This window comes from Paenibacillus sp. EPM92 (assembly GCF_016586185.1).
Classification (GTDB): Bacteria; Bacillota; Bacilli; order Paenibacillales; family NBRC-103111; genus Paenibacillus_G; species Paenibacillus_G validus.
The window spans coordinates 1-57,671 of the sequence record NZ_BCPS01000056.1 but is presented as its reverse complement, the minus strand read 5'-3'; the positions used below and the strand labels follow the sequence as shown (position 1 = coordinate 57,671).

Here is a 57,671-nt window from a genome sequence, read left to right as displayed (position 1 = left end):
CATAACCGCGGCGTTCCGTCCAATCCGATGTGAGCTTGATCATCTCGGTGATTTCGTCGCGCTCCGCCACCTCATACGCGTCTTTGTTCTTCGTCATGCGGGACGCCCGTTTGAACGACAGCGTATGGACGGTCAACGATTCCGGCATCAGCTTCCCGGTTTGTTCAAGCGTCCGTTCAAGCTCCGCCATCCCTTCGTTCGGCAATCCGATGATCAGGTCCATGTTGATGTTGTTCATGCCAAGCCGGCGGGCCAGATTGAACTTCTCGATCGTCTCCGTCACCGTATGGTGGCGACCGATCGTATCGAGCGTCGCCTGCGTGAAGCTTTGCGGGTTGATGCTGATCCGGTCGACGCCAAACCGTTTCGTCACTTCGATCTTATCCTCGGTGATCGTATCCGGCCGTCCGGCTTCCACCGTCAGCTCCCGCACGTGATCCATACCCGGGAACGCTTCGCGCATCGTCACGAATAACGATTCCATCTGCTCCGCCGTAATGCTCGTCGGCGTGCCGCCGCCCCAATAAATCGTCGTGATGCTCACGCCCGCCGCGCGCATCCAGCGGCCCATCTCGCGGATTTCGACGTGGAGCCCTTCAAGGAAAGCATCCACCGACCCTGTGTTCCCCCGGATATCGTAGGCGGGAAACGTGCAGTACGCGCACTTGGTCGGACAGAACGGAATTCCGATGTACACGCTCACCTCGCGATCGAGCCGGAACAAATCCGGGATGACGTTCAATTGCCGCTGCGCAATTTCGGCCAGCAGCTCAACCTTCGGTTCCGTCACGAGGTATTCGTCGCGCAGCACCTGCTTGCACGCCTCGATACTGTTGTTCTTCATCATCAGGTTGTGCATCAGCTTCGTGGGACGGACGCCGGTCAGCGTGCCCCAAGGCTGCTCCATGCCGGTGTACTCGCCAAGCACCTGCAGCAAAGCGTAGTTGGCCGCCCGCTTCGCGGTTCGTTTGTACCCTTCATCCCGCTGCGCTGCGGCGCGCGTGTGCGTCCATTCGCAGACAGTGCCGTCAGCCCGATCGGTCAGCTTCGCCTGCGCCGTCACATGCCCCCCGGCTTCGTCCACCCGCACTTCGATACGCAGATGCAGATCGGCGTCTTCCGACGGTTCGTACACCGTCTCCACCTCTTCAAAAAACAACTTGCCTATATGAAACGGCTCGCTCGCCTGCTCGCCGAATCCGACGCGTTCCAGCTCTATTTTCAACTTCATCTCGCCCTTCATTTAAAACTAGCCATAGTGTAGCACATTTGCCCCGGACTGGAAAAGAAATAGGCCGTTTTCGCAGCCTGCCTGCGAGAACGGCCTATTCGTCGTTAACGAAACGTCTTGCGCGGCGTTCGTTTCAATTGCTCGTGCGCGGAAGAGAATGTGGAGCTCATTTCGCCCGCCGTCCCCTCTGACGATAGAAGCGCCACTGCCTCTCCCATATGACCGAGAGCCGTGAACAGCTCCGGCATTGTCGCGATTTGTTCTTTCGGCGATCGGTACATACCGTGTGTCTCCTTCGGGTCCGTCTGGATGTGAGATTGCGTCCACACCTGTCAGGGTTCCCCAAAAGCGACTGCCTTATCCCTTTATGCCCCGGGCTTGCTCTCCACAATGAGCGTAACCGGCCCGTCGTTGACGAGCGATACGTCCATCATGGCGCCGAACTTGCCGGTTTCCACCTTCAGCCCTTGATCCCGCAGCAGCTCGTTAAATCGTTCGTACAGCGGTTCAGCCGTCTCCGGCCGGGCCGCCGCCATGAAATTCGGACGTTTTCCTTTACGGACATCGCCATACAGCGTAAATTGCGATACCGATAAGATTTGACCTCCGGTGTCCAGCACCGACAAGTTCATTTTTCCGGACTCGTCTTCAAAGATGCGCAGCCCCGCCACCTTCTCGGCGACATACCGGGCATCCTGCTCCGTGTCGCCTTCTGCGATGCCGACGAGCAGCACGAGCCCGGCGTCGATCCGTCCGACCGTAACACCGTCTACCGTTACCTGCGCCGCTTTGCTGCGCTGCAATACGACTTTCACTATGGTCTGCCCCGTTTCCTGTCCAAGTTAAGCCTGCATAATCCGCTGCACCGAATACACGTCCTTGACGCGTTTGATTTTCTCGACAACCGCATGCAGGTGATCGATATTGCGAATGAGAATCGTCATATGAATCATCGCCATCTTATTCTTATCCGAACGGCCCGACACGGCGGAAAGCACCGTCTTGCTTTCAGACACCGCCTGCAGCACCTCGTTCAACAATCCCCGGCGGTCGTGACCCGTAATTTCGATCTCGACGTTGTAGTTCGCCTCGACATCGTCCGCCCACTCCACGTCGATAACACGGTTGCCTTCGTCGCTGCATTCCGCCGAAGGAATGTTCGTACAGTCGGACCGGTGCACCGAGACGCCCCGTCCGCGTGTAATGTAGCCGATGATATAGTCCCCCGGCACCGGGTTGCAACAGCGCGCAAAACGGACAAGCACGTTGTCCACGCCCTTGACTCTAACGCCGTTGGTCGGGCGCCCTTTGCGCTCCTTGTCCATGCCCGGCGCCCTCATCTCTTTCACTTCAGACGTGAGCTGAAGCGCCTGCTGCTGGGCTTCTTCCGCTTCCCTGCGCACTTTCTCCGTCAAGCGGGTCACAATCTGCGCCGCCGTAATGCCGCCGAAGCCGACCGCGGACAACATATCTTCGACCTCGTGGAAGTTGAACTTCTTCGCCACCTCGAGCATCTCGTCGTCTTTCATAACCACAGACGGCTCGAAGCCGAGTCGCTTCACTTCGCGCTCGATCATTTCGTGGCCCTTGATTACGTTTTCTTCGCGGCGTTCCTTCTTGAACCATTGCCGGATTTTCGTCCGGGCGTGCGACGACTGCGCAATTTTCACCCAATCCTGGCTCGGACCGTACGAATGCTTCGAGGTGAGAATCTCCACGATGTCGCCGGTCTTAATTTTATAGTCGAGCGGCACGATGCGTCCGTTCACTTTCGCGCCGATCGTCCGGTTGCCGACCTCCGTATGAATCCGGTATGCAAAATCGAGCGGCACAGACCCGGCCGGCAGCTCGATGACTTCACCCTTAGGCGTGAAGACGAACACGAGATCCGAGAAAAAGTCCATCTTCAACGACTCGACGAACTCGGAGGCGTCCTGCGCTTCATTTTGCAGCTCAATAATTTCGCGGATGAACTGCATCTTGTCTTCATAGCCCCCGGAAGGGACGTTGGTGCCCTCCTTATAGGCCCAATGCGCCGCTACCCCGTACTCGGACGTGCGATGCATCTCGAACGTGCGGATCTGCACCTCCAGCGGCTCCCCCTTCGGCCCAATGACGGTCGTATGGAGAGACTGGTACATATTCGGTTTCGGCATCGCGATGTAATCCTTGAAGCGGCCCGGCATCGGTTTCCACAACGTATGAATAATTCCGAGCGTGGCGTAGCAATCCTTGATATTGTCGACAATGATGCGCAAAGCAAGCAGGTCGTAAATTTCATTGAACTGCTTGTTGCGCGCGGTCATTTTCTTATAGATGCTGTAAATATGCTTGGGACGACCGGAAATATCGCCGTCGATACCCATTTCGTTCAGCTTTTCGCTGACGTTCTGAATGACATCATTGATGTATTGCTCGCGCTCGGTGCGTTTTTTCTGCATCAGGTTGACGATCCGGTAGTACTGCTGCGGATTCAAATAACGGAGGGCGATATCCTCCATCTCCCACTTGATCGCAGAAATCCCGAGACGATGCGCGATCGGGCAAAAAATTTCCAGCGTCTCGTCCGCGATCCGCCGCTGCGCTTCTTCCGACTGATGCTTCAAGGTGCGCATATTGTGCAGACGGTCGGCGAGTTTGATCAAAATGACGCGTATATCCTGAGCCATCGCGACGAACATTTTACGATAGTTCTCGTTCTGGTGTTCTTCTTTACTCTTGAATTTGATCTTCTCCAGCTTCGTTAAGCCGTCGACGATCATCGCACAGGTTGCCCCGAATTTCTCACGTACGGTTTCGAGCGAGACGGTCGTATCCTCCACCACGTCATGAAGCAGCGCGGCAATAATGGAGATCGTATCCATTTGCATGTTGACCAAAATTTCCGCTACCGCGAGCGGATGCAAAATATACGGTTCGCCCGACTTGCGCACTTGACCGTAATGGGCTTGGTCGGCAAATTCGTAGGCTTCCCGGATTCGAGTGAGATCCTGTTCTTTGATATAACTGGATGCCTTCTCAAGAAGCTGCTCTATCCCCATCGGTCTATCCATTCCCTTAATTCGATTTTAATCCATTATGCCCTTGAACCGGGCCCTGCGTCAAGAATTTACGGGACAAACCGACATTTTGCGCGGATTCCGCTCAGCCTTGCCGTAAGCGGTCACAGTCCGCTCACTCGGCTCAGCCTTCTCGCGCCCCGTGCTTGCCTATACGAATGCGCGTCAAGGCGCTGTCGATCTGCAGCAGCCGTTCGTCCAACGCGCGTTCGGCCGCATCCCCGCCGCCTGCTCCCGTCTGAACGGCAAAAAGCGCTTCCAGCTTTCTTCTTTCCTTCAGGAGGGCGTCATTTAACTGTATCGATGGAGCGTTTACATGGCGGCTCATGGTATTCATCATCGTCATGACTCCTTTGGCGGACTGGGGTAAGTTTTTTGTCTGGCTGACGCTCCAGGGCGCTTGTACTTTCTTACCCCATACCTATGGAAACTGACGCAGCAAGCTGCCTGTCACTTGCGCTGAACCCCTGCATGGGTGTGCAGAGCAGGACGGGTGCGAGGGGCCGGCCTGCGCAATACGACCTTCTGCGAGATCAAAAAAGAGGCCCCGGAGGGCCCCGTGATTAATATTGGATGAGTGAAAATATTTCCGCACCGTCCAGTTTTTCTCTACCGTTCAGTTCGAGCAGCTCGATCAGAAACGCTGCCCCTACCACTTCTCCGCCCAACTGCTTCACCAAATTGATCGAGGTCGCGATTGTGCCGCCCGTAGCGAGCAGATCATCGGCGATCAACACTTTTTGCCCAGGCGCAATAGCGTCTTTATGCATCGCCAGCTTATCTTTGCCGTATTCGAGCGCATAATCGGCTTCAATCGTTTCACCGGGCAGTTTACCGCTTTTGCGGATCGGCACGAAGCCGACGCCAAGCGCAATCGCGAGCGGCGCTCCGATAACGAAGCCGCGGGCTTCAGGCCCTGCGATCAGATCGATTTGTTTGCCCTGCAAACGCTCGGTCAGCTGCCCAATGACCTCTCGATAAGCCTGGCCGTTCTTCAATAACGTCGTAATGTCCTTAAAGCTGATGCCAGGCTGCGGGAAATCATTAATAACCCGGATATAATCTTTGAAATTCATACAATTTCCTCCAATAAGGTTTCTCTCGGTTGGTATTCCATTAATTTATCCAACAATTCTTTAGCGGATGAGTACAGCATCGCTTGCTCCACGTCCGGACGCTTCATCCGCGCGCGGTACAACAAGGAGGCGGATAAATCTTTCTTCGTCGCCGATGGGACTAAGCGGTAACCGTCGGCCGTCGGTTCGGCCAGTCCAAGCTCAGCGAAGACCTCCATCATAAACCGGACGAGCGCGGGCGAAAGCCCGGCTCGTTTGGCGATCGCCTGGCAATAACCGGTGCGCGGCGTTTCGTTCTTCTCCAGCCACACTGCGGCGCCGTACACCGTCTTGAACATATCCCGGCCTGGCATGACACCGGCCTGCCGGTCGCTGTCCGTATCGCCGTACACGGCGTAATATCGCTCGACCGCGCCGGCTTGCGAGCCGAGCGCTTCGATTTGTTCCATCGTATCGGGAATCGAGAACAGGACGATATCGCGCGCTTCGGATATAGAGAACTTGCGCGCAAGCTCGTTCTGCGGGTGAAATCTGGCTGAGATGTCGACCGTCCACAACGCCGTATCCGCGCTGAACGGCTTCAAAGCTTCGGGCAGCGAACTGCCGAACGAAACGACCGCAGCCGGCCAATTGCCGGACGCCGCCTGCGCGGGTTTACGCTTCAGTTTCTCCAGCAGCTCGGCTACTTTACGTTCAGGCTTGGCCGCACCCCGCCAATCGAACAGCTGAACGGTCGGCACTCTCAAATCCTGAATCATAATTTGCGGACGCCGGACGCCGTTCCATTCGTTGACCGACAGCTCGCCGAGCACATCCAGGGTGGCGGACGCCGGGGAAATCCATTCCGACAGCGACCCTTTCCCAAAGCCGACCGCTTCCACCGCAGCCGCCGATTCACGGGCGCCGCTTTGCAGCGACAGCTTCAAATGCTGATGCTCCTTCCCGATCGTACGCATCTCATTCAAGGCAAGCCCCGTGAACAACAAACGGGGAGACGGATTGCCTGCGCCGAACGGACCGAGCTGCTCCAGCTGGCGAATGTTCTCCAGGTTAATATCTTCAAAATCGCAAACAAGGTCGGCATGCAGCAGCGGCATGTAATCCTCCGCAGTCAGCCACTCTGCCGCCAGTTTGCACAACCGCTCGCCCAGTTCCGGTAAATTTCCGGCTTCCAGCGTCATTCCCGCAGCCATCTGATGCCCGCCGAAATGATCCATCAGATCGTCGCAGTGCGTCAAAGCCCGGTACATATCGAAGCCCGCGATCGACCGCGCCGATCCTTTGGCCATACCGGTTTCCTTATCGATGCCGAGAATGATCGTCGGCCTGTAGTAACGGTCGACCATCTTCGAAGCCACGATGCCGATGACGCCGACGTTCCAGCCTTCTTGGGCAAGCACGATCGCTTTGGGCAATTCTCCGGCCGCTGCTATAAGCTCCTCTACCATGGCGACGGCCTGCTTCGTCATGTCGTCAACGATGCGCTGACGCTCCTTGTTGAGCTGATCCAGCTCGTTCGCCAGCTGCTCGGCCTCCTGCTCGTTCGTGGTAGTCAGCAGTTGAACGGCCGCATCGGCGCTGAGCAGCCTGCCGCTCGCATTGATGCGGGGCGCAAGCGAGAACCCGATATGCGTCGAGTTTACTTCCTTGACCGCGACGCCGGCGACGCCCAGCAGTGCGCGAATGCCGGCACAGGAAGTCGCTCGCATACGCTCCAGCCCTTGCTTCACCATGATCCGGTTCTCGCCGGTTAGCGGCATTAAATCGGCGATGGTGCCGATCGCCACGTATTCGAGCAGTTCCTCCGGCAGACGGCCGAGCAGCGCTTGCGCGAGCTTGAAAGCGACCCCGACCCCGGCCAGATGCTTATACGGGTACGGACAATCCGGCTTCTTCGGATTGACCAGCGCATAAGCGGCCGGCAGCTGCTCGGGCGGCTCATGATGATCGGTGACGATGATATCGATGCCGAGCGATGCGGCATAAGCCACCTGCTCGACGGCGCTAATACCGGTGTCTACGGTCACGATCAAGCCGATTCCCTGCGCCTTTGCCGCATCCAGGGCAGCCTTATTCAAGCCGTATCCTTCATGAACACGGTGCGGGATATACGTATCGAACGAACAATCGAGCTGGTTCAGCAAGTGCACCATCAGCGACGTGCTGCTCACGCCGTCCGCATCGTAATCGCCGTAAACCCGAATCTTCTCGCCATCGCGAATAGCGCGGCGTATCCGCTCCACAGCCCGGTCCATGCCGTCCAGAAGAAACGGATCATGAGTGCGATCCGTCCCGCCATGTAAATACTCAGCCGCATGTTCGATGTCGGTTATCCCCCGAACCGCCAGCAAACGCGAGAGCAGCGGAGACAGCTGTAAGCTTTGCGCAATCGTCTGAGCTTGCTCCTCTTCCAGTTTACCGACGTTCCATCTTGCTTTAGCCTGAAGCATACGGGCTGTTCCTCCCTATCCCTCCGTTAATGAAGCAGCGTCGGCATGTCATCGTGCCCGGCATCCGTGCTCTTGTACGGATAGCCCGGATCGTACGGATTAACCTGCACGCAAACGTCCGATACGTGGATGAACCGTTTCATTAACGTTTGTTTCACTGTCTTTGCTATCTCATGTCCTTCAAGAATCGTAATTCTCGGATTGACGCTGATCTTCATATCGACGATTACGTAATGCCCGTGTTCTTTCGCCTGCAAATCGTCGATGGAAATGACCCCCTTCACCCGCTGCACCGTATCGAACAGTTCGCGCGAATCTTCCTGGCGCAGCACGCGGTCGGTCGAATGTTGCACCGCTTCCATCATATAGCGGTAGGCCAGGCGCATCACCAGCACCGCAATGAGCAGTCCGGCAATCGGGTCCAAATAATACAGCAAAGGCATCCCTATGTAATGGCCGAGCATCGCTCCCCCAATGCCGATGAAAGCGACGATGGACGAGTAAATGTCGGAACGGTGTTCCCAGGCTCTCGCGATCACCGCCTGGCTCCCGATTTTTTTGCCAACCCTGTATTGATATTGAAACATCGCTTCTTTAATGACAATGGATAAAGCGATAATGACGAACGCCAGCCGGTCCGGCGCTTGCGGAGCTTCTTGACTTAAAGATTTCACGGTGGCGATAACGATCTCTACACCGATCACCGTCGCAAGCACGGATAAAAGGATCGAAACGATCGGACCGCCCGCGCGATGTCCGCGGATTCCGGCGATGGCGCCGGCCGTATCCGATGCCGAATGCAAGGCGTCCGCCAGGAGCGCCTTGCTGTGCGTCGTCATTCCGGCGACGCCTTTCAACACCGTTAATCCCAGATTAACCCCGATTCCGACCCACAGGCCGATTGCAGCTCGTTTCTTATGTTCCTCCGTCATGGGGCACTCCTCCATGAAAGTGATTATCGTTCGATGAAAGACAAGAAATATGTACCGGATAAAAGGGCGAAGCCGCCGCATATTGCCTTGTTGCGGCGGCCATGGCATTGCTTACGCGGCGGCTTTCTTCTTGGATCCGACAGCTTTGTTTTTTAATTCATACCACAGCGGTCCGGCGATACAGACCGAAGAGTAAGCGCCGCTCGTCAAGCCGATAATTTTCGCGAGGGCGAACAGCTTGATCGCCGGGCTGCCGAGAACGAGCAAACACACCGCGGCAATCAAGACGGTAATAACGGTATTGATGTTCCGTTTCATCGTTTGCCAAATACTGTCGTTCAACAGACCGGCCACGTCTTCGGTCGATTTCAGCTTGGCAAAGCGGAGGTTTTCCCGGACGCGGTCGAAAATTACGATTTTATCGTTAATCGAATACCCGATCGTAGTCAAAATCGCCGCCATAAACGGCAGATTCACTTCAAAACGGAAGATCGCGAAGAAGCTGATAACCACAAACGCATCGTGCAGAATCGCAATGATCGAAGCGATCGCGAACCGCCATTCGAACCGTATGGTCACATACAAACAAATCGCAAGGCTGGCCGCGCCAATCGCGAAGAGCGCTTTGTTCTTCTGCTCGATCGCCATATCCGGCGTGACGGTGTTTACTTCTTGCGAGACGTCGCTGCCGTAAACGGCCACAAAGCTCTCCTTAATCTTCTTCACCGTATCGTCGGTCAGAATGTCGTTAAACCGGACGGACAACCGGTTGTTATTGTCTCCGCCAAGGGTCAGGATGGCCGGCTCGGTACCGTTCGACTTGAGCAGTTCTTCCGCTTTCGCCCGATCGATCGATTGGCTGGCCGATATATCCATCGAGGTGCCGGCCCGGAAATCGACACCGTAATTCAACCCCTTAAACATCAGCATGCATGCGCCCAGCGCGCAAATAATCAGGGAAGCGATATAAAAATATTTCCGGTTTTTGACAAAGTCAAAATAATTTTTAAATGCAGAGTTGTTTTTAAAGGGCACGAATTTCCGACTCCTTTACGCCATAGTAAGTAGGCTTTTTAAATACGTTGGCGCGAATCAGCAAGACGAGCAGGAACCGCGCAAGGAAGACGTTCGTTACGACACTCAAGGCGATGCTCAGCATATTCGTCAGCGCAAAGCCCCGAATGGCTCCGTTCCCGATGTAAAAAAGGACGGCGCCGGCAATAATATTCGTAATGTTCGCATCCATGATCGTCCGGAAGGAATGCTTCGAGCCCGATTTCAGCGAGGACAAGATGCTTTTGCCGCTGCGGATTTCTTCTTTGATCCGCTCGGCCGTAATGATATTGGCGTCGACCGCCATCCCGATCCCCAGGATGAAGGCTGCGATGCCGGGAAGCGTCAAGGTCGCATGAATCAGATTGAATACGAGCAGCAGCAGCCAGGCGTATGTAATAATCGTAATCGAGGCGACCAAGCCCGGAATCCGGTAAAAGAAGAGCATAAACAACAAGATGAGAACTGAGCCGACAAGCCCCGCCTTCACCGTCTCCTGCAGCGACAGCTGGCCAAGCGAAGCGCCTACGCTTTGTGTATATTTCTCGGTGAGCTTCAGCGGAAGCGCACCCAAATTAATCGTATCGGCCAGTTTCTTCGCTTCGTCGAATGTAAAGTTACCGGTAATCGTCGCTTTGCCGTCCGTCAGCACCTGCTGCACGATCGGAGAGGAAAGCGGCGTTTCGTCCAAATAAATCGACATCGGTTGACCGAGCAGCTTCTCGGTAACCTTGCGGAATTTCTCTTTGTCTTTAACCTCGATTTGAATCATAGCCCGGTTCGTTTGGTCGAACTGGACTTTGGCCGCGTTCTCGACGAAGTCGCTTCCGATCAATTCCTTCGTTCCGTCCGGACCCCGGAAAGTGAGCTGCGCCGGCTCTTTAATCACCTTGCGCACTTCTTCTTCATTGCTGACCCCTGGAAATTTAACGCGAATCCTGTCGGATCCTTCAGTTGTAACCTCCGGCTCCGTAACGCCCAAAGCGTTCGCGCGCTGCTCCAGGCTGAGCGCCGTTTGGTTAAGAGACTCTCTCGTTACCGGCTTCCCGGCCTCGATCGGCTCCGCTACATACAAAATCTCAAATCCGCCTTTCAAGTCGAGACCGAGCTTGATGTTCTTCACCAGCTGCGGGCTCGTCACTCCAACCGATGCAAATACGATCAGAACTATCGCGACAAATGCGACGATGCGTTTGATGTCCATAACGATCTCCTTCCACCCTCAATAGTCCTATTATACCCACCTGCGAAAATCGAGTCAATTTGCCATCGATCGCCAAAAAGCCCGTTAAACGGGCCCCGGAAAACTCGGGTACGCCTCTTATCTCAAGGCGGATGCGGAAAGCCTGGAAATCAGCAAAAGACTCCCGCTACCGGAAACGGGAGTCTTTGTATATGCTCATCGTCATCCAATTCATAAACGAAGTGACTTTTAACGACAAAATATCATTGACGATCCGGTGCAGCGGCGGCACGCCTTGCTTCTGATACTTATCGCTGACGCACTCCCAAACTTCTTGCCCGGTCACATGCTCATAGCCCAGCATCCGAAACTCCTGCGCCTTGCTTTTGCAAAGATCCTCGATCATCAGGTTAAGCTCGTTCTCGTCCATCTCTGCCGCCGGGTCGTCTTCGGCATAGCCGTCTTCACGCGTCCCGGCCGGCGGTCCGGCAAGCTCTTCCTCCGCGCCCGCAGCCACGCCGATTCCGGGGTCTCCCGGAGCTGGCTCCGGCTCCGCAGCCGCCTCCGCCGTCCCGGCCGTCAGCTCCTGCGCATCTTTAACCGATGTCGCGGCCGCCGTCTCCTGGGAATAGAACAGCTCCATATACGGAACTTCCTGGTCCTTGCCGATATCGCGATTCTCCTCAGGCTTCTCCATCGAACGATCCGGTTCGATATCCGGCGATTCAGGCGATTCCGGGTTCGTCCCGGCGCTGCGATCCTCATATTGCTTGCCGTCTGTCATCCATAACCCCTCCCGGTGCGCAGCCTGCTCATGTTGTATGTAATTCGCTGTGCAACGCTTATTTCCTTCTTCGTCTCCTACAGGGCTTGTATAAAAATGTGTGCATGCGCCAGGACAGGTCCGGCATATCCATTAATAAATAAACCGACGTGGGAAAAGAGGTTATGGCATTGACCAAACAATCATTTATCAAAGGGACGATGATTCTTCTCGCTGCCGGTATTATCAACCGCATTCTGGGCTTCATCCCGCGTATGACGCTGCCGCGGGTCATCGGGCCCGAAGGCATCGGGTTATACCAGATGGGATGGCCTTTTCTCATTGTCATTCTAACGATCGTCACGGGCGGCATTCCGGTTGCGGTGGCCAAGCTTGTAGCCGCTGCCGAAGCCGAGGGCAATGAAGCCCGGGTGAAAAGTATTTTTCGCATCGCGCTTGCCGTCGCCACCGTGTTAGGTCTCTTTTTCACAGGGGTCATTTATATAGGGGCGCGCTGGATTACCGATCATTTGTTCACCGACCCGAGAGTGTACTATACGTTTCTATGCATGACGCCTATCGTGCCGCTTGTTGCCGTATCCTCCGTGCTCCGCGGTTACTTTCAAGGGCGGCAGAACATGATTCCGACCGCCGTTTCGCAGGTGATGGAAACGCTCGTCCGCATCCTGGCCGTACTGGCGTTCGCCTATGCCATGCTGCCCTACGGCCTCGCCTATGCGGCGGCGGGAGCGATGGCCGGCGTACTGGCCGGGGAAATTTGCGCCACGCTCGTGCTTGTGTTTCTGTACAAAAGAGAGCGTCTGACTCCCGAAAGAGGACCGATTCGCGCCCAAATCGGGACAACCCGCCGTCTGTCCCGCATGACCAACCTGAAACAGCTGCTTAAGCTGGCGCTCCCGGTAACGGGGAGCAAGCTCATCGGCTCGGGTTCTTACTTCCTTGAATCGATTCTGATCGTGCAAAGCTTGGCGCTTGCCGGCCTTGCTACGACGGTCGCAACGGCGCAGTACGGCGCTCTGCAGGGGATGATCATTCCCGTGCTCATGCTGCCGGGCGCGTTGACATACTCGCTTGCCGTCTCTCTCGTTCCTTCGCTTTCGGAAGCCGCGGCGCGCGGCGATATGAAGACGATCCATATGCGCCTGCGCCAGTCGCTCAAGCTGGCTCTCGTCACGGGCGCACCGTTCGCCGTTCTGATGTATGTGCTCGCGGAACCGATCTGCGCATACATGTATGCCCAGCCCGGCATCGCCTCGATGCTGAGAATGATGGCTCCGGCCGCCTTGTTCATCTACTTTCAAGCTCCGCTTCAAGCCGCTCTGCAGGCGCTGGACAAACCCGGAGCGGCGCTCGTCAATACGCTGATCGGCTCCGCAGTCAAGCTCTCGTTGATTTATGTGTTGGCGAGCCGTCCCGAATTCGGTATTCTGGGTGCGATTGTCGCCATTACCGTCAATATTATGCTCGTGACGATTCTTCACGGTCACAGCGTTGTCAAGCTGCTGAAATTCCGGATGGTGTCAGGCGACTTTCTCAAGGTCGGGGTATGCATGGCGGGCACAGGTTGGGCCAGCACCGTGGTTATGCACTCGTCCTGGATCGACGACGGCCTGCTGCGATTTCTGGCCTCCTGCTGCACGGGCATGACGCTGTACGTGCTGCTCGCGTTGGTTACCCGCCTGATCGAACGCGACGACTTGTTCCGCATGATCTGGCTCGGCAAGCGTTTCGTCAAATAAGCGTACTAAGCGTCCCTCGTTATCTCTTCTTATCGATAAACCATTTGCCGCGATGGTCGACCGAGCAGAAGAACACATCTTTAAAGTCGTTAATCCCTCTCGACTGCAGTTCCCGCTTCAGCCAAAACCGGGTTTTGCCCAGCTTGGTTAAACTCTCGTCCTGTACCCGTCCGTCCATAATGAGCGGCAGCGGCAGGCCTTCGTAGCGAAAGACCGGCTTCCGATCGCCGTCGCCCGGCGAAGATGGGGGATCGGAACTTTTCTCGGTGACCGTCAGTTTTCCGGAAGGTTCCAAAATGGCGAATTCCACGTCCGCCAGGTTCATCACTTTATTTTCGCGAAGCTGCAGCAGCAAATCGTCCAGATTGTAGCGCTGACGCTTCATCTCCGAACGGTCCAGCTTGCCTTTGTCAACAATGGTGGCCGGGCTGCCTTCCACCCAGCGGCGAAGTTTCTCGCTCTTCAGCGAGAAGAAGGCGATAATCAATTGAATCACCACCAGCGTCGCCATCGGCAGAATGCCTTCGAGCATCGGTTTGCTGACGTCCTCGACCACGAATACCGCGATTTCCGCGATCATGATCGAGATGACGAGGTCGAAAACGGACAGCTTGCCGATCTCCCTTTTACCCATAATGCGCATCGTCAAGAACACAATGATGTAAACCAGTATGGTCCGTAGAAAAAGGATCAACAACTCCAAGCGACATTCCTCCCCGCAGTCGGTTCCATGGGTATTTTGACCTTGGAGAGGAACCCTCATTCGGGAGAAATGTTGGTAACGGGACCTGTACTATTTTGATAGCCAAGCCCATAAAATGGGACTAACCAATCCATCGGGAGGTTGCCATCCTTATGAAACGTTCGCCGCTCTTATCCGGATTGACGTATTCCACTGTCGTCACCTTAGTCGGCACGCTGCTTGCTTCGCTCCTTATGCTCGCCACTGATTTGTCCGAAAGCTCCTGGCTCCGGACCACGCTGTTCATTCACGGGCTGTCGTTGCTGATCGGAGGCTTCGTCACCGGCAAACGGTGCGAATCCAGAGGTTGGTACCACGGCGGGCTGCTCGGCCTGGTCTATACGCTTATTGTGTGGATGATCGGCTTTCTCGCCTACGACAGCGGGCTGACGCAAGAACTGCTGATCCTCTCCGGCATCGTGCTCGTAATGGGCGCACTCGGCGGCATGATCGGGGTCAATGTGAAGAAGTAAGTGAAATAAGCCGGCAGCTGCGCAAAAAAGGCGTGCATGCGGCAGAGAATGGCTCTCTGGCGCAAAGTACGCCTTTCTTGTCTCTGGAATTGTTTAACAGTGCGCGCTACTACTTGTCTTCAACGGAAGGCGCCGGGGTTACCGCGTTAATCGCCGAACGTTCGAAGGTCAGTTTCGTCACATCATTGACGCGCAGGACGATCGTATCGTCCGTCAGCTCCACGATAGTGCCGTGCAAACCGCCAATCGTAACGATTTTGTCCCCTTTTTTCACGCTGCTCAACATCATGTTGCGGGTTTTCTGACGTTTTTGTTGAGGACGGATCAGCAGGAAATACAAAACAACAAACATTAGGACGAGCGGTCCATAGGTCATCAAATAACTTTCGATGCCTGCCGGAGCTTGGTTGGCCGTAGCCAAAATCATGATCGTTTCCTCCCTTTTTACCTGGCATATGTATATATGATGGTTGGTTAAAACCCTTTGCTGTTCTCGTCGATGCCGTATTTTGCAAAAAATTCGTCGCGGAAATCAAGCAGCCGGTCTTCTTGAATCGCTTGCCGAACCCCGCGCATCAGTTCGAGTAAGAAATGCAGATTGTGATAAGTCGTCAGCCGTATGCCGAACGTCTCGTCCGCCTTAATCAAGTGGCGAATGTAAGCGCGCGAATAGTTACGGCACGTATAGCAGGAACATTCCGGATCAAGCGGCTGGAAATCTTCGGCGTATTTGGCATTGCGCACAACCATACGGCCGGAGCTTGTCATCACGGTGCCGTTGCGGGCAATACGCGTAGGCAGCACGCAATCGAACATGTCGATGCCGCGAATCGCGCCTTCCAAGAGTGCATCCGGTGAACCGACGCCCATCAGGTAACGGGGCTTGTTCGCCGGCAGCAGCGGAACGGTGTAGTCGAGAACCTCAAGCATCAATGGCTTCGGTTCGCCTACGCTGAGTCCCCCAATAGCATACCCCGGGAAATCCATGGAAGTCAACTCTGCCGCGCTTTGCTTGCGCAAATCTTCGTACATCCCGCCCTGAACGATGGCGAACAACCCCTGATCATGCTTGCGCCCATGCGCCTCCAGGCATCGCGCCGCCCAGCGCGTCGTCCGCTCGAGCGATTGCTTGGCGTAGCTGTGCTCGGCCGGATAAGGCGGGCATTCGTCGAACGCCATGATGATGTCGGAGCCGAGCGCGTTCTGGATCTCGATCGATTTCTCAGGCGAAATGAACAGCTTGTCCCCGTTCAAGTGAGAACGGAATTGAACGCCTTCTTCCGTGATTTTGCGCATCTCGCTTAACGAGAATACCTGGAAACCGCCGCTGTCCGTCAAGATCGGGCGATCCCAGTTCATAAATTTGTGCAAGCCGCCGGCCGCTTTCACGACTTCGTGCCCGGGACGCAGGAACAAATGGTAGGTGTTGCTCAGAATAATGTGCGCATCCATCTGCTTCAGTTCTTCCGGGCTCATCGTTTTGACGGTTGCCTGGGTGCCGACCGGCATGAACGCCGGGGTCTCGATGACGCCGTGCGGCGTATGCACACGTCCGAGCCGGGCGCCGGATTGCTTGCACGTTTTGATAGGTTCATAGGTGATGGCCATTAATCAGTCACTTCTTTCTAATAAATAAACATGGCGTCGCCGAAGCTGAAGAAGCGGTATTCCCGCTCGACGGCTTCCTTGTAGGCCGCGAGCACGCGCTCGCGTCCAGCCAGCGCGCTGATCAGCATCATCAGCGTCGATTTGGGTAAATGGAAATTCGTCAGCAGCGCATCGACAATCTTAAACTCGTAGCCCGGGTATATGAAAATACCCGTCCAACCGCTGCCTGCTTCCAGCGTGCCGTCCAACCGCGCCGCCGTTTCCAGCGTTCGCGCACTCGTCGTGCCCACGGACACCACGCGGCCTCCGCGGGCTTTGGCAGCGCGGATGATGTCCGCCGTCTCCTGCGACACCTCGTAATACTCTTCGTGCATTTCATGCTCTTCAATCGTATCCGCAGCTACGGGGCGGAACGTGCCAAGCCCGACGTGAAGCGTCACATAGGCTAATTGTATACCTTTTTGTTCCAGCCTATGCAGGTAATCTTCCGTGAAATGAAGCCCTGCTGTCGGCGCCGCCGCCGAGCCCTGATGCTTGGCATACACCGTCTGATACCGCTCCCGGTCCGGCAACTGCTCTTTAATATATGGCGGCAGCGGCATCGAACCAAGACGGTCGAGAATTTCATTGAATATGCCCTTGTATGAAAATCGAAGAACCCGCGTGCCCATCTCGCCTTCGGATTCCACAACAGCGGTCAGCATCGGTTCGCCCTCATCGCTTCCCGAATCCGACGTCCCGAAATGAATAAGCGCGCCGGTCTTCAGCCGTTTGCCCGGACGAACGAGCGCCTCCCAGGCGTCTCCTTCGAGCTGCTTCAGGAGCAGCACCTCCGCTTTCGCACCGGTGTCCGGCTTCACGCCAAAGAGCCGGGCTGGAATGACCCTCGTGTCGTTAAGCACGAGCACATCCCCGGCTTGTAGAAAAGATTCCAATTGCTCGAACCCGTAATGCCCGATCTCCCCGGTACGCTTGTTCAGCGTCAGCAGCCGCGAGGCCGTACGATTCTCGAGCGGCGTCTGCGCGATCAACGATTCGGGGAGATGGTAATCAAACAAATCTACCTGCATGAACAACTTCATTCCCTTTACGGTAAAGTGGTGACGGTCACCCCGGAATAGTACGCTTGTAAAATTTTCACATAATCATAGCCCAGCTCGGCATAACCTTTGGCACCCCATTGCGACATGCCGAGTCCATGGCCGAATCCGGTGCCTTTAAACACGAATTGCGTGGTTTTGGAAACCGGCTTTACGTTTCCGTCGGCGCTTAGTACGAAGAACTGTTCCTGCTCGTAAGCTTGAGGCGTACCCGAGCCTCCTGCGAAGTAAAGCGGCGCATCGGAGGCGCTTTGCTCGCGGACAGCGCTTCCTGCTCCCCGTATAGTATACCGTTCCGATTGTTCAATTTCAAACCGCGTGCTGGGCAGCCCGCCGAGCAGCGAACGCAGCGCATCCGGATATGACGCTTTCACGGCTTGTCCGTTGACGGACACTTCCAGCGCACGTCCGGACGGCCCCCGCTTCGTTACCTCGAGGCGGGTAATGCCGCCGGCAGCGGAAGCCGGCAGCGAAGCGCCGAGCTTCTCCCTCAGCCTGCCCTCGTCGAACGGACCGCGAACCCATGCGAACGCGTTCGATTCCATCATTTGGCCGATCACAACGAACCGGCTGCCGGCATCGACTTTCGCGATAGCGGGATTGGCCGCATTGTCGACAAAGGGTGCCGAACGAATGTTGACCGCGTCCGTCGTCGACTCGTAATAAGGCAGGCCGATCTCATTCTTCGTACCGGTGTCGCGGGCGTAATCCGAATGAATATATCCGGTTAATCCGCTGGGCAGGACGATCCGATACCACGGCTTTTTGCCTGCTTGGGCACCTTCGTCCGGCGACGGCACGCTCTTCAGATAAGGGACGGGGTTGCCCCATACCTCGCTCGAATCGGCCGTCATGCCGCCTGCATTGGAATAGAAGAGCGGGTCGATCAAAGCGTTCTTGTAGGTCAGCACCTGACCTTTGGTCGAATCGACCGCTTGAATCGCAGCGGCGAATTCCGCTTCACGCCCTTTGTACACCTGATCCGCTGTCGAATCGGACACATTCGCAATTTGGTATTTGTCGCCCTGCTTCAACGCGTATGTACGGGCGGCGATCGCCTGCGCCTTCAGCGCTTCCGCCGGCCAAGACGAGTTTAACTCCGAACCGACGACGCTGTATAAATATTGATCAATGGCCAATTCGTTGATGACGGCAAGCTTGCCGTTCAACGTTGTCACCTCGATGCCGCCGCGGTACGAACGGTTCGATCGCTCAGCCACCTGCACGCCTGCTTTCGGATCTACAGGTGCCGCCCACAGCTTGGCTCCGCCGCCGACAACGAAAGCGGTGACCGGCTGTACGGCCCCATCCCCGCTCACGGAAAGCTCGCTGCGCTTGAGCACGTAGCCCGCCGTTTGATCCACGGCCGTCAAGCGGGCTGCAGGCAGTGCGGCGCTTACCTTGTCCTTTAGCGTCTTCAGCGAAGCGTCATCAGCCGCTCCGCCGACCATGACGGCGAAGCCGCCGCCGATGAGCGCCACGTCAGCGTCAAAGCCGGCCTGCACGATCGCATCCGCTTGCGCCTGCGCTTCAGGCTCCGTGGCGTAAACGCCGGCGTTCCAGCCCAGCGGTCCGGCAACTTGGGCGGTTGCATCCGCTTTGGCCGCCGCAGCGGCCGCTTCCTTCGTCGGAAACGGGCCGATATATGCGGCATATGCCGGCTTCCCCTGCTTCGAGCGCTGCACGATGCCCGTACCCGCTCCGCCAACCGCCAGCTTCTGCGCTTGAGCTCTTGCGACGGCTGCATCGGCGCTTTGCGGAAGCAGCGCATAATAGCCGTTCGCATAGGCGCGTACGACTTCTTTCGCATTCACCTGATGCAGCGGCTTGAAGCCGCTTGCATCGCGCAAGCCGAGCGCGAGTGCGGCCGTGTCCGCGCTCAGCGTAACCGCCGATGCCGGACTGCTGTAACGGCCGGTATCGATAAATAGCGCGACGCGGACGGAAGCCGGCATGGCAGCCGGAATTGCCGCTTGCGCGGCAGGCGCGAGCGGCGTGACCACCGGCGCTGCGAACACGCCGGTCCAGACAACGGCAGCGCACAGCGCCGTCTTGAGACCCGCTCCAAGCGGGCGCCGACCTCGTTCATGATCAACGTTATGACGTTTGGGACTCCCCATGCTGCGTGATTCTCCTCCCCTATTGCAACCGTTGCATCGAGCTGTGATGATGCCGGTTGTCAATCCTATTGCAACCGTTGCATCGAGCTGCGATGATGCCGGTTGTCAATCCTATTGCAACCGTTGCATCGAGCTGCGATGATGCCGGTTGTCAATCCTATTGCAACCGTTGCATCGAGCTGTGATGATGCCGGTTGTATGGTCTCGCTTCTGTAGCGGTAATGATCCCCTAGTAAACTTTTATGACCGGCTTGGCATGGGCAAGCCCAAATGTTTGCACGCGCTCGCCGTCACCATCCGCCCCCGCGGAGTGCGCTGCAAAAATCCGATTTGGAGCAAATAAGGCTCGTACACGTCCTCAATGGTCTGGCTTTCTTCGCCAATGGAGGCTGCTATCGTGTCAAGACCGACCGGTCCCCCTTGAAAGCTTAGGATTATCGCGCGCAGCATTTTGTGATCGATCTCGTCAAGACCGAGCGGATCGACCTGAATGCTCGACAACGCAGCTTGCGTTATGTCCAGCGTAATGATGCCGTCGCCCTTCACTTGGGCAAAGTCGCGCACCCGCTTCAGCAGCCGGTTGGCGATCCGCGGCGTTCCCCGCGACCGCATGCCGATCTCGTGAGCCGCTTCGCCGACGATCTGCACCTGCAGCAGGTCGGACGTGCGGCTGACGATGTACGACAGCTCATCTACCGTATAATACTCCAAACGGCTGACGACTCCGAAACGATCGCGCAGCGGCGCGGATAGCAAGCCGACACGCGTCGTCGCCCCGACGAGTGTAAACGGCGGCAAATCGAGCCGCACCGAGCGGGCGCTCGGTCCTTTACCGATAATAATATCCAGCGCGTAATCCTCCATCGCCGGGTATAACACTTCCTCCACCGTGCGGTGCAGGCGGTGGATTTCGTCGATGAACAGCACATCGCCTTCCTGCAAATTGGTCAGGATAGCGGCCAAATCGCCCGGCCGTTCGATGGCGGGGCCGCTCGTCGTGCGAAGATTGACGCCAAGCTCGTTCGCGATGATATTGGACAGCGTCGTTTTCCCGAGTCCGGGAGGGCCGTATAGAAGCACGTGATCGAGCGCTTCCTTGCGCATTTTCGCCGCCTCGATATATATTTTCAAGTTTTCTTTCGCTTGCGACTGGCCGATATACTCCGCCAAATAGCGCGGGCGCAGACTGAATTCCATCGTCTGATCTTCCATCATCAAGTTCGCCGATATAATCCGGTCATCCATGCTGCGATTCTCCTTTCTAACCGTCTTAACGCTGCGCCGGGAGCCGTAACGTCATCTCATCATCGACTGTTGAAACAGCGCCTGCAGCGCCAGCTTCGTCACGGCGTCCGTCGTCTCGCCGCCCTGCAGCTTCGGTTTGATTGCCGCTCCTGCACGGTCCGCTTCCGCCTCGGTGTAACCGAGCGCGAGCAGCGCCGCCTTCGCCTCCGCCCAAGCGCCTCCGCCCAGCGGAGCTGAGGCCGTGTCGCCCAGACTGAAGCCAGCCCCCGCCATATCGTCGTCCGCGGACGTCCAGGCGCCGAGCTTGTCCTTCAGATCAAGCACCATGCGCTGCGCCGTTTTCTTTCCGATTCCGGGCAGCTTTGTCAAGAACGCGACATTCTCCTGACGGATCGCCGAGGCGATCGTCTCCGGCCGCCCGCCCGCCAAGATGCCGATCGCGACCTTCGGCCCGATTCCGCTTACCTCCAGCAGCAGGCGGAACAGCGATTGCTCCTCGCGAGACGTGAAACCGAACAGCAGGTGCGCATCCTCACGCACCTGGTAATGGATATACATCGTCACTTCGCCGCCGTCCTTGCCGTCCTTCGGCGCAACGGCGAACGGATTCGCACAGAACACCCGATAGCCGACGCCCCGCACGTCGAGCACGACATACTCCGTTTCCCGGTGGGCGACGGTTCCTCTTAGAAAGTCGATCATCGCTTGGTTGCTCCATTCATCTTTTGTAAAAGTGTTGCCGAATGCGCGTGGCAAATCGCGACGGCAAGCGCATCCGCCACGTCGTCCGGCTTCGGCACGCTCGATAAGTGCAGGAACATCCTGACCATCTCCTGCACCTGCTTCTTCTCGGCTTTACCGTAACCCACAATCGCCTGCTTGACCTGCAGCGGCGTGTATTCGCCGATCGGCAATCCCTGCTGCACAGCCGCCAGCATCAATACTCCGCGCGCTTGACCGACGGTCAGCGCGGTCGTTACGTTGCGGTTGAAGAACAGCTTCTCGATCGCCACCGCGTCAGGTTTATATTTGTCTATCAATTGGACCATAGCTTCATAGACTTGCTTCAGACGCACTGAATCTTCGGTATGCGCCTCGGTTTGAATCGAGCCGTACTGGACGGGCACCAATTTATGTCCCTGCTTGTCGATAAATCCGAAACCGACGATGGCGATTCCCGGGTCGATGCCTAATATGCGCACGCGGCTTCCAACTCCCCCGCCCGCTCCTCCGTGAGCCTCAATGACGTTCAGAGGACACCAGAAAGCGAACATATGTATTCACCAGCCCATTATATCAGATTATCCCCCCTATGAACACGCTGTATGGAAGAAAACCATCCGTCAGGCGCCTCTCACCAGCCCTCCGGTAAGCATTAGAAGAAACTGCGGCGCGTTATGCTCGCCGACTCTGCCATCAGAGCAAAATAACGGCGCTGGATCAACCGCATGCGCACTCGGCCGCAAGCGGATGCTCTCCAAGCCCCGCAGCTATCCCCGGATGGTCATGCGCAGCCGATCCCGTCATCAACGCAAATAAACCTCCTGGACCACTTTATAACGTGGACCGGGAGGTTTATTCCGCTCTGACCCTCATCCAAACCGGGGATGAAACGGGCCAGCCTCTATCGTCCTTCAAGGGGAAGGCGCCCGCTGCATCGCATTCTCCGTCTCCTCCACCGCATAGTCGCTCAACGTGGACAATACGCTGTTGTAATCTTCAAGATCGTGAATACGTATGCCATGGTACAGCTGCCTGACCGTTTCGCGGGGCAGACTGCTTTCCAGGTGCTCAATGTTCAATTGAAAGAACGTGCGCATGACGTTCTCCGTTCCGGAGTTCGGGACGCCTTCGAACAAGGAAAGGTTGCCCTTCGCATCGAGCCCGAAGTACGCCTTTTCCTTGCAGGCCGGCGACAAGTCGTCGATCGACTCCGTGAAGTACACCGTGTTCGTCTCGCCCAGGCTGACCGTTATGGAAGGATGGTTGCGGTAATAATTCATAATGCCGTTCGAATCGAGCAGTCCGATCCGTTCGAGCTCCTCCCCGCACACATAGGCTTTCTTCGAGAATGCTTCCCGTTTACCCTCCATTCCGCTAATGATCTTCCGCACCTCTTCCTCGGGCTGTTTGAACGCCGTCACTTGACGGCTGAATACGGCCCGATCCTGCTGCCATTCTCCCAAATCCCAGGAAAGCGGAGCTTGTACCGCACTACGCGAGAACCAAAGCCACGAAGCAAACACGCCCATTGCGAGCAGCACGACCGCCAAATGCAGCCAGCCGCGTTTAAGGCGAAGCTTTCGTTTCAGTTGTTTTTTGAGCTGATTCCACCATTCTTTCACTTGCATAGGAGATCCCCTCTTGTCTATATCGTTATGATTTACTATTTTTCCCATGGGGATCGACGTTTATACGGAATGGATGTATACTGTGTCTTATGGTAAACAACCCATGAGGGGAAGGATGATGACTTACCTATGCAGTCGCTTTTGAAAGAAGTATGGGCTTGGATCCGTTCCATTGCCGCCGCGTTTGTCCTAACCATCTTGATCGGGATGTTCATATTCCAACCGACCAAAGTGCTCGGACATTCCATGGATCCGACGCTAAACGATCAACAGCGAATTTACGTTTCCAAACTGTCGCATACGTTCCGGTACGGACCGGATTACGGGGATATCGTCATTATCGACAGCCGGGTGGAGCGCCCCCGCACCTTGAAGGACGATCTGCTGGAGCATCCGCTGCTTCGCCTCCTTCGCGGTGAGGATGACCCGAACATGTACGTGAAACGGGTGATCGGGAAGCCAGGCGACATACTGGAGATGAAAGATAACAGAATGTACCGAAACGGTCAGCCTCTGGACGAGCCTTACTTGAACGAAACGATGGATACTCCCGTTTCACGGCAATGGACCGTGCCGGAAGGCCACGTATTCGTCATGGGCGACAACAGAAACCACAGCAAGGATAGCCGGGATATCGGCTTCGTGCCGATCGACCATGTGCTTGGCATTAAGTTTTAGCTGAATATAAATTAGCTCGCGAACAGAGCCTATCCGGCAAAATGTTCAAAAAGGCAAGCCTTGCAGCAAGGGCATTGCCTTTTTTTATCTTCATTTCAAAATCCACTGATTCAAATCAAAGCCCTTCTGCGCCAGCTTCTCTTCGACTAAAAAAGCTTTCGTCCCTTCCAGCAGCTTCACGCCGGAGTCGGTAAAAGGCACATCCTTGATCCATGAGACAAACACCAATCTTCGCCGAGCCATATTTTTTTATGGTGAATTGATTGCAGTAAAAAGACGGAGATTAGCTACAATAAACTTCTACCTTTGCAGATCATAAGTAACTGACGCTGTATACAGAGGGGGTTGAAGCTTGAACAGGTTTGTAGTCTATATAATTGCCAGTATCGCATGTCTGATCTTACTCATACTCGGTGTTATGTATGGAATATGGGATAGCAACCAATCTAAAACAGGACCAGTAGGCGATGGGAATGCAAATCCTACTATATTTCAATTGATACCAAGTTTTACGACTTTTCTTCTAGGAATCATAAATTTACCCATGGCTATTATCCGCTATAAGAAAAATAAAGAATCAAAAAGCAAAGAGAATTGAACATGAACTTACAATAAAATTGTTACGCTACCTGATACGATAGATTAATTAACTGCCTTTTCAGCGGGCGGTTTTTATTTGGGTCTAAAATCAATAATACACGGTAACACAGCCTTTAAATAAAGGACAAAAAGCCGCCCCCCGTACGCATTCGTTCCGGGAAGACGGCATTTGCTTAGTGAAAAACCGGACAGACTTAGTCGTTTAACCAAGGTCTTGTTCTTTTGACTTTCGGAGGATGATGAGCTTTGCGGCTGTTCCGTTCAATCAAGCTGCTGATGGCGGCGCGGGCCGATTTCCCACGGGCTGGACGCTTCGCCCTCGCGTCTTCTTTCGCAGCCGGAGCGGCGGCCGACTTGCCGTCCTTCGATTTGTGGATCGACAGCGCACGTTCCTCCGCAACCAGAGGTTCCGCCGTCGCAAACGGCATCGCCCCGAGGCCGGGATATACGTTCACCGCGATGCCAGGTTCCGGAAACGGGTAGCCCGCTACGGCATGCGGCAAGATCGGCGACCCGTACGGCGAAGCAGGGTATGCGTCGTACAGATCCCTACCGTAAGGCGTCGGATACATCTCCATCGGCTCCTGATCGTACGGCGTGCCCGGGTACATCCCCATCGGCTCCTGATCGTATGGCGTGCCCGGATACATCCCCATCGGCCCCTGATCGTACGGCGTGCCCGGATACATCCCCATCGGCTCCTGACCGTACGGCGTGCCTGGGTACATCCCCAGCGGCTCCTGGCCGTATGGCGCGTTCGGATATGCCCCCAGCGGCTCCTGGCCGTATGGCGCGTTCGGGTACGCACCCAGCGGCTCCTGGCCGTATGGCGCGTTCGGATATGCCCCCAGCGGTTCCTGGCCGTATGGCGCGTTCGGGTCCGTCGCGAGAGGTTCCTGGCCATATGGCGCGTTCGGATACGCCTCCAATGGCTCCTGGCCGTATGGCGCGTTCATTTGGGGCAGCGCATAAGGCAGATTCGGTTGACCGCAGCCGCAGCCTTTGCTTGCTGCCGGCGCTTCCCAACTCGGATACGGCGAGTAGGTCACGTTCGGCGTACTCATCGTATAAGGCATTTCTCCGTGCTTTGGCTGGTTCGGAAATACAGGCAGCTCCGGCTCCGTCGCCCAGGGACTTTGCATCATCACTTCCGTTGCCGGCACTTGGAATTGCTGGAACAAGTTCGCTACCGGAGGCATATTTCCGGCATACGTAGGCTCCATAGACGGCATTCCGACATTCGGTGTCGGCATTTCGATATTCGGTGTCGGCATTTCGATATTCGGTGTCGGCATTTCGATATTCGGAGTCGGCATCCCGATATTCGGTGACTGCATCCAGATATTCGGCGTCGGCATCTGGATATTCGGATACGGCGTAATGCCGGGCGCTTCCTCCTTCAACGGCGCTTGCGGCGCCTCCGGCATCATCGGCGCCTCCTCAACCGGCAGCGGAGATAACGGCATTACGGACGTATCCGCTTTGGCCAAGTGGTGATGCATTGACGGGCCCGTGTCGGATTTCAGCTTCGGAATGTACACGATCTCCCCGGTCATCAGCACGTTCGGATTTTTCAGCTGCTGGTTCGCAGCCACCATATCGGCCAACGGCACGCCCCAAGCTTTGCCAAGCTTCCACAGGGTGTCGCCCTGCACCACGACATGCTTATATAAGTAATCCGTCGGCTGCTGGACAGGCTTAGGCGAATCCGGGATTTTCACCTTCATCCCGACATCGATCACATCGGGATTAGCGATTTGCGGATTGGCGGCAATAAGTTGGTCGAGCTCCACGTGATATTTTTGGGAGAGCTCGTAAAGGGTGTCACCTTTTTTCACAAGATGGATTTTCAATTGCATAAACCTCCTTAGTTTTGCGCTTTGTGCTACCGGAACAAAATGACATTACAGTTTATGCACGAAGGTAGGCATTTGACCACGCAAACTTGAAAAATTTCCATCCTGTCGCTGATAAGGTCCTATTTCCAGGTTTCCCGGATGCCTTGGCTCTAATCTCCGACGATTAGCGCAGAACTGTCCACCTTCCCGCTATACGCTCCGTATGCGATTCAGGCTCGAGCCCCCAACATGACGTTACCCGGCAGCGTTGCCGTTCGCCTGCACTTCCGTATACCGGAACAATTCCTGTGAGCCCGTCCCCCCCTAACCCGAGCCACTTTCCTATCTAACGAAAAAATAGCGGAACTCTGACATCTTATTCCTTATACTTCGCCGCCAAACGGCGTCAATTTTCAGGAATAAGATACTGGAGTTCCGCTATGTTTATCGTAAGGGCACAAACACGCCGCGTTCGGCGGCGGACCGTGAAGGTGCGCGAGCCTACTCGTACACCTTCACGCCGTCTACTTGGACGAGCTTGCGGAATTCCCGCAGCAGGCTCGTCGTGATCGGTCCGGCTTTGCCTTCGCCGATCGTGCGCGCGTCGACTTCGCGCACCGCGATGACTTCCGCCGCCGTACCGGTGAAGAACACTTCATCGGCGACGTACACATCGTGCAGCGTGAAGGGCTCTTCCTTCAGCTTATAGCCGAGCTTGCCGCACAGCTCGATAATGGCTGCGCGGGTAATACCTTCCAGCGCCCCGCAGTAGCAGGGCGGGGTAAACACAACGCCGCGTTTGACGATAAAGATATTGTCGGACGAGCCCTCGGCTACGTAGCCTTGCGAATTCAGCATGATCGCTTCACCCACGCCGGCAAGGTTCGCTTGAATTTTCACCAAAATATTGTTCAGGTAATTCAGTGATTTGATCTTCGGATTGAGCGCGTCGGGCACGTTGCGGCGCGTCGAGACGGACACCGTCCTCAGCCCGTTGACGTAAGCTTCTTCCGGGTAAATCGCCAGCTGTTCCACGATGATAATGACATTCGCCTTCGGGGAACGGCGCGGGTCGAGGCCGAGATCCCCGGGTCCGCGGGAGACGACCAGCCGAATGTACCCGTCGCGCAGCTCGTTGCGGCGAATCGTTTCGACAAGCACGTCCTGCATCTCGCCAAAGGTCAGCGGGATTTCAAGCATGATCGACTTGGCCGAATCGTACAGCCGGTCCAGATGTTCCTTGCATTTGAAGATGTTGCCGTTATAAACCCGAATGCCTTCGAAAATACCGTCTCCGTACAAAAAACCGTGGTCGTACACCGAAATTTTAGCGTCCTCTTTGCTCACAAAGCCGCCGTTCAAGTAAATGACTTGGGCCACGTTCTTTACACCTCCGCTTGTTCTGGGTCATAGGAATACGTCGGGTAACAACCTAAGATGCGCACCTGGCAGCCGATCGCCTCAATTTCCTGCAGCGCGGCCGGCAGCAGCACGGAATCCATGGAAGCCTCGATGTCGATATAAAAGTAATAATTACCGAGCCGTTTTTTCGTCGGACGGGATTCGATCTTGGACAAGTTGATGCGCCGCCAGGCGAAAGCCGACAGCACCTGATGCAGTCCCCCCGGATAATCTTCGGGCATCGTTATAAGAATCGTCGTCTTCTGCTGCGGCGACGCCTTCAGCTGCGGCTTCTCCTGTCCGATCAGCACGAACCGCGTATAGTTGTTCTGGTGATCCTGCACGCCTGCCGCCACCGTCGACAACCCATACAATACGCCGGCACCTATCGGAGCAAGCGCCGCGACCGACGAATCGCCCAGCTCCCGCACAAGGCGGGCCGCTTCACCGTTGCTGCCGACCTGCTCCAGCTCGACATGCGGCAGGAATTTGCGCAGAAACCGTTGACACTGCGCCAGTGTGACGCTGTGCGAGTATACTTTACGGATCTCCCCGCACGCCGCCTCCAGCTCGGTCCCCTGCCCTTCGCCGCTCGGCAAACGGAGCAAATTGATCGAAATCGGGTACACCCACTCCGCTTGTATCGGCAAATCCACCTCATGGACCAGCATATCCACATGCAGCGTCACCGAGCCTTCGAACGTGTTCTCGATGGGAATAACGCTGTAATCTGTTGTTCCGTTCACGGTCGATTGGAACACATCCGCGATCAGTTTGCAGTTAACATATTCAAATTCATCCGTTCCGAGCACATAATGAGCCGATTCCTCGGTGAATGTCCCCGGACCGAGAAGTGCGATTCGCTTCATCCCAAGGTCTCCCCTTTAACGAATTCAAGCAAGGAACACCCTTGCTCCTCAGGCGCCAATACTTGGGCAGCGACGCCCTCCCGATCGGGCTTCAGCCACAATAAAGTCGCTTCGATCCCTTCGGCCCGAAGCTTGCCCCGCATGAATGATTCCAGCTCGTTCTTCCTATCCGAATCCCGATCCACCAGCGTCAATATCGTCGGCCCCGCGCCGCTCAACGCGACACCTAGCGCGCCGTGGTCGGTCGCTTCCGCGAGAATGCCGGCAAGGCCAGGCACAAGCGGAGCCCGGTACGGCTGGTGCAGCGCATCCTTCATCGCCACACGGATCATATCGAGCCGGCCCGTGCAGAAAGCGGCGACCAGCACCGACGAGTGACCCACGTTGAACACGGCGTTCTCGAGGCTTTGCTCACGCGGCAGCACGCCGCGCGCTTTCTCCGTAGACAGCTGAAAATGCGGAATCGCCACAAGCACGTCCAGCCTCTCGTGCGGCTCTACGCGAATATATTCTGCCCGCTTGCCGTCCCAGAATGCCACGACGATGCCCCCGAACAAGGAAGCACCGACGTTGTCGGGATGCTTCTCCAATTCGGTGGCGATTTGAAACAGCTCATCCTTCGTGAACTTGTCCCCAATCAGCGCGTTTGCCGCCGTCAGTGCTCCGACGATGGCCGAGGCGCTGCTGCCGAGTCCCCGGGTCAGCGGAATGTCGCTGTACATCGCGATATCGAGTTCCGGAATTTCGACTCCCGCCCGCTTGAACACGAGCTGAGCCACTTCATAGATCAGGTTGCTTTTATCCGTAGGCACGCCGTTCATCTGATCCCCGTGCAGCGTAATCCGGGTTTCGTCCGACACGCTCATGTCAATCCATGCATACAAATCCAGCGCCATGCCGAGCGTATCGAAGCCGGGTCCGAGGTTCGCCGTGCTGGCCGGCACCTTCACACGCACTCTGCGTTTATTGATATCCGTCATGTCTGTCCGCGCCCCTAACCTTCAAGCTTTCGAATGGCTTCCATAACCGCTGCTTCGGAATCCTTCACCACAACCGGCTCGGCGGCCACGCTCTTAATGGCGATGTTCGGATCTTTCAGCCCATGGCCGGTCAGCACGCAGACGACGCGTTGACCTTTCTCGAAATACCCTTCGCGCTTCAGTTTCATCACGCCTGCGATCGAAGCCGCGGATGCCGGTTCGGCAAAAATCCCTTCGCGTGCAGCGATCGTTTTGTAGGCGTGCAAAATTTCGTCATCCGTGACAAAGTTGATTTGACCTCCGGAATCTTTAGCCGCCGCTTCGGCGCCCTTCCAAGTGGCCGGGTTCCCGATACGGATCGCGGTTGCGATCGTTTCCGGATTCGGAATCGGCTCTCCGCGCACGATAGCCGCGGCGCCTTCCGCTTCGAAACCGATCATTTTCGGCAGCGATCGGGACTTGCCCTTCTCGTAGTATTCCTTGAAGCCTTTCCAGTAAGCCGTGATGTTGCCTGCGTTACCGACCGGAATCGCAAGATAGTCCGGCGCTCCGCCGAGCTGGTCGCACACTTCGAAGGCGGCCGTTTTTTGCCCTTCGATGCGGTATGGGTTGACGGAGTTAACAAGCGTGATCGGATGCTTGGCCGTAATTTCGCGCACGATTTCGAGCGCCCGGTCAAAGTTGCCTTCGATCGCGATGACTTTCGCGCCGTAGATGATCGCCTGCGCCAGCTTGCCGAGCGCAATGTTGTTGTTCGGGATGAGCACGATGCAGTTCAAGCCGCCGCGAGCCGCGTAAGCCGCAGCTGCCGCCGAGGTGTTGCCCGTCGACGCGCACATGATCGTACGGCTGCCTTCTTCCATCGCTTTGGCTACGGCCATAACCATACCGCGGTCTTTGAAAGAGCCGGTCGGGTTCAGCCCTTCGTATTTAAAGTACAGATCCAGGTCGAGCTCGTTTGACAAGTTCTCCGCGCGTACAAGCGGCGTATTGCCTTCCTGCAAAGTAAGCAGCGGCGTGCTCTCATTCACCGGCAAATAGGGTCTGTACGTTTCCAGAAGTCCCTTCCATCTCATGTCTTGCTTAGCCCTCCACTCGGTAGACGCTCTTGATCGCTTGAACGACGTTCATGGACTCGATTTGCTTCAACACGTTATTCATCGCAGCTTTATTGGCGTCATGGGTAATGATGATAATTTCGGCAAGCGGGTTGGTCGCGTTCGGGTGCTGAAGCACCGACTCCAGGCTCACTTCGTGCTGGGCGAATACTTGCGTAATTTGCGCCAGTACGCCGGCTTTGTCTTCCACATGCAGTAAAATAAAGTTCTTCGACGCGATTTGCTCGTCCGTCTTCAGCTTCTTCTCCTTATAAGGCACGAACCCGCGGCGGCCGTTGATGCCAAGGTTCAGGTTGCGCACGACGGCCACCAGATCGGCCACGACAGAGGTCGCGGTCGGCATTTCGCCGGCGCCCGGTCCGTAGAACATCGTTTCGCCCACCGCTTCGCCATAAACGTACACGGCGTTAAACACGCCGTTGACCGATGCGAGCGGATGCGAATGCTTGACCATCGTCGGCTGCACGCTGATGCTAATGTGCTCGTCTTGACGCTCCGCGATGCCGAGCAGCTTCACTTCATATCCGAGACGTTTGCCGTACGCGATGTCTTCTTTGGATACTTTGGAGATGCCCTTTACGGACACGTCCGACAGCTCTACGTTCGCACGGAAGCCGAGCGTGGCGAGAATCGTCATTTTGCGCGCCGCGTCGAAGCCTTCCACGTCCGAGGTCGGATCGGACTCCGCATAGCCGAGCTGCTGCGCTTCCTTCAGCACATCGTCGTACGCAGCGCCCTCCTGGCTCATCTTCGTCAAAATATAGTTGGTTGTACCGTTGACGATCCCCATAATTTTCGTAATGCGATCCGAGGAAAAACCTTCGACCAGCGTCCGGAGGATCGGAATACCGCCGGCGACGCTCGCCTCGTAGAGCACGTCGCAGCCTTTCTCTGCCGCTTTCGCCAAAATCTCCGGCCCGTGCAGCGCCATCAAATCCTTGTTGGCGGTGACCACATGTTTACCGCGATCCAGCGCTGCGAGAATCAATTGTTTGGACAGCTCGATACCGCCCATCACTTCCACAACGACGTCGATTTCCGGGTTCTCGATCACGTCCCACGGATTTTCCGTGATTTTATCCGCAGCCACATGAATGCCGCGGCTTTTGCTGCTGTCCTTGACCAATACTTTCACGATTTCGATCGGGGAGCCCGATTGGCTGAGCAGATCGGGCTGGTGTCCTTCCACAATACGAACGACCCCGGTACCGACTGTACCTAGACCGAGTAATCCTACTTTGACGGGTTTCATATGTGTCCTCCTTATGCGTTGTTGTACGATAAGTCCCGGTTCGTAATAAAGACCTCCAGCCTGGATTGAACATGAATGCTTTGAACGATAGCCCTAGGCGATGTTCGAATTCATTTTCAAAGGCGTTGCACGCCCCGGTTCTTTTTTACTGCCCTTATCATCATCCAAAACGCTGCTATTATTAGTATTAGCCTTGCCCGGCGAGGGTGGCGCGGGTGACGCCGTCCTGGCTGCGCAGCGTGTCGAGCAAATGGCTCACGTTCTCGCCCATCATCGACGTCTCTACCGAGATGACGACATTGGCGATGCCCTGCAGCGGAATCGTTTGGTGGATCGTCAGCACATTGCCTTCCAGCCCGGCGATCAGCGCGAGCACGCGGGACAAGATGCCGGATCGGTGCTCCAAATCCATGGAGATCGTGACGATCCTGTCGCGCTCCAGCTTGGTGAGCGGGAAGATGCCGTCTTTGTACTTATAAAAAGCGCTGCGGCTTAATTCCACCTGCTCCACCGCTTCGTGGACCGTCTTCACTTCGCCGCGGGCCAGCAGCTCCTTCGCTTGCAGCGTCTTGAAGAGCGCTTCCGGCAAGATGTCCTCGCGGACCAAGAAAAATCGCTGCCCCTGCGGCGGTTTTCCCTCGGTATGTTTGTCAGGCACGATAACAGTCCTCTCTACACAGACGATTGTTTTCATCTAGTGGACATTATATCGCAACACGCTCTCCCCGGCAATAGGCTTTCCACTTGAAAATATGATAAAGTGATGATATACACCTGCGAAAAGGAGCGATTCCGGTTGATCCGAGCGAGGATGATAGCGACTGCTATATTATTCCATCAGAACGACATGCTGATGATGAAGCGTTCTCCGTACCGTACGTTATCCCCCGGTATGTGGGCGGCCGTCGGCGGTCATTTGGAGCCTCATGAAATTAATGATCCCGAATCGGCCGTGCTTCGCGAGATCCATGAGGAAACGGGGCTGCTTCCCGAAGATTTGCGCGACCTGCGCCTGCAGTACATCCTTATCCGGTTAAATCAACAGGAAGTGCGCCAGCAGTTCATTTATACGGGAAGGACCGGGAAGCGCACGGTCAATCAAACCGACGAAGGCGAGCTGTTCTGGATTCCCCGCGAACAGGTGCTGAATCGTGAAATCCCTTTTATTTTCCACCGCTTGCTTGAACATTATTTCGAGCACGGACCGAGCCCCCACGTCTGGGTCGGAACGGCAGGTTACGAACCGGACGGCTCGCCCGCGGTTCACTGGACGGAGCTGGTGGATCCGCAGCAAAGGTAACGATTTAAACGGAAGAAAGGGGCGAGACATCATGGCCATTGCCGAAATTACGGTTATCCCCGTCGGGACGGCGTCGACCAGCCTGAGCGCCTATGTCGCCGACATTCACCGGTACTTGACGGATGAACAAGCCAAGGGCGCCATATCGTTTGAGCTGACCGCGATGAGCACGATCGTCGAAGGGGAATTCGACGAGCTGCTGCGCGTCATTCGCGGCATGCACGAGCTGCCCTTCGCCTCCGGCGCGCAGCGGGTGTGTACTTCGGTCAAGTTCGACGACCGCCGCGACAAGCAAGGCTCCGTCGCGCAGAAGCTGCGCTCGGTAGCGGATAAACTGGACTAGAGCCCCGCATGGGAGTGGGAGGAAAACGGAACGTGATCGATGAGAACCCGAAAGATGAAAGATACGTTTACGATATTGACGTGCAGGGTATCACCTACAACAGGGATCAGAAGACGCTGCTTTCGGACGTCACATGGCGCGTTCGCAAAGGGGAGCACTGGGCGCTGCTCGGCTTGAACGGCTCGGGCAAAACGACGCTGCTCAACATGATCACCGGTTACATCTGGCCGACCCGCGGAAGCGTCGCCGTGCTTGGCGAAACGTACGGGACGGTTGATCTGCGCGAGCTGCGCAAGTCGATCGGCTGGGTCAGCTCGTCTTTACAGGAAAAGCTGCACGCCAGCGATCGGACGCAATACGTCGTGCTCAGCGGCAAATTCGCTACAATCGGCTTATACGATAAGCCAGATGACGACGACTTCGAACAGGCTGCAGAGCTGATGCGCCAGCTTGGCTGCGCCCACCTGTGGGATCGGCCGTATCAGACGTGCTCGCAGGGCGAGAAGCAGAAGGTGCTGATCGCCCGCGCGCTGATGGCTTCGCCGAAGCTGCTCATTTTGGACGAGCCGTGCAACGGGCTCGATCTGTTCGCGCGCGAAACGCTGCTTGGCGGCATTGAAGCGTTGGGGGCGCAGGCGGATGCGCCTACCTTTGTGTACGTTACGCACCATACGGAGGAAATTTTGCCGATGTTCGGCCATACGCTGCTGCTGCGCCGGGGCAAAGTGTTCGATGCGGGCGCAACGAGGGCGCTGCTTACCGAAGAACGTCTCTCCCGCTTCTTCGAACTTCCCGTAGACGTGCATTGGCGGCAAGGACGCGCTTGGCTGTCGCCGCGGGAAAGCTAGCGAGCGCTAGGCCGCCTGCCGCAGCCGGACGAGGCCGCTTACGCCGGCCGTTTGCCGGGCGGCCGCAGACGAGCCCGTTACGCCGCTTCGTGCCGGACTCCAGACGCTGCGGCGGCTGACGGCAGCCTGCGCGCTTCCCTTTGCTCCGCTGAATGAAATCCATAAAAAAATAGCGGAACTGCGATGCGCTATTCGTCCCGAGATCTGGTTGTTCTACCAGAAATCGGGACAATACGGCATCCTAGTTCCGCTATTTATTTGGAATTGCGCCGCCCGGCAGTGATGCAGCAAGCGGCGTCCCCTCCTACTCCTGCTCGACAAATTCAAATTCGAAGCCGCCGATCCGTACCGTCGTACCATCCTTCGCACCACGCTCGCGCAGCGCTTTGTCAATGCCCTTCTTGCGCAGGATGCGCGCGAATCGCATAACGGCCTCCTGCGTGCTGAAGTTGGTTCGTTTGATCAACTTCTCGATGCTCGGACTTTCGACCACGAACGCCTCGTTGTCCCGGCGAATAACGAAGGAGTCGTCATCGCCCTCTTCCAGGCGGTACACTTTGCGCTCCGACAAATCGACTAGCTCCTCCACCATCGGCATCTCCGGAATCGTCTCGAGCAAATCCATGACTTTGTAGAGCATCTCCTGCACGCCCGACTTGGACACGGCCGAAATCGGGAAGATCGGTATATCGAGCCCGCGGGCAGCCAGCTGTTCCTTGAACGACTCGAGGTATACTTCGGCGTCCGGGATGTCCATCTTGTTCGCGGCTATAAGCTGCGGGCGCTCTTCCAGCTTGGCGTTGTACAGCTTCAACTCTTCGTTGATTTTCAACCAATCTTCGAAAGGATCGCGTCCTTCCGTACCGGCCATATCCACGACATGCAGAATGATCCGCGTTCGCTCGACGTGCCGCAGAAATTCGTGCCCGAGTCCGACGCCCTCATGCGCGCCCTCGATCAAACCGGGCAAATCCGCCATCACGAAGCTGCGTCCGTCGCCGACGTCTACAACCCCCAAATTCGGCGTCAGCGTCGTAAAATGGTACGCGCCAATCTTCGGCTTCGCCCCGGACACAACGGACAGCAGCGTCGATTTCCCTACGCTCGGGAAGCCCACTAAACCGACGTCGGCCATGACCTTCAGCTCCAGCACGACCCAGCGCTCCTGGCCTTCTTCGCCATTCTCGGCGATTTCCGGCGCCGTATTGTTCGCCGTAGCAAACCGCGTATTCCCGCGGCCCCCGCGGCCGCCCTTCGCAATGACGACCTCTTGGCCGTGACGCGTCAAATCGGCGATGATCTCCTGCGTGTCGTCGTCGATAACGACCGTGCCGGGCGGTACGCGCACGATCATATGCTCCGCATTCGCGCCATGCTGGCTTTTGTTGCGCCCCTTCTCGCCCCGCTCTGCCTTGAAATGCTTCTGATAGCGAAAGTCGACTAGCGTCCGCAACCCTTCGTCCACACGGAATATGACGTTGCCGCCATTCCCTCCGTCGCCTCCGGCCGGCCCGCCTTCGGGTACGTATTTCTCCCGGCGGAACGCAACCAGACCGTCGCCTCCGTCGCCGCCTTTAACATAAATCTTAGCCTTATCTACAAACATAACCCGTTCACCCTCTTTATGTATCCATCCTGCAAATTAATAGGTCCAGGCTGCCGCCCAAACGACCGAACGTTCATCGTACCGGCTCCGGATGCTCCACCCGCCCGTTTTCCAACGGGAGTTTAGGCTCGCTTCTAGCCGCTGCAGCCGCTCCGGAAGATAGCCGCCTTCATAGCTGATATCCAGGCATAGCGTCCGATCCTGCTTGGACCATGTCAATTCCAGCGTGTTGACCTCCGAATTCGTCGAAGAGACCGCTTCCTGCTTGAAGCCTTCCATCAGCGCCTTCACGCCCTCGGCCACCTCATGCGCGTGCGGCAGCTCCTGCAGGCGAATTTCTTCGCTCATCCGCATGTGCAGCTGCAGCTCCTTCACTTCCGTCTGGAACGAGAGCAGGTACACAATTAAAGACGGAATGCCAAGCTTCGAAATCAAGCTTTCCTGCTGCACCTTGTCTTTTATTTTTCCATCATCGCCTGCAATTTATCATACTTTTTTAATTGCACGTAACCCATTAAGATTTGGATGTCGTTCATCCAATCGTGCCGGTAGTGATTGAATAAACGAAGCACAAGCAAGTCCTGCTCCGACGCAAGCGCAGCGGACTCCAGGGCAAGGCGCGGTGCCGGCTTGTCCGTATTATGCTGTTCGTTATCGCCATCATTTACCCTTGGGGCCATGCTCCGATCTCTCCGTTCCGCTCATGGATATCCTTAACAGTATAGCATGCCGTATAGCAAAGTTCACGATTTTCTGCAAAAAAAACAAACCCTGGCGAAGCTCAGTTCGCCAGGGTTTGGACGTTTGCCGTTTGTTACACTTCTACCGCAGCGGCTACCGGAGCTGCCGTTGCTGGGTAGACGCTCACTTTTTTACGATCGCGACCGAGACGTTCGAATTTCACGACGCCTTCCACTTTCGCGAACAGCGTGTCGTCGGAACCGATCCCCACGTTATTGCCCGGGTGAATTTTCGTTCCGCGTTGACGAACGAGGATGCTGCCGGCCGTTACGGTTTGACCGTCGGCACGTTTCACGCCAAGACGTTTCGCGATACTGTCACGACCGTTCTTGGTGGAACCTACACCCTTCTTCGATGCGAACAATTGAAGATTCAATTGTAACATGTCTGTCTACCTCCTTACTTGGATGATGTCTGGTCTTGCATTGCTATATATGCGCTATACGACTGTTCAATAGATTTCAGCATGATGACCATGCCTTCAAGTAACAACTGCATCTTGCTTTCCGTCTGGGCATCGGCCGCTGGCGGAATGTCCGCCGACAGAAATCCGTGCTTCATCCGGGTTTTCAACTGCACACCGGTTAACGCTTCAATCGCGTTGACCGTGCCGACCGTGACTGCCGATACGCCGGCACAAACGATATCTTTGCCCGGTTCGTCGTACTGCGCATGACCGTCCGCATGAAAACGCTCGATCCGACCGCTCGCTCCCCGTTTAATCGTGACGCGAATCATATCGTTCTTACGCTTGGATCTTTTCGATCACAACTTTTGTGTACGGTTGACGATGACCTTGCTTACGGCGATAGTTTTTCTTCGCTTTGTATTTATAAACGATGATTTTCTCGCCTTTGCCGTGTTTCTCGACTTTACCGGAAACGGTAGCGCCGGAAATGAGCGGAGCTCCTACGACCAAGCCGCTTTCCTTGGAAACGGCCAGCACGCGATCGAACGTTACGGCATCGCCTGCGCCTGCTTCCAGTTTCTCGATGTAAAGAACATCGCCTTCGGAAACTTTGTATTGTTTACCGCCTGTTTCAATAATAGCGTACATTTGTTGCACCTCCTCATGTCTCAGACTCGCCTAAGCCAAGGTGGCTTGACCCGAAAGACAAGCGCTTGAACGGAACCCGCTTCGTGCGGTTACAGCATGCTATAGCAACACACCATGATATTCTATCATAAACACCTGGAGCAATGCAACGGTTATTTCTCGCGGTTCGCGAAGCCGGTGCCGCCGCAGGCCCGGCAAGGCTCGGGCGACGTAATCTCCTTGCTGTCGCGCACCTTCTTACGGGTCATTTCCACCAAGCCGAGCTTCGTCCAGCCGACGACAACGGTTTTCGTCCGGTCCTTCTTCACTTCCTTGATCAGCTCGTCCAACACTTGCTGCCGCAGAGCTTCCGTTTCCATATCGATAAAATCAATGATAATAAGTCCGCCAATATCCCGAAGACGCAGCAGCCGGGCAATTTCCCGGGCCGACTCCATATTCGTGTCGTAAACGGTCTGCTCCAAATCAATCGATCCGGTATACTTGCCGGTGTTCACATCGAAAACCGTCAGCGCTTCCGTCCGGTCCACGATCAAATATCCGCCGTTATCAAGCCATACCTTCCTGCGCAGCCCTTGATCGAGAAGCTTGCCGACGCCGAAGTCATCCATCACGTCCGCGCCGGTATGAACCTTCACCCGTTCAGCCAGCCAATGCGAACCGGGAATCGATACGATCCCCCGTACCTCGGCCATGACGTCCGGTGAGCTCACCAGCACTTCCTGCACGTCCTCGCGAAACAAGTCGCGGATCAGGCGCGGCAGCATCTCCAGATCGCTGTGTATTTTGCGCGGCACGGAACCCTCCTGGTTCAAGGCCTGCTCCAGCCGCTGCCACCGGTTTCGCAGCTCCTGCAAATCAGCGGCAAGCGCCTCTTCCGTCTCGCCGAGCGCTGCCGTCCGGACGATAAACCCTTCGCCCGGCTGCAGCTGGCGCTCGGCCATCTTCTTCAGCCTATCCCGCTCCGAAGCGCTGTCGATCTTGCGGGATACGCCGACATAGTCGGCATAAGGCATATACACCCCGAAACGCCCGGGAACCGAATAATGGGTGGTCACCCGCGCGCCTTTGGTGCCGACCGGCTCTTTCGCCACTTGCACCATCACTTGTTGGCCGACGCTGACCAAATCGTGTATCGGGGGCTTCTCCTTCGGCTGCTTGTCCAAATTCGCGGGAAGCAAATCATCAATATACAAAAATCCGTTCCGTTCCAACCCGATATCGACAAACGCCGACTGCATGCCCTGCAGCACGCGCACGACGCGGCCGATGTAGATGTTGCCCGCAAGCTGGCCTTGATCCCTCCGGCCTTTATAATACTCGGTTAATTTGCCGTGCTCTAAAATCGCCAATTCGGTATGCTCGTCATCGCATTTCACCAATATTCGTTTCATGTGCAGCAACACCTCGGCTCTATTGTACCATAATCTTTGGCGAATCGCGCGCTCGCCGCGCTCATGCGAACAGCTCGGCAACCGTCCTTCCCCGCTTCGTTTGGTCAAAATAGCAATCGAGCATCGCCTGCTCGGGAATAATATGGCGAATGCGCGCCGCCCGGTCATCGAGGACATAGACGACATGATAGCGGTCCCGCATAAACAGCTGTACGACGTCCACCGCTTTGCGGTGACCGTGCACGACAATAGGCCCGGCGAGGGTGCCGTAGAAGACCCGCTCCTCAAACCGCCGCTCGCGGTGCAGCAGGAAACGCATGAAGCGATACGGAACCCCGCGCCATTCGTACCAATTGGAATAAAACAAGAAGCCGCCGATCAACAGCCCATTCAGTTGAATGCCCCCTCGGTCCGTCAACAGGTGAAAGACCGACACGGCGATAAACAGCGCGCTCATAATTAAACTGACCATGGAGGCCGCTTGCATCGTTTTTTGGTAAGGAAGCCATAAACCGATCACCGCTTGCATCACTTTGCCCCCGTCGAGCGGAAGCACCGGCATCAAGTTGAACAAAGCGATCAGCAGGTTCGCTTCTATGAAATATTGCCCCCAGACGGGCGGAATGATTCCAAGCAGCATCAGCATATAACCGACCAGCATCATCCAGACGTTCTGCAGCGGCCCGGCCAGAGCTACAGCCGCCTCTTGATAAGCGGGCGTGCCCGCCGCTTCCTCGACGACCGCCACGCCTCCGAAAGGAAGCAGCTGCACTTCGCGGATATCCCAGCCGAAGCTTTTGGCCGCCGCCACATGCCCCATTTCGTGAATCAGGACGATCCCGAACAGCGTGAGCATCTCGACGACATACCCGGTGACGACGGATAATAGAAGCAGCAGCGTGAATAGCGGATGAAAGCGAAATGTAATGCCGAACCATAAGTTCCAAGAGATGCCCCGGCGTTTATTCAAATGTAATCACATCCGAAGGGTCTAGAGGCTTGCCCGCCTTGGAAACGGCGAAGAACAACGTCCCGGACGCCTGTCCCGCTTTCGGTTTGGCCAGCGTGCCCACCGTCTCTCCTCCTTTTAGCCAATCCCCCGCCTGAATGTTGCCTGCGGCCAAATGCCCGTATACCGTCTCCATCCCGCCGGTGTGCCGCAGCACGACCGTAAAGCCGGTATCGTCCTTCTCCCCGGCGAACGTAACCATTCCCGTATCGATCGCGGAAACCGGCGTCCCCGCCTGCGCTCCCAGCAGCACGCCGCCCTGCTCGGGCGTAAATTCGGCGATCAGCCTGCCCTGTACCGGCGCAAAATAATGCTTCGGAAGCGCGGCCACCTTCTCCGCATCCTGATGCTTGGCCGGATTAATCGCCGGCAGAAACGAAGGCGGCCCGCCGAAATACCGCTCGTACCAGACGGCGAGCGCAGCGGTATCGAGCGGCTCCGACAAAGCGGCGGATACGATGTCCTTCCCCCTTTCGGCCCAAGGATGGTCCAGCTTATATAAGCCCCAGACGGCGGCAAAAAGCAGCCCGCTCAGCAGTATTCGGACGGCAAACCGGTTGAAGCGCGGACGATCGGCCACCCCGCCGCCTGCCGGATAGCGTTTATCGTAAGCCGCCCATTCCCGTTGATACTTGCGGTTCCATTCCTCTTCAGGATCGGAACGTACGGGCGGAATGCCATCATTGCGCCGGTTGAAGCGACCCTGGTCCTCGCCAGGCTCGTCCGGATACGCGTAACGCGGATCGGCGTTCAGCGGAAAATGCATATGGGTCAAGTCCGGCTCCCCGAAACCGCGCCGCCAATCATGCTCCTGGAGCTTGCGGATTTTTTCGTTCCTTCGTTCACGCACATTTTTTCTCGTATTCAAGCCCCTGCCCCTCCCTCGCCCTATAGCTAGCTTGTTTACTTCATCCTATGAGCCTGCAGGGGCAAATATACGGGCCGCCGCGCGAAAAACTCCCATCCGTTCTGCGCCAGCAGCGGATGGGAGTTGCAGGGAAAACCTAACCATGTACGCGTTCGACTTGAACCGCGCAAATTTTAAATTCCGGCATGCGGCTTGTCGGATCGAGCGCGTCAACCGTCAACCGGTTAACCGACATTTCCCCGCCCCAATGGAAAGGAACGAAGACGGTGCGAGGCTGAATCCCCTCCGTTACCTTAACCTGAAAGACAAGCGAGTCGCGGCGGCTCGTCAGCCGGATTTTGTCTCCGACGCCTAGCCCGATCTTACCGGCCAGCCACGGGTGAATTTCCGCAACCGGCTCCGGCGACTTCCGGTTCAAGCCTTCGGTACGACGGGTTTGCGCCCCGCTCAAATAATGATTCGGGATCCGGCCGGTCGTCAATACGTAGGGATAATCCGTATCGATCGGCTCCGCAGGCATTTTCGGCGTAATGCCGAACAGCCGGGCTTTGCCGTTCGGATGATGGAAGCGCTCCTCGAACAGGAGCGGCGTGCCGGCATGCTCCGGAGACGGACAAGGCCAGAACAAGCCTTTCTCCCGCTTGAGCCGATCGTAGCTTATGCCGCTGTAATCCGCTTTGCCCCCGGCGGAGGCAAGAGCCAGCTCGTTGAAGACATCTTCGATGGTTTCGTATTGAAAATATTGACCGCGGCCCAGCTCTTCCGCCAGCTCGCAAATGAAGCGGTAATCCAGCTTCGCCTGACCCGGCGGCTCGAGCGCCTGCCCGCGGTGAAATACCCGGCCTTCGAGATTCGTCAGCGTCCCCTCACCTTCGAGGAACGATGACCCGGGCAGCAGCCAGTGCGCGTACTTCGCCGTCTCCGTCTCGAACATATCGACGACGACGAGCAGCTCGAGCTTCTGCAGCGCCCGCTCCACCATCCGGCTGTTCGGACTGGAAACGATCGGATTCGAGCCGAGCACAAGAAGCGCTTTGATTTCGCCCTCGTCCACCTTCTTCAGCAGCTCGTAGGCGGAAACGCCTTTCCCGGGAAGCTCCCCCGGATCGATGCCCCATACTTTCGCGACATGCTCGCGCGCCGCCGGATCTTCGATCAGCCGATAACCGGGAAGCTGATCCGCCTTTAACCCGTGCTCGCGTCCCCCTTGGCCGTTCGCCTGTCCGGTAACGGCGCCGTAACCGCAGCCTCGGCGCCCGATTTTACCGGTCAGCAGCGCAAGATTGATATAGTTGAGCGTATTCTCCACGCCGTTCACTTGCTGCTCCAAACCGCGGGCGGTCAGCACCATGCCCGTCTCCGCCTTCGCGAAGCCGCGCGCGATCGTCCGAACGACGCCCTCGAGCACTCCGGTCAGCTCTTCCACTCGTGCGGGCGTGAACGGCATTACCGCTTCAACAAGCTGATCGAAGCCGGTCGTCCGCTCGTCGACGAATGATTTCGCAACCAGCTGTTCCGTAATGATCACGTGCAGCAATCCGTTCATAAACACGGAGTCGAAGCCCGGCTGCAGCCTGACGTGAATGTCGGCCATCTTCGACGTCATCGTGTTGCGCGGATCGATGGTGACGATCTTGGCGCCGTTCTTCTTCGCTTCGAGCAAATACGGCATCATGGTCGGCTGGCATTCGGCGATGTTCGTGCCGGCCAGAATGATATACTTCGCATTCGGAATCTCCGACAGCGGCATCGTCATGCCGCGATCGAGCCCAAACGCTTGATTGCTCGCCGCCGCCGCCGAAGACATGCAGTACCGACCGTTGTAATCGACATACCTGGAGCGCAGCGCAACACGGGTGAACTTGCCGAGCAAGTAGCACACCTCGTTGGTCAGCGAACCGCCGCCGTAAACGGCTACCGCATCGTTGCCGTATTGCGCCTGCAGCGCCTGGATTCGCGACGCGATATCCTTCAGCGCGATATCCCAGGGCGCCGAGCTCCACGCGGCTCCGGCCGAACGTGCCGAAGGAAACGCCGCAGCGGGAGCTTCCTTCCCTGCAGCCGTCTCGCGCAGGCCTTCTTCCGCGGGGCGGAACGGCAGCTTCAGCCAGTCCGTCCGGAACAAAGGAGCGGTAATCCGCTCCGGATGCAGCACATGATCCAGCGCGTTCAGCCCTTTTTGGCAAAGAAGGCCTGTCGCTACCGGAAAGTCAGGGCTCGGTTTCACGGTCAAGCCCGGGCTTCCCCCGCTCGGCTGCAGGGTGAGCCCGCACTGCATGCTGCAGAAGCAGCAGTGCGAGGCGGTTTGTTTGTTTGTTAATGACATTAAGGTTGCAATCACGGCACCTCACACTCCCGCTAGAAATGACGTCAGCTGGCTAATTCTTCCGCTTTCGAGAAGCCGATGAACACGAGGCCGTCCTGGATTTTCGTCGGATAGGTGCGTACGCAGCCCGTATCGGGCTTTTGCACAACCCCGGTCGGCAGATGAATTTTGCGGTCGTGCATCGGACAAAAGACGTGCTCGTCGCAGACGATGCCTTCCGCGAGTACCCCCTGTTTATGCGGGCAGCGGTTTTGAATGGCGTGAAGCTTGCCGCCGCTCAATTTGAACAGCGCCACCTCTTCCCCTTGATAACGAATCGTCTTTCCCGTGTTCACGGCCAAATCCTCGTAGGAAACGGCCTTGACCCATACCGTTTGTTCTTCTTGTACGCTCATCGCAAACGCTCCTTCCGGCACCTGTTTGTCTGTCGGATTCCTCTTACGAATTAGTTCAGCTCGACCACTTCATACAAATCTTTTTGAAGCTTTTCGCTGTGAATCGCTTCTTTCCACGGATCCTTCGTGACGGACAAAGCGATGTCCATTCTGGCGCAGAGCGCTTTACGCTGCTCTTCGTCCTCGACGACTTTACGGATATGGTCGATGCCTAAACGGTTGACCCACTCGCTTGTGCGCTCGCCGTATTTGCCCGTTTCCCGGTAATATTGCATGTAAGCTTCCGTATATTCGATAATTTCGCTTTCCGTCTTCACCGTCGTCAGCAGATCGCCCACGCGCACCTTCACGCCGCCGTTACCGCCCGCATACAGCTCCCAGCCGCCATCCACGGATACGATGCCCAGATCTTTAATGCCGGACTCCGCACAGTTACGCGGGCAGCCGGATACGGCCATCTTGAATTTCGCCGGCGTATTCAACCGCTCGAACCGTTTCTCCAGCGCGATGCCGACGCCCATCGAATCGCCCGTTCCGAATCGGCAATAGTCTTCGCCGACGCAAGTTTTGACGGTCCGGAGCGCTTTGCCGTAGGCGTAACCGGACGGCATGTCGAGCTCTTCCCACATCGCGGTCAAGTCTTCCTTCTTCACGCCGAGCAAGTCGATCCGCTGACCGCCGGTCAGCTTCACCGTCGGCACGTTATATTTCTCCGCGACTTCGGCAATCCGTTTCAGGTCGGCCGGATTCGTTACGCCGCCGTAAATCCGGGGGACGACCGAGTACGTGCCGTCCTTCTGAATGTTCGCGTGCATCCTCTCGTTCACGAAACGCGACGCCTTGTCGTCTTCATAGGTTTGCGGATGAATCATGCCGAGGTAGTAGTTCAGCGCCGGACGGCATTTGGAGCAGCCTTCCTCGTTCTTCCAGCCGAGCACATGCATCACTTCGCGCACGTGGCTGAGCCCTTTGTCGCGGATCGCCTCCACGATTTCTTCACGCGTGTGCCCGGTACAGCCGCACATCGTTTCCTTCGCATGCGATTTATCGTAAGCATCGCCGAGCGTGTAAGCCAGCAAATCGCTGACGAGCGGTTTACAGCCGCCGCAAGAACGCGAAGCCGTCGTACAGTTTTTCACTTCCTCGACGCTGGTTAATCCTTGATCGCGGATCGAAGAACAGATCGTTCCTTTCGTAACCCCATTACATCCGCAAACGATCGTACCGTCGCTCATGTCCGCCACGCCGCCGCCCGCGCCGCCTGTCCCCGCCGTATCCTTCAGAATGGCTGTCTTCTCCATGCCGCTAATATCCGTGCCTTCGCGAATCATTTGCATCAAGCGGGTGCCGTCGGACGTGTCGCCGAACAGGACGGCCCCGATAATTTTGTTGTCTTTAATGACGACCTTCTTGTAGACGCCCGAGAAATCGTCCTGTACGCAAATGGCTTTGGTTCCTTCGGCATCGTTGAAGCTTCCGCCGGAGAACACATCCACGCCGGACACTTTAAGCTTGGTGTACACGACAGAGCCTTCGTACGGCCCGGTTTCCACCCCGGCGAGATGCTTCGCGAGTACGGCGCCCTGCTCGTATAACGGAGCGACAAGGCCGTAAGCAATGCCCCGGTGCATCGCGCATTCGCCGACTGCATAAACGTTCGGCGCGCTCGTTTGCAAGTAGTCGTTGACGACGATGCCCGGGCTGCATTCGAGGCCGGCCTCTTTAGCCAGCTGCACGTTCGGCCTGATGCCGACGGCCATGACGATCAGATCGGCTTCGGCGATCGTGCCGTCTTTGAATTTCAGTCCGGTGACGCGCTGATCCCCGACAATCTGTTCCGATTGCTTGCCGAGCAGAAAGTTCATCCCTTGCGATTCAAGCGCTGCCTGCAGCATCTTCGACGCGGTCCGGTCCAGCTGACGATCCATGATCGTATCGACGATGTGCACGACGTCCACCTTCATCCCCAGGTTAAGGAAGCCCCGCGCCGCCTCAAGCCCGAGCAAACCGCCGCCGATGACGACTGCCTTCTTATAGGTCTTCGCTGTGGCGATCATCTTCTCGCAATCGTGAATCGTACGGTAAGCCATAACTCCTTCTTTATCGGCTCCCGGCAGCGGAAGCATGAACGGATTGGAACCCGTTGCCAAAATTAATTTATCGTAAGCAACCGTCAGCCCTTGATCGCTCGTGACGGTTTGCGCCGCCGTATCGATAGCCGTCACGGTTTGCCCCGTATATAACGTAATTCCGTTGTTTTCATACCATTCAAAAGGATGGATGACGATATCGTCAACACTCGAATCGCCCGCCAGCACGTATGACAGAAGAATCCGATTGTAGTTCGGATGCGGTTCGCTCCCGAAAATGGTAACGTCGTACTTTCCTGGAGCCAGCTTAAGCAAATGCTCGACAGCGTTCACCCCGGCCATTCCGTTTCCAACCAATACGAGCTTCTCTTTTTGTGCCATGCAGAATCATCCCTTCCCATTATGTGTTCTCAATATCGCCGTATATCTATCCACATCCCGCCGGAAAAAAGGTCACCGGGAGCCGTGCGCTTCCTCACTCCCGAATGACGAAAGTTGGGATATCGAGCTAGCCTAGTTCGACCCGCGAACTACCAAAGACGAGTGGTCGTAAACGTCTTTGCGTATGCAGCCCACAGGCCCAGAGCTGCATATGCCAAAACGTTTGCGCGGATCCGGCTGCCGCTGGCCGATCGGCCAGCGTGCCCGAACGATCCCGCGGTCCGTTATGCGCTGACGCCATCTAACCCGCTTGTCTTGACTTTACCGCCTTCGCCGATCCAAGTGCGCTTCCACTTGCCTTGAACGACCGCAATGACAACGATGCAGACGAGAGCGATGCCGCTCAGGATCAGGAAGCCGGGGGTGAAAGAGCCGGTTGAAAGCTTCAAATTGCCGAGAATTTTCGGCAGGAAATAGCCGCCCAAGCCGCCGGCCGCGCCGACGATGCCTGTAATGATGCCGACCTCCTGACTAAAGCGCTGCGGCACCAGCTGGAACACGGCGCCGTTCCCCATGCCCATAGCCATCATCGCGATGAACAAGAGTCCGGTCGTGAGCCACAAAGCAGGAAGCGTGGAGACAAAAGCCAGCATGATGCCGATTACCGCGTACAGCGTTATGAGCATCCGGATGCCGCCCATCTTGTCGGACATCCATCCGCCGATCGGGCGGAACAGGCTTCCCGCGACAATACAGATGGTTGCGAAATCCGCCGCCGTTACCGCACTGAGCTTATATTCCGTATTGAAAAAGATGGTCAAGTAGTTTGCCATACCGGAAAATCCGCCGAACGTCACCATGTACAACAGACAGAACAGCCATGTGTCTCTCTGACGAAGCACCCGTCCGTAGTCGGCCAGCTTTAATGGAGCAGGCTGCGTCGGGCTGTCTTTCGCCAGGAAGATAAAGATGAGGAAAACGATGACAAGCGGAATGAGCGCTATGCCGAAGACGACGTGCCAGTCTCCGTAATGCCCGGCCAGCCGGTTGGCGAACAGGGTGCTGAAGATCGTTCCGCTGTTGCCCGCGCCGGCGATCCCGAGCGCCAAACCTTGATATTGCGGCGGATACCAGCGGCTGGCCAGCGGCAGCGCTGCTGCGAAGCTCGCTCCCGCAATCCCGAGCATGAGAGCGACAAAGTACATGTCGTTAAGCGTATCGGCAGCTTGCCACCCGTAAATCAAAGGAATAACGGTCAAGAGCATGCCGGCGATTGCCGTTTTCTTTGGTCCGATACGGTCGGTTAAGTATCCCAATACCAATCGGAGAATCGATCCGCCCAGAAGAGGCAGCGCGACCAAGTTTGCTTTTTCCGCGGCGTTCATGTTAAAGTCGTTCGCAATCAAAACCGCCATCGGACCGATCAAAACCCATAACATAAAACTCACGTCAAAATACAAGAATGCGCTGATTAACGAACCTTTGTGCCCGCTTTGCAAGAAACCTTTCCGATCGACCATGGTATCCTCTCCCTTGTATAAGCTTGAAGCCTGCCTATCCGCAAGTTTCTGTCTCTGTTTCTGTCTCTGTTTCTGTCTCTTTCTTTGTCTCTGTCTCTTTCTGACTCTGTTGCCGTTTTTTTAGTGTTGTGCCGTGATGTCTTGATGATCACATACGCAAAAAGGCCGACGGACAAACCCGCGCCAGTAGGGCACAGCGTCCATCGGCCTCATTGCCGCAGCAGCCACAGCATTGTGAACTGCATGTAAGATGGCGTCGCGTGTAAGCGCACATAAAAAGCCTATCCGTTTACGTAATTGTAAGGGATAGGCGCCATTGCCTCAAGGTTTGACACACCATTGTGTCAACGAACGTTTACTGTTCATATCGTTATTATAGTACGGGATTTTTGATGTGTCAATAAACATTACATAAAAAAACCAGAACCTAACCATTTCCTTTCGTTTGTCGACAAAAAACAGAGTCTTATGTTATATTTCTAATTGGAAAGCGAGCATCATCAACCAAAACCTAACATATACATGACGCAATATGAAATTATAATTCGTGGGGGCGTTGACATGTTACAGTCTTTTTTACTTATTGACGAGTTGGAGCCAACTCGCGCTGCCGCCTCCATGCCAAGTATCCGGAAAGACCCCGACGCCGTCATTAAGGAATCCGTGCCCGAAGCGATGCTGAAAGATATGGGATTTCGCGTTTACGCGGCCTTCAGCTCCAAGGAGCTATCCTTTCACATCGGAAAAGCGGATGCGGTCCTGTTATCGGTGCCGACCGATCAAGTGGCGAACTGGCGCAGCCGGGTGCTTGCCGAACGCAGTCTCCCCGTCTTCTGGTGGTGCGACCGCGAGACATTCCCGAGCCACGCATGCAAGCTCGATCCGGGCATTGACGGCTTGCTCGGTTCCTGTATGAGCGAGTTGGAAATTCACTGCGCGCTGCTGCTCGGTGTGAACCATTACTTCCAAAGGACCGAGTGGCAGCAGGAACGGGAGCAGTTGTTATCCAAGCTGGAGGAGCGCAAATGGGTCGATCAGGCGAAACGAATCCTGTGTGAAATCAAGCACATTTCAGAAGCGGAAGCTTACGATTTTTTACGCAAGCAGGCCATGAACGAACGAAAACGAATGGTAGACGTCGCCACCTCCATCGTCAAGGTATATCAGCTGCTGCAGGATGAGAATAAAGGAGGCCGAAGACGATGATATCTTTACTTAAAGAAGTAGGTCGCGGCAAACGCGGCGCCAGAGACCTCACTTACGACGAAGCCGCACAAGGGGCCGAGGCCATTCTCACCGGCGAAGCGACCCCGGCTCAAATCGGCGCCTTCCTGGTCGCGGAACGGATCAAAATGGAATCGCCGGTCGAGCTGCGCGCCTTCATCGACGCTTTGCGCAAGCGCATCACGCCGTATCCGATTCGCGGCAGCTTCGATTGCGCCGGCCCTTACGACGGCCGAACGCGCACGTTCATCGCCACGTTCCCGACCGCGTTCGTTCTGGCTGCCTGCGGAATGCCGGCGACGCTGCACAGCAGCCCGAGTCTGCCGCCGAAGTACGGCGTCACCCTTGCGGACGTGCTGCAGGCGCTTCATATTCCAGCCGTCCACGCCTCCCGGGATGCGTTGATCTCTGCAGCAGAGCAAACCGGATTTATGTTCGTACCGACCGAGCGCTGGTGCAAGCCGCTGGGCGAATTGCGCGGGCTCAGGCAGGAACTCGGCTTGCGCACCGTGTTCAATACGGCCGAGAAGCTGCTTCGCTTTACGGATGCCGAAGCGATGGCCGTCGGCGTATTCCACGGCACGGTGTTCGAGAAAATCGCCGGCACACTAATCGAACTCGGAGTAAACCGCGGCATCGTCGTACAAGGGATGGAGGGCTCCGAGGACTTGGCCGTCGATAAGCGTACCCGTACTTATGTGATACGGGACGGCGCCAGGGAGCTGTTCATCGTCGATCCGGAATTGTTCGAGCTGATGGTCGAAGTGCCGGAAGGCGAATGGACGGCGGAGCGTCAAGCCAGCACCGCGCTCTCCGTGCTTCGCGGCGACGCCGAGCTGCCCTACTTGAACATGGTGCTGCTGAACAGCGCCGTTCGTCTCTGGACGGGCGGAATCGCCGGTTCCATTGAAGAGGGCGTCTATTTGGCCCGTCACGCGCTGATTCAAGGAACCGCGCTTCAGACCTACAAGGATTGGACGGAAGCGGTCAATCCGGTTTCGACGCTGTAATTCCAAGAAGACCCGAGGCTTCTGTGGCCTCGGGTCTTCTTTTTGCGCTGCCGCACCGCTTGGACTCGCCACAGCCGGCAAGTGAAAGCAGCGAAACGATGGTGCGCTATCGGGCTTTTTTTGCGGCAGCCGTACGGTCCCGTCGTTCATTCTTCGTCCAACAGCTTGTCGTCATGCATACGAATGCTCATTACGAGCCCCATCGCCACCATGTTGATCAATAACGACGTACCGCCGTAGCTGATGAACGGCAGCGTAATCCCGGTGAGCGGCATAATGCCGATCATCATGCCGACATTCTGAAAGATTTGAAAGACGAGCATCGACACAATGCCGATAATGATGAACGAACCGGCATAATTGTCGCAATAAATGGAAATGAGGATCATCCGATAGATGAGCACGAAATACATTAAAAGCAAGATCGACGCGCCTACGAACCCGAACTCCTCGCCGACGACGACGAAGATCGAATCGGTATAGGCGACCGGAATGAAATTGCTGTGGATGGACGATCCGTTCAAATACCCTTCCCCCGTCAGCGAACCTGAACCGATTGCGCGGATGGCGTTATCGACGTGGTACGTATCGTTCTTATCGGCTTCGGTCGGGTTAACGAACGTATTGATCCGATCCATCCAGTGCGTCGGCAGCTCCTTCGATCTCAAGAACGCTTGCAGCGGCACATGGTACAGCTTGAACAAAAATATAAACAAGTACGAGAGGCCGGTGATGATCGCCGCGCCAAGAAAAGCGTAGATGAGCTTGATATTTCCGATCCAATACATACCGATCAAGATAACGCCCAAGATGATCGCATTGCCGAGATCGGGCTGGATAATGACAAGTGAAATCGGCAGCAGCGCGATCAGACCGATGGGAATGACATCGCGCAGCAGTTCAAGCGGTTCGCCCTTTCGTCTCGCCATGAAGGTAGCCAGCGTCAAGATTAAAATAATTTTGACAAGTTCGACCGGTTGAAAGTCGAGTCCGAACGGCAGTCCTTTGAACCAACCGCGGGCGCCGTTGATTTTGGAACCGAAGAAATAAACGGCCACCAGCTGCAAAATACCGATACCGTACAAATAATACGACGTCTTGATCAACACCCGGTAATCGAAAGCCGCCGTCAAAAAGAATGCCACAATGGAAATCGAGTAAACGATCGCCAGCTTCTTCGTATCGAATGTGAACATACTGTCATTCAAGGTCGCACTGTACAGCAGCAGCGTGCTGATCACCATAAAAGCGAGCAGCAGGAAGACGATCAGCGGGTCAATTTTTTTAAACTTGTGCAGCACTTGACTTTCATCCTATCCCGAAAAACTTTTTCATTTTGATGAACATACCGGAACGGTCTTCAAGCTGCATCAACGGCACGGAGTCGCCAAGTATACGGCGGGCGATATTGCGGTAAGCGATCGCCGCGCGGGAATTCGGGTTCATCACCGTAGGTTCGCCCATGTTGGCCGCTTTAATGACATATTCGTCATCAGGGACGATGCCGAGCAAATCGATGGCGAGCACCGAACAAATTTCATCGACGTCAAGCATTTCGCCCTTCTTGACCATGTTCGGACGAATGCGGTTGATCACCAGCTTCGGCGACTCCACGTTCGGTTCCTTCTCCAGCAGCCCGATGATCCGGTCGGCGTCGCGGACGGCCGCATTCTCCGGCGTCGTGACGACGATCGCCTTGTCCGCGCCGGCGATCGCGTTCTTGAAGCCCTGCTCGATACCGGCCGGACAATCAATAATGACATATTCGAAGTCCCGCTTCAGATCGAGCACAATTTGCCGGACCGCGTCCGGGGAAATCGCATGTTTGTCTTTCGTTTGCGCCGCAGGAAGCATGTACAGTTCATCAAAGCGCTTGTCTTTGACCAAGGCTTGCGGCAAACGGCAGCGTCCTTCGGCTACGTCGATCAGATCGTAAATAATCCGGTTCTCCAAGCCCATCACGACGTCCAGGTTGCGCAACCCGATATCGGTATCGACCATGACCACTTTCTTGCCCTGCAGCGCCAATGCCGTGCCGATGTTGGCCGACGTCGTCGTTTTACCGACACCGCCTTTGCCTGAAGTGATGACGATTGCCTCTCCCATAGGTCCCACTCCTTCAAGGGTAGTTTAAAAAGTACACAGTGATCACATGTATAGTTCCGGTCTTTAATTTTATTATAAGAGCGCAAATCGGTGCATGTGATGAATTTTGTCGATTTCCATTTTACCATGCTTCACATAAGCGAACTCCATATACGCATCAAAAGCTTCGCTGAGGTCCCACTCGTCCGGCGGACGACTGATGATACCCCCTATGCGAAGCTGCGTCGGCCGCATGTGCGAGGCGGCGATAACGGCTGTCTCGTCTCCGTCCGCTCCCGCGTGCGCCATTCCGCGCAGCGAACCCATAATATAGATGCTGCCCGTGCTGACGATGGCGCCCCCCGGGTTGATATCTCCAAGCAGAAGCATGTCGCCTTCATGCGTCAAGGTTTGTCCGGAGCGAACGATGCCTCTGACGATCTTCACGTCTGAGGCGTCCGGCATCTCCCTGTCTTGCGAGGGATCCAGCGACTCCATCGATTGGATCAACAGATTGCCCTTTTGACTAATAATCCGGCGCACCTGTTCTTTCTGTTCGTCCGTAACCGCCCGCTTTCCGAGCTTTACATGGACATGGATAATCGGTCCGGTTAAAATTTGCTGATGCGTCTTTTCCAACTTGTGGTTCAATTCTTCCAGCACGTCAGAAAATTCACATGTATCATCAAGTAAAAAGACGAGCCCGTCTTTAACACCTTTGATTGTCACATGATGTTTGGCTGCCGTCATAAACGTTCCTACCTCCTAAGCCTATACAATTCGGCTTGGCGCAGGCGTTCTCCTGCCGGGCCGCGGAAATTTATTCTTCGTTCTCCGCCGGTTTTCCGGGCATGCTCTCGAACAAACGACGTATCGGCACGTAAATGGCCAGTGCGAATAACAAATTAATGAGCATGCTGGGCAGCATCCGATGCAGGAACACCCACTCAAACTGGATATGGGTCACGCGAAATAAACGATAAATTCCGAATAAGGCTGCGTCGTAAAATAAATGGCCGAGACCGATCACTAGCATGCTGATCACAATGCTGGAATAAATCCTCCCCTGCATCAAGCCGGCCAAATACCCGGCCAGCCCCATGGCGAACGTCACCGGCCCCAGCATCGGCGAGAAGGTCATGAAATCGAACAGCATGCCGAAAATCAATCCGTACATCAGCGCCACATGCCGATGGATGTATAGCCCGATGAACAGAACGACAACGAGCACGAAGTGCGGGTTCACTTCCACGTTCGACTGCCAACTGAGGGGGATGATCCAAGGCAGCAGCGTCGTTTCCAACAAAAACAAACCGAACAAAATCAACCAAAGCTTCTTATAACTCACTTTTGCCCGTCACCTCAACTCTCCGGCACTTCAACGACGAACACTTCGCGAAGATGATTGAAGGAAGCGAACGGTTCTATCGTGGCGACGTGGGTAATGCCAAAATCGCCTTCGCGCCGTTCGATGACTTTGCCCACCTCGATGCCGCGCGGAAACACAAGCCCTTTGCCCGATGTAATGACCGTATCCCCAACCTGGAGCGGGTCGTTCGGATCGATTTTGGTCATGACGAGCTTGCCCGCCTCCGGATCGTATTTCTCGATCAAACCGAATGACTCGTTCTCCTTCGTCTTGACCGTGACGGATATCGCTTTGGACTCAAGCGCCGCTTTGTCGTCGATGCCGGTCAACAGCTGCACGTTCGAATAAAACGCAGACACCTCGGTCACACGGCCGATCAAGCCTTCTACCGATATGACCGCCATGTTCGGCCGAATGTTGTCCTTCTCGCCTAAATTGATCGTGATCGATTTCCCTTGTTGGACGAACGACACGACCTCGGCAATGCGGAATTTGTATTGATTCATCTGTTTTTGCCGTTCGGTAAAGCCAAGGGCGTCCTGCAGCCGCTGATTCTGCAATTCAAGATCGTTCAAACGCGTCGTATCGCGGGCATAACGGGACAACGTTCCCCGAAGCACCTTGTTTTCTTCGTAGATCGTCCACAGCTGGCCTACATCTTGAAAGAAACCGGTGATCATGCCCACCGGCTTATAAATCAATCCCTGCGTCCAGGAGATTGAGTCTTTGACAAACTTTTCCGGCCATGTTTCATATCCCCGCTTACCGAACGTCAATCCCATAAGCGCGATGAAACAAATCAGGCCGAGCATCAGAATAAGCAGTCTTTTGTTCCCCAGTAGCTTCAATGCTTACACCTTCCACCTGCAACCTTTAATGCGGTAAATCCGGCTATCGGAACAATCATCTTAACGTCTGGCTTTACTGGTAGGACCCGATCTCGTTTTGAACAAATGGATGTTCTCAAGCGCGCGGCCCGTTCCGATCGCTACGCAGTCGAGCGGATTTTCCGCCACAAGCACCGGCATCCCGGTTTCGCGTGCAAGCAGCCTGTCCAGGTTGCGCAGCAGTCCCCCGCCGCCTGTCAGCACAATACCGCGATCCATGATGTCCGCAGACAGCTCCGGCGGGCATTTCTCCAGCGTCACCTTTACCGCGTCAACGATGCTGTTCACCGTATCGCTCAACGCTTCGGTGATCTCATCCGAGCTGATCGACATCGTTTTGGGCAGTCCCGACACCAGGTCGCGGCCGCGGATTTCCAGCTTGGCCGACGTTTCCATCGGAAGCGCCGAACCGATTTCCATCTTGATCTGCTCGCTGGTCCGTTCTCCAATCATCAAGTTGTAGGTGCGCTTAATGTATTGGGTGATCGCCTCGTCCATCTCATCGCCGGCTACTCGGATCGAACGGCTCGTGACGATACCGCCGAGCGAAATGACAGCCACCTCGGTCGTCCCGCCGCCGATGTCAACCACCATGCTGCCGGTCGGCTCCCAGACCGGCAAGTCGGCGCCGATGGCCGCGGCGAACGGCTCTTCAATGGTATAGGCATCGCGCGCGCCGGCTTGCCGCGTCGCGTCTTCCACCGCGCGCTTCTCGACGGCGGTTATCCCGGAAGGCACGCATACCATGACGCTGGGGTGGCGCTGGAACAGCAACCGCTGCTTCTGCGCCTGGCGAATGAAATATTTGATCATCGTCGACGTCGTCTCAAAATCGGCAATGACGCCGTCCTTCATCGGACGGATGGCCCGGATGTTGCCGGGGGTGCGTCCGATCATTTTTTTGGCGGCCTCGCCGACGGCTTCAATTGTTTTCGTATCGGTACGGATCGCGACTACGGACGGTTCCCGGACGACGATGCCTTTTCCTTTGACGTAAACTAGTGTGTTGGCGGTACCGAGATCGATACCTAAATCTTTCGTAAATCCTTCGAAACCAAACATAAATAGGGTACTCCCTTCTCTATTTGAAGGCGTGTCTCACGCGTTTTGTATTATATTACATCAATCCGAGTTCCTTCAAACTCACGAAGCGGAGGTCGCCGATAATGAGATGATCGAGCACTTCGATTCCCACGATGTCACCGGCCTCCACAAGCCGTTTCGTCATTTGAATGTCCTCGGGACTTGGGGTCGGGTCGCCGCTCGGATGGTTGTGAGCACATACGATGGAAGCGCTGCTTCGTTTGATCGCGGCCCGAAACACTTCGCGCGGATGCACGATCGAAGCGTTCAAGCTGCCCATCGATAGCGTCTCCTGTCCGATCACATGGTTTTTCGTGTTCAGAAACAAGCAGACGAAATGTTCTTTTTGCAAATAGCGCATATCCTCCGTCAAAATCGCGGCGGCATCCTGCGGCGAACGGATGGTCACGGTTTCGTTCATCGCCGACCGCGCCAATCTTCGTCCAAGCTCGATCCCGGCTTTGATTTGCAGCGCCTTGGCGGCGCCGATGCCTTTGAAAGAAGTCAGCTGCTCCAGGCTTACATCGACGAGCGCCCGCAGCCCCCCGCTCTCCCGAAGCAGCCGCTCGGCCAAGCGGACCGCCGATTCCTGGTAGGTGCCGGTTCGCAGTAATATGGCGAGCAGTTCCGCGTTGCTTAAAGCCTCAGCCCCATGCTGCATCATTCGTTCTCTAGGTCGGTCTTCATTCGGGACATCGCGCAATGTGATATTGTGCGATTCCATGCATTCCCCTCTTTCTTCTCCCTGGCGGCCGACAGCGGACAAACCCGCCGTCACGCCTGCAGCCGGTTATTCTAGAACACCCATTATACCATTTCACCCGGTCAAAAAACAGCAATAGAAAAATCAGCCAACATGTCGGAAAGCAGCGACATCGGAAGTCCGACGACATTGAAATAATCGCCCTCGATTCGTTCCACGATCGTCGCGCCGATCCCTTGGATCGCATAAGAACCGGCCTTGGTGTCGGAGACTGCGTGGACAACTATTGAGATCATTCAAACACCAATGCGACTTTCCCTGCAAGTTTCCCCACTTTAACCATTTTAATTATTGTACATTATCCATGACGGATTTGTACAACAGCTCACGTATTGCATGATGGAAATGGCATCCACTTTGTCACGTCATCAGTTTTCTCCTGAAGCCTGCCATTAATGGCATTCGACTTTTTCTTCTCTTTCAAAGGTAATCCGACTCCTTGTCAGACAATTCATCCCACCAGTTAGCATGATGCGCTGCCAAACGCACAAAAGTCCGGGAATGACTCCGGACTTTCCGCACTTCACTATCGTTTTTTCTCATCTATTAATTAGATCACGTGTTTACCGTGGTCGTAGAAGTTGGAACATAATTTATTACTTCTAATACAATCGGCGAATCCGCCAAAATAGGTTCTCCTCCTGCGGGTACATTAATCACCAGTGAACCTACTGTAGTGGCTCCGGGAGTATAGGTTGAAATCCCCTGCATTTGCAACACACCGTTAATGTAAACATTATACATACTATTGTTTGTCGCCAATGCAGGAAGTTCAGTTGCTGCTGCCCCGGTATCATCGAAAAAATCGGCAGTATCAATCGTCAATGTTGCACCCGCCGCGGTATCAGCAGTTGTTACATAGAAAAACTTTTGTGGCGATGGAACCGTTTCAACTGTCGTTGTTGCCGTAACAAGCAACTTCATAAGTTGTAGTGCCATGATAACAAACCTCCTCATAAAATGTAAATACAATAAAATCATATTCTAAATGAAGATGAACGTCAGGGCTAATTTCCAAGTGAATATACCTATTTTTTTCTCGCTATGATAAATCCGATTGATTCAAGTATAATGGGGGTTTCTTTGTAAATCGTTTGCCCTGTCGAAATAATAGTTAACGCATCGGAATTTACGTGATATAACTTACCCTCTTGCAATGCTCCGTTAACGTACAAATTGAAGTAACCTTCTTGACCAAAGTCAATAAACTTGGCAACGGTTTCGCCTTTATCATCAACAAACTGATTGGGAAACAAAACTATTTTTTCTCCTGATAAATTAATGTCATGGGGTGCAACAAAAAAATATCTTCTTACTTTTGGTCTAACACCAATAAAAGGTTGTTTTGGGCAAATAATATTTAAACGTTTTATTACACAATTAATTTTGTATATTACTTTTTTTCTGCCTCTTCTCTTTCTACGCTTTGTAGGTTTAAAAAATTTACACTTTAATCTATGCTTTTTCGTCAATAATCCCACCTCTACTAT

At 55.6% G+C, this 57,671-nt stretch carries 59 protein-coding genes, 1 pseudogene and 1 other annotated feature (1 of these 61 running past the window's edge); of the genes and pseudogenes, 9 read left to right on the top strand and 51 right to left on the bottom strand.

Annotated elements, in window-relative coordinates:
- From JMF85_RS11185 to JMF85_RS28575, 11 genes are all read right to left on the bottom strand, one after another.
- Positions 1–1,231, bottom strand: the 5' portion of a protein-coding gene (locus JMF85_RS11185) for a coproporphyrinogen III oxidase (RefSeq protein ID WP_201318190.1). 314 nt of this gene lie to the left of the window's left edge; only the first 1,231 of its 1,545 coding nucleotides appear in the window; the start codon lies at positions 1,229–1,231; the stop codon falls past the left edge of the window.
- A 104-nt stretch (positions 1,232–1,335) separates the two neighbouring features.
- Positions 1,336–1,512: a hypothetical protein gene (locus JMF85_RS11180; RefSeq protein ID WP_155613771.1), complete on the bottom strand. Its 177-nt coding sequence runs from the start codon at positions 1,510–1,512 to the stop codon at positions 1,336–1,338.
- Positions 1,513–1,596: 84 nt separating this feature from the next.
- Positions 1,597–2,046: a D-aminoacyl-tRNA deacylase gene (gene dtd, locus JMF85_RS11175; protein WP_054797607.1), complete on the bottom strand. Its 450-nt coding sequence runs from the start codon at positions 2,044–2,046 to the stop codon at positions 1,597–1,599.
- A gap of 27 nt (positions 2,047–2,073) precedes the next feature.
- Positions 2,074–4,272: a RelA/SpoT family protein gene (locus JMF85_RS11170; RefSeq protein ID WP_127607076.1), complete on the bottom strand. Its 2,199-nt coding sequence runs from the start codon at positions 4,270–4,272 to the stop codon at positions 2,074–2,076.
- Between the two features lie 142 nt (positions 4,273–4,414).
- Complete coding sequence (locus JMF85_RS11165) at positions 4,415–4,630, bottom strand: hypothetical protein (protein WP_155613770.1); 216 nt, start codon at positions 4,628–4,630, stop codon at positions 4,415–4,417.
- Between the two features lie 223 nt (positions 4,631–4,853).
- Positions 4,854–5,366: an adenine phosphoribosyltransferase gene (locus tag JMF85_RS11160; protein WP_054799929.1), complete on the bottom strand. Its 513-nt coding sequence runs from the start codon at positions 5,364–5,366 to the stop codon at positions 4,854–4,856.
- Positions 5,363–7,816 (bottom strand): single-stranded-DNA-specific exonuclease RecJ, encoded by a 2,454-nt coding sequence (gene recJ / locus JMF85_RS11155; protein WP_127607074.1) that lies wholly within the window; start codon positions 7,814–7,816, stop codon positions 5,363–5,365. The genes JMF85_RS11160 and recJ overlap by 4 nt, the downstream gene beginning before the upstream one ends.
- A 26-nt stretch (positions 7,817–7,842) precedes the next feature.
- Positions 7,843–8,748 carry a cation diffusion facilitator family transporter gene (locus JMF85_RS11150; protein WP_127607072.1) on the bottom strand — a complete coding sequence of 302 codons (906 nt, stop codon included), beginning with the start codon at positions 8,746–8,748 and terminating at the stop codon, positions 7,843–7,845.
- A 111-nt stretch (positions 8,749–8,859) separates the two neighbouring features.
- Positions 8,860–9,783, bottom strand: coding sequence for a protein translocase subunit SecF (secF, locus tag JMF85_RS11145; protein WP_127607070.1), 924 nt, complete (start codon positions 9,781–9,783; stop codon positions 8,860–8,862).
- A complete protein-coding gene (gene secD, locus JMF85_RS11140) occupies positions 9,773–11,005 on the bottom strand; it encodes a protein translocase subunit SecD (protein WP_127607068.1) in 1,233 nt (410 codons plus the stop codon). Before secD ends, secF begins: the two co-directional genes overlap by 11 nt.
- Before the next feature lie 166 nt (positions 11,006–11,171).
- Positions 11,172–11,768 carry a post-transcriptional regulator gene (locus tag JMF85_RS28575; RefSeq protein ID WP_306439340.1) on the bottom strand — a complete coding sequence of 199 codons (597 nt, stop codon included), beginning with the start codon at positions 11,766–11,768 and terminating at the stop codon, positions 11,172–11,174.
- A gap of 170 nt (positions 11,769–11,938) precedes the next feature.
- Between JMF85_RS28575 and spoVB the strand changes: the two genes are divergently transcribed.
- Positions 11,939–13,507 carry a stage V sporulation protein B gene (spoVB, locus tag JMF85_RS11130; protein ID WP_201318189.1) on the top strand — a complete coding sequence of 523 codons (1,569 nt, stop codon included), beginning with the start codon at positions 11,939–11,941 and terminating at the stop codon, positions 13,505–13,507.
- Positions 13,508–13,526: 19 nt separating this feature from the next.
- On the opposite strand, the gene JMF85_RS11125 is transcribed toward spoVB, so the two are convergent.
- Complete coding sequence (locus tag JMF85_RS11125) at positions 13,527–14,210, bottom strand: DUF421 domain-containing protein (RefSeq protein WP_054797604.1); 684 nt, start codon at positions 14,208–14,210, stop codon at positions 13,527–13,529.
- 152 nt (positions 14,211–14,362) lie between these two features.
- On the opposite strand from JMF85_RS11125, the gene JMF85_RS11120 reads away from it, so the two are divergent.
- A complete protein-coding gene (locus tag JMF85_RS11120) occupies positions 14,363–14,722 on the top strand; it encodes a TIGR04086 family membrane protein (RefSeq protein ID WP_054797603.1) in 360 nt (119 codons plus the stop codon).
- Between the two features lie 109 nt (positions 14,723–14,831).
- Here JMF85_RS11120 and yajC read toward each other — a convergent pair whose 3' ends face one another.
- The 8 genes from yajC to JMF85_RS11080 all read right to left on the bottom strand — a co-directional run bounded on the left by yajC (position 14,832) and on the right by JMF85_RS11080 (position 23,146).
- Positions 14,832–15,152 (bottom strand): preprotein translocase subunit YajC, encoded by a 321-nt coding sequence (gene yajC, locus JMF85_RS11115; protein ID WP_372813111.1) that lies wholly within the window; start codon positions 15,150–15,152, stop codon positions 14,832–14,834.
- Between the two features lie 44 nt (positions 15,153–15,196).
- Complete coding sequence (tgt, locus tag JMF85_RS11110) at positions 15,197–16,330, bottom strand: tRNA guanosine(34) transglycosylase Tgt (RefSeq protein ID WP_127607062.1); 1,134 nt, start codon at positions 16,328–16,330, stop codon at positions 15,197–15,199.
- Between the two features lie 17 nt (positions 16,331–16,347).
- A complete protein-coding gene (gene queA, locus JMF85_RS11105) occupies positions 16,348–17,400 on the bottom strand; it encodes a tRNA preQ1(34) S-adenosylmethionine ribosyltransferase-isomerase QueA (RefSeq protein WP_141334277.1) in 1,053 nt (350 codons plus the stop codon).
- Between the two features lie 17 nt (positions 17,401–17,417).
- Entirely contained in the window at positions 17,418–19,550 is a 2,133-nt protein-coding gene (locus JMF85_RS11100) for a SpoIID/LytB domain-containing protein (protein ID WP_236595820.1), read from the bottom strand.
- A 240-nt stretch (positions 19,551–19,790) separates the two neighbouring features.
- Positions 19,791–20,795, bottom strand: coding sequence for a Holliday junction branch migration DNA helicase RuvB (gene ruvB / locus JMF85_RS11095; protein ID WP_054798585.1), 1,005 nt, complete (start codon positions 20,793–20,795; stop codon positions 19,791–19,793).
- 51 nt (positions 20,796–20,846) lie between these two features.
- A complete protein-coding gene (gene ruvA / locus JMF85_RS11090; protein ID WP_127607058.1) occupies positions 20,847–21,497 on the bottom strand; it encodes a Holliday junction branch migration protein RuvA in 651 nt (216 codons plus the stop codon).
- Positions 21,494–21,997: a crossover junction endodeoxyribonuclease RuvC gene (gene ruvC, locus JMF85_RS11085; RefSeq protein WP_054798592.1), complete on the bottom strand. Its 504-nt coding sequence runs from the start codon at positions 21,995–21,997 to the stop codon at positions 21,494–21,496. Before ruvC ends, ruvA begins: the two co-directional genes overlap by 4 nt.
- A gap of 432 nt (positions 21,998–22,429) precedes the next feature.
- Positions 22,430–23,146: a BofC C-terminal domain-containing protein gene (locus tag JMF85_RS11080; protein ID WP_127607056.1), complete on the bottom strand. Its 717-nt coding sequence runs from the start codon at positions 23,144–23,146 to the stop codon at positions 22,430–22,432.
- A gap of 129 nt (positions 23,147–23,275) precedes the next feature.
- On the opposite strand from JMF85_RS11080, the gene lepB reads away from it, so the two are divergent.
- Positions 23,276–23,824, top strand: a complete 549-nt coding sequence (lepB, locus tag JMF85_RS11075; protein ID WP_054798587.1) for a signal peptidase I — start codon at positions 23,276–23,278, stop codon at positions 23,822–23,824.
- A 90-nt stretch (positions 23,825–23,914) separates the two neighbouring features.
- On the opposite strand, the gene JMF85_RS28370 is transcribed toward lepB, so the two are convergent.
- The gene (locus tag JMF85_RS28370; RefSeq protein ID WP_258313386.1) at positions 23,915–24,049 is read right to left on the bottom strand and encodes a hypothetical protein; all 135 of its coding nucleotides are present in this window, start codon (positions 24,047–24,049) and stop codon (positions 23,915–23,917) included.
- 127 nt (positions 24,050–24,176) lie between these two features.
- Here JMF85_RS28370 and JMF85_RS11070 point away from each other — a divergent pair, with 127 nt between their 5' ends.
- On the top strand, positions 24,177–24,422 hold the full coding sequence (locus JMF85_RS11070; RefSeq protein ID WP_127607054.1) for a hypothetical protein: 246 nt from the start codon (positions 24,177–24,179) through the stop codon (positions 24,420–24,422).
- 196 nt (positions 24,423–24,618) lie between these two features.
- Here JMF85_RS11070 and JMF85_RS11065 read toward each other — a convergent pair whose 3' ends face one another.
- The 7 genes from JMF85_RS11065 to JMF85_RS11035 all read right to left on the bottom strand — a co-directional run bounded on the left by JMF85_RS11065 (position 24,619) and on the right by JMF85_RS11035 (position 32,540).
- Positions 24,619–26,277 (bottom strand): LysM peptidoglycan-binding domain-containing protein, encoded by a 1,659-nt coding sequence (locus JMF85_RS11065; protein ID WP_196426798.1) that lies wholly within the window; start codon positions 26,275–26,277, stop codon positions 24,619–24,621.
- A 486-nt stretch (positions 26,278–26,763) separates the two neighbouring features.
- On the bottom strand, positions 26,764–27,642 hold the full coding sequence (gene ilvE, locus JMF85_RS11060; protein ID WP_141334287.1) for a branched-chain-amino-acid transaminase: 879 nt from the start codon (positions 27,640–27,642) through the stop codon (positions 26,764–26,766).
- Between the two features lie 5 nt (positions 27,643–27,647).
- Positions 27,648–28,532, bottom strand: coding sequence for a prephenate dehydratase (gene pheA, locus JMF85_RS11055; protein ID WP_201318188.1), 885 nt, complete (start codon positions 28,530–28,532; stop codon positions 27,648–27,650).
- Complete coding sequence (thrB, locus tag JMF85_RS11050; protein WP_054798564.1) at positions 28,529–29,512, bottom strand: homoserine kinase; 984 nt, start codon at positions 29,510–29,512, stop codon at positions 28,529–28,531. The genes pheA and thrB overlap by 4 nt, the downstream gene beginning before the upstream one ends.
- Positions 29,513–29,526: 14 nt before the next feature.
- On the bottom strand, positions 29,527–30,588 hold the full coding sequence (gene thrC / locus JMF85_RS11045; protein ID WP_127607838.1) for a threonine synthase: 1,062 nt from the start codon (positions 30,586–30,588) through the stop codon (positions 29,527–29,529).
- A gap of 7 nt (positions 30,589–30,595) precedes the next feature.
- On the bottom strand, positions 30,596–31,882 hold the full coding sequence (locus JMF85_RS11040; protein WP_127607836.1) for a homoserine dehydrogenase: 1,287 nt from the start codon (positions 31,880–31,882) through the stop codon (positions 30,596–30,598).
- A 187-nt stretch (positions 31,883–32,069) separates the two neighbouring features.
- Complete coding sequence (locus tag JMF85_RS11035) at positions 32,070–32,540, bottom strand: ACT domain-containing protein (RefSeq protein ID WP_054798566.1); 471 nt, start codon at positions 32,538–32,540, stop codon at positions 32,070–32,072.
- 138 nt (positions 32,541–32,678) lie between these two features.
- Here JMF85_RS11035 and JMF85_RS11030 point away from each other — a divergent pair, with 138 nt between their 5' ends.
- Genes JMF85_RS11030 through JMF85_RS11020 form a run of 3 tightly spaced genes read left to right on the top strand, consistent with a single transcriptional unit; the run spans position 32,679 to position 34,373 of the window.
- Entirely contained in the window at positions 32,679–33,182 is a 504-nt protein-coding gene (locus JMF85_RS11030; protein ID WP_054798567.1) for an NUDIX domain-containing protein, read from the top strand.
- A 31-nt stretch (positions 33,183–33,213) separates the two neighbouring features.
- Positions 33,214–33,525 carry an MTH1187 family thiamine-binding protein gene (locus JMF85_RS11025; RefSeq protein ID WP_127607832.1) on the top strand — a complete coding sequence of 104 codons (312 nt, stop codon included), beginning with the start codon at positions 33,214–33,216 and terminating at the stop codon, positions 33,523–33,525.
- Between the two features lie 32 nt (positions 33,526–33,557).
- Entirely contained in the window at positions 33,558–34,373 is an 816-nt protein-coding gene (locus tag JMF85_RS11020; RefSeq protein ID WP_236595819.1) for an ABC transporter ATP-binding protein, read from the top strand.
- A gap of 304 nt (positions 34,374–34,677) precedes the next feature.
- Here the strand turns inward: JMF85_RS11020 and obgE are convergent, their stop codons facing one another.
- The 13 genes from obgE to JMF85_RS10955 all read right to left on the bottom strand — a co-directional run bounded on the left by obgE (position 34,678) and on the right by JMF85_RS10955 (position 47,760).
- Positions 34,678–35,979, bottom strand: a complete 1,302-nt coding sequence (obgE, locus tag JMF85_RS11015; protein WP_127607828.1) for a GTPase ObgE — start codon at positions 35,977–35,979, stop codon at positions 34,678–34,680.
- 36 nt (positions 35,980–36,015) lie between these two features.
- Positions 36,016–36,414 carry a hypothetical protein gene (locus JMF85_RS11010; protein ID WP_201318187.1) on the bottom strand — a complete coding sequence of 133 codons (399 nt, stop codon included), beginning with the start codon at positions 36,412–36,414 and terminating at the stop codon, positions 36,016–36,018.
- Between the two features lie 23 nt (positions 36,415–36,437).
- Positions 36,438–36,659, bottom strand: coding sequence for a Spo0B domain-containing protein (locus JMF85_RS11005; protein WP_201318186.1), 222 nt, complete (start codon positions 36,657–36,659; stop codon positions 36,438–36,440).
- Between the two features lie 134 nt (positions 36,660–36,793).
- Entirely contained in the window at positions 36,794–37,105 is a 312-nt protein-coding gene (gene rpmA / locus JMF85_RS11000) for a 50S ribosomal protein L27 (protein WP_127607824.1), read from the bottom strand.
- 14 nt (positions 37,106–37,119) lie between these two features.
- Complete coding sequence (locus tag JMF85_RS10995) at positions 37,120–37,458, bottom strand: ribosomal-processing cysteine protease Prp (protein WP_054798076.1); 339 nt, start codon at positions 37,456–37,458, stop codon at positions 37,120–37,122.
- Between the two features lie 7 nt (positions 37,459–37,465).
- Positions 37,466–37,777, bottom strand: a complete 312-nt coding sequence (gene rplU / locus JMF85_RS10990; protein WP_054798075.1) for a 50S ribosomal protein L21 — start codon at positions 37,775–37,777, stop codon at positions 37,466–37,468.
- 12 nt (positions 37,778–37,789) lie between these two features.
- Positions 37,790–37,878, bottom strand: a sequence feature (ribosomal protein L21 leader region).
- A 51-nt stretch (positions 37,879–37,929) separates the two neighbouring features.
- Positions 37,930–39,171, bottom strand: coding sequence for an Rne/Rng family ribonuclease (locus JMF85_RS10985; protein ID WP_155613761.1), 1,242 nt, complete (start codon positions 39,169–39,171; stop codon positions 37,930–37,932).
- Positions 39,172–39,232: 61 nt separating this feature from the next.
- On the bottom strand, positions 39,233–40,141 hold the full coding sequence (locus JMF85_RS10980) for a M50 family metallopeptidase (protein WP_201318185.1): 909 nt from the start codon (positions 40,139–40,141) through the stop codon (positions 39,233–39,235).
- Positions 40,134–41,048 carry a M23 family metallopeptidase gene (locus JMF85_RS10975; RefSeq protein ID WP_155613760.1) on the bottom strand — a complete coding sequence of 305 codons (915 nt, stop codon included), beginning with the start codon at positions 41,046–41,048 and terminating at the stop codon, positions 40,134–40,136. The genes JMF85_RS10980 and JMF85_RS10975 overlap by 8 nt, the downstream gene beginning before the upstream one ends.
- 136 nt (positions 41,049–41,184) lie before the next feature.
- Positions 41,185–43,389 carry a molybdopterin oxidoreductase family protein gene (locus JMF85_RS10970; protein WP_236595818.1) on the bottom strand — a complete coding sequence of 735 codons (2,205 nt, stop codon included), beginning with the start codon at positions 43,387–43,389 and terminating at the stop codon, positions 41,185–41,187.
- 29 nt (positions 43,390–43,418) lie between these two features.
- Positions 43,419–43,769, bottom strand: coding sequence for a nitrite reductase small subunit NirD (gene nirD / locus JMF85_RS10965; RefSeq protein WP_054798074.1), 351 nt, complete (start codon positions 43,767–43,769; stop codon positions 43,419–43,421).
- Positions 43,770–43,819: 50 nt separating this feature from the next.
- Positions 43,820–46,240: a nitrite reductase large subunit NirB gene (gene nirB / locus JMF85_RS10960; RefSeq protein ID WP_201318184.1), complete on the bottom strand. Its 2,421-nt coding sequence runs from the start codon at positions 46,238–46,240 to the stop codon at positions 43,820–43,822.
- 284 nt (positions 46,241–46,524) lie between these two features.
- Positions 46,525–47,760 (bottom strand): nitrate/nitrite transporter, encoded by a 1,236-nt coding sequence (locus JMF85_RS10955; RefSeq protein ID WP_127607816.1) that lies wholly within the window; start codon positions 47,758–47,760, stop codon positions 46,525–46,527.
- A 561-nt stretch (positions 47,761–48,321) separates the two neighbouring features.
- Here JMF85_RS10955 and JMF85_RS10950 point away from each other — a divergent pair.
- Both JMF85_RS10950 and JMF85_RS10945 read left to right on the top strand, forming a co-directional pair.
- Complete coding sequence (locus tag JMF85_RS10950) at positions 48,322–48,966, top strand: ANTAR domain-containing response regulator (RefSeq protein WP_164751808.1); 645 nt, start codon at positions 48,322–48,324, stop codon at positions 48,964–48,966.
- Positions 48,963–49,994, top strand: coding sequence for an anthranilate phosphoribosyltransferase (locus tag JMF85_RS10945; protein ID WP_054798071.1), 1,032 nt, complete (start codon positions 48,963–48,965; stop codon positions 49,992–49,994). Before JMF85_RS10950 ends, JMF85_RS10945 begins: the two co-directional genes overlap by 4 nt.
- A gap of 146 nt (positions 49,995–50,140) precedes the next feature.
- On the opposite strand, the gene JMF85_RS10940 is transcribed toward JMF85_RS10945, so the two are convergent.
- From JMF85_RS10940 to JMF85_RS10895, 10 genes and pseudogenes are all read right to left on the bottom strand, one after another.
- Positions 50,141–51,295, bottom strand: a complete 1,155-nt coding sequence (locus tag JMF85_RS10940) for an FtsW/RodA/SpoVE family cell cycle protein (protein ID WP_201318183.1) — start codon at positions 51,293–51,295, stop codon at positions 50,141–50,143.
- A 7-nt stretch (positions 51,296–51,302) separates the two neighbouring features.
- The gene (gene minD / locus JMF85_RS10935; RefSeq protein WP_054800146.1) at positions 51,303–52,100 is read right to left on the bottom strand and encodes a septum site-determining protein MinD; all 798 of its coding nucleotides are present in this window, start codon (positions 52,098–52,100) and stop codon (positions 51,303–51,305) included.
- A gap of 72 nt (positions 52,101–52,172) precedes the next feature.
- Complete coding sequence (gene minC / locus JMF85_RS10930; protein ID WP_054798070.1) at positions 52,173–52,829, bottom strand: septum site-determining protein MinC; 657 nt, start codon at positions 52,827–52,829, stop codon at positions 52,173–52,175.
- A 70-nt stretch (positions 52,830–52,899) separates the two neighbouring features.
- Positions 52,900–53,427 carry a rod shape-determining protein MreD gene (mreD, locus tag JMF85_RS10925; protein WP_054798069.1) on the bottom strand — a complete coding sequence of 176 codons (528 nt, stop codon included), beginning with the start codon at positions 53,425–53,427 and terminating at the stop codon, positions 52,900–52,902.
- Positions 53,428–53,441: 14 nt separating this feature from the next.
- Positions 53,442–54,296 (bottom strand): rod shape-determining protein MreC, encoded by an 855-nt coding sequence (gene mreC / locus JMF85_RS10920; protein ID WP_127607809.1) that lies wholly within the window; start codon positions 54,294–54,296, stop codon positions 53,442–53,444.
- A gap of 60 nt (positions 54,297–54,356) precedes the next feature.
- Positions 54,357–55,397, bottom strand: a complete 1,041-nt coding sequence (locus JMF85_RS10915; protein WP_127607807.1) for a rod shape-determining protein — start codon at positions 55,395–55,397, stop codon at positions 54,357–54,359.
- Between the two features lie 55 nt (positions 55,398–55,452).
- On the bottom strand, positions 55,453–56,142 hold the full coding sequence (radC, locus tag JMF85_RS10910; protein ID WP_054800144.1) for a RadC family protein: 690 nt from the start codon (positions 56,140–56,142) through the stop codon (positions 55,453–55,455).
- Between the two features lie 101 nt (positions 56,143–56,243).
- A pseudogene (locus tag JMF85_RS10905) lies at positions 56,244–56,381 on the bottom strand (Maf family protein); the annotation flags it as partial.
- Positions 56,382–56,736: 355 nt separating this feature from the next.
- Positions 56,737–57,120, bottom strand: a complete 384-nt coding sequence (locus tag JMF85_RS10900; protein WP_201318182.1) for a DUF4183 domain-containing protein — start codon at positions 57,118–57,120, stop codon at positions 56,737–56,739.
- An 89-nt stretch (positions 57,121–57,209) separates the two neighbouring features.
- On the bottom strand, positions 57,210–57,671 hold a 462-nt coding region (locus tag JMF85_RS10895), incomplete at its 5' end, for a DUF4183 domain-containing protein (RefSeq protein WP_236595817.1).

Coding starts and splice junctions, on each gene's coding strand:
- JMF85_RS11180 (WP_155613771.1), bottom strand. CDS start 1,512: ATGTACCGATCGCCGAAAGAACAAATCGCGACAATGCCGGAGCTGTTC.
- JMF85_RS11170 (WP_127607076.1), bottom strand. CDS start 4,272: ATGGGGATAGAGCAGCTTCTTGAGAAGGCATCCAGTTATATCAAAGAA.
- JMF85_RS11165 (WP_155613770.1), bottom strand. CDS start 4,630: ATGATGAATACCATGAGCCGCCATGTAAACGCTCCATCGATACAGTTA.
- JMF85_RS11160 (WP_054799929.1), bottom strand. CDS start 5,366: ATGAATTTCAAAGATTATATCCGGGTTATTAATGATTTCCCGCAGCCT.
- recJ (WP_127607074.1), bottom strand. CDS start 7,816: ATGCTTCAGGCTAAAGCAAGATGGAACGTCGGTAAACTGGAAGAGGAG.
- JMF85_RS11150 (WP_127607072.1), bottom strand. CDS start 8,748: ATGACGGAGGAACATAAGAAACGAGCTGCAATCGGCCTGTGGGTCGGA.
- secD (WP_127607068.1), bottom strand. CDS start 11,005: ATGGACATCAAACGCATCGTCGCATTTGTCGCGATAGTTCTGATCGTA.
- JMF85_RS28575 (WP_306439340.1), bottom strand. CDS start 11,768: ATGACAGACGGCAAGCAATATGAGGATCGCAGCGCCGGGACGAACCCG.
- JMF85_RS11120 (WP_054797603.1), top strand. CDS start 14,363: ATGAAACGTTCGCCGCTCTTATCCGGATTGACGTATTCCACTGTCGTC.
- tgt (WP_127607062.1), bottom strand. CDS start 16,330: ATGGCCATCACCTATGAACCTATCAAAACGTGCAAGCAATCCGGCGCC.
- queA (WP_141334277.1), bottom strand. CDS start 17,400: ATGCAGGTAGATTTGTTTGATTACCATCTCCCCGAATCGTTGATCGCG.
- JMF85_RS11100 (WP_236595820.1), bottom strand. CDS start 19,550: ATGGGGAGTCCCAAACGTCATAACGTTGATCATGAACGAGGTCGGCGC.
- ruvB (WP_054798585.1), bottom strand. CDS start 20,795: ATGGATGACCGGATTATATCGGCGAACTTGATGATGGAAGATCAGACG.
- ruvA (WP_127607058.1), bottom strand. CDS start 21,497: ATGATCGACTTTCTAAGAGGAACCGTCGCCCACCGGGAAACGGAGTAT.
- JMF85_RS11080 (WP_127607056.1), bottom strand. CDS start 23,146: ATGCAAGTGAAAGAATGGTGGAATCAGCTCAAAAAACAACTGAAACGA.
- lepB (WP_054798587.1), top strand. CDS start 23,276: ATGCAGTCGCTTTTGAAAGAAGTATGGGCTTGGATCCGTTCCATTGCC.
- pheA (WP_201318188.1), bottom strand. CDS start 28,532: ATGAAGCGAATCGCACTTCTCGGTCCGGGGACATTCACCGAGGAATCG.
- thrB (WP_054798564.1), bottom strand. CDS start 29,512: ATGACGGATATCAATAAACGCAGAGTGCGTGTGAAGGTGCCGGCCAGC.
- thrC (WP_127607838.1), bottom strand. CDS start 30,588: ATGAGATGGAAGGGACTTCTGGAAACGTACAGACCCTATTTGCCGGTG.
- JMF85_RS11040 (WP_127607836.1), bottom strand. CDS start 31,882: ATGAAACCCGTCAAAGTAGGATTACTCGGTCTAGGTACAGTCGGTACC.
- JMF85_RS11025 (WP_127607832.1), top strand. CDS start 33,214: ATGGCCATTGCCGAAATTACGGTTATCCCCGTCGGGACGGCGTCGACC.
- obgE (WP_127607828.1), bottom strand. CDS start 35,979: ATGTTTGTAGATAAGGCTAAGATTTATGTTAAAGGCGGCGACGGAGGC.
- JMF85_RS11005 (WP_201318186.1), bottom strand. CDS start 36,659: ATGGCCCCAAGGGTAAATGATGGCGATAACGAACAGCATAATACGGAC.
- rpmA (WP_127607824.1), bottom strand. CDS start 37,105: ATGTTACAATTGAATCTTCAATTGTTCGCATCGAAGAAGGGTGTAGGT.
- JMF85_RS10995 (WP_054798076.1), bottom strand. CDS start 37,458: ATGATTCGCGTCACGATTAAACGGGGAGCGAGCGGTCGGATCGAGCGT.
- rplU (WP_054798075.1), bottom strand. CDS start 37,777: ATGTACGCTATTATTGAAACAGGCGGTAAACAATACAAAGTTTCCGAA.
- JMF85_RS10985 (WP_155613761.1), bottom strand. CDS start 39,171: ATGAAACGAATATTGGTGAAATGCGATGACGAGCATACCGAATTGGCG.
- nirD (WP_054798074.1), bottom strand. CDS start 43,769: ATGAGCGTACAAGAAGAACAAACGGTATGGGTCAAGGCCGTTTCCTAC.
- nirB (WP_201318184.1), bottom strand. CDS start 46,240: ATGGCACAAAAAGAGAAGCTCGTATTGGTTGGAAACGGAATGGCCGGG.
- JMF85_RS10955 (WP_127607816.1), bottom strand. CDS start 47,760: ATGGTCGATCGGAAAGGTTTCTTGCAAAGCGGGCACAAAGGTTCGTTA.
- JMF85_RS10950 (WP_164751808.1), top strand. CDS start 48,322: ATGTTACAGTCTTTTTTACTTATTGACGAGTTGGAGCCAACTCGCGCT.
- JMF85_RS10945 (WP_054798071.1), top strand. CDS start 48,963: ATGATATCTTTACTTAAAGAAGTAGGTCGCGGCAAACGCGGCGCCAGA.
- minD (WP_054800146.1), bottom strand. CDS start 52,100: ATGGGAGAGGCAATCGTCATCACTTCAGGCAAAGGCGGTGTCGGTAAA.
- minC (WP_054798070.1), bottom strand. CDS start 52,829: ATGACGGCAGCCAAACATCATGTGACAATCAAAGGTGTTAAAGACGGG.
- JMF85_RS10915 (WP_127607807.1), bottom strand. CDS start 55,397: ATGTTTGGTTTCGAAGGATTTACGAAAGATTTAGGTATCGATCTCGGT.
- radC (WP_054800144.1), bottom strand. CDS start 56,142: ATGGAATCGCACAATATCACATTGCGCGATGTCCCGAATGAAGACCGA.
- JMF85_RS10900 (WP_201318182.1), bottom strand. CDS start 57,120: ATGGCACTACAACTTATGAAGTTGCTTGTTACGGCAACAACGACAGTT.